The following is a 57,671-nucleotide window of genomic DNA, read 5'->3' on the forward strand; positions in this document are numbered from 1 at the left end:
AGGAAGAGATCCAGCTACACTGACAGAGGCAGATCGAACTGCTCTCAATGCTGAAGAATTTAAATTCACGATTAACGGTGTGAGTTTTACCGATAGTAACGGTAAGTCATTATTCACCGGATCTACATCCATCGCTACGATGGTCGCTACGATTAATGGTAATGCCAAAGCTAATGTTACTGCCAAGTACGATGAGATAAGCGGTAAGTTGATTATTAATTCTAAAACTAGTGGTACGGACGGTAAGGCAGATTTGGTAGGAACAGATGATGACAGTTTACTTGAACTCTTTAATCAGAAATATAATCCAGTTGATGATGGGCCGGACAAGTACAAAACAACAAATGCTCAAGATGCCAAATTCAGTGTTAACGGCAGAGATTATACGGACAAGAGCAATACTGTTACCATTAACGGTGTACAGTTAACTCTTCAGAAGACGACAGCAGATCCGGCAGACCCTTCTAAGGACATACCTGTCAGCATTACGACATCGAGTGATACTGAAACTGCTTTACAAACCATTAAGAGCTTTGTAGAGGACTATAACTCGTTAATAACGTTGTTGAATACGAAGTTAGACGAAAATAAATATCGTGACTTCAAACCGTTGACCGACGAACAAAAGACAGCAATGAAAGATACGGATATTACCAACTGGACTGACAAAGCTAAGAGTGGTCTATTGAAAAATGATGATATTTTAAGATCAGCGCTTTCTAACATGAGAGGAATTATATCGGGGCAAGTCGTCGCTTTGTCTGAGATGGGAATTACAATGGGGTCCTACAACTCAGGCGGCAAAATTGTTCTGGATGAAGTCGTCTTGAAAAAAGCTTTGACTGAGAATCCCCAAAAAGCGGTGGATTTGTTCCAAGGCACAGGCAGCGAAGCGAATAATGGTATTTTTGACAAGTTGGCAGACAAAATATCAGGTTCGTTGGATAGTCTCGTTACACGTGTCGGAACTAGTAAATTCTCAGCTGATCTCACAGTCAGTTACAAAGAAGAAAGTGCTATGGGTAGGAAACTCAAAGAGTACAATAATCGAATTACCAATATGCTTACAATTTTGGAAAACACAGAGACTCGTTATTATAAACAGTTCACTGCGATGGAAACAGCAATGAACAAACTCAGTTCACAGTCGTCCAGTCTATTCTCTACCACAAGCTAAGAGAAATTTTATAATAGAGGGTGACCTAATTGATTAAATCTCCATATGAAAAATATCGTCAATCTTCCGTTCAGACTTCAACGCCAGCTCAATTGGTTATTATGCTGTATGATGGGGCAATCCGATTTGTAAAAGTTGGACTTGAGGGCCTGAATAACCAGGATATTGAGAAAGCAAATCTTAATCTGGGTAAAGCTCAGACTATTATTAGCGAACTTATGTCCACATTGGACCAGTCATACGATGTATCCAAAAACTTATTTGCTCTGTATGAGTATACGAATTATCTCTTAATCGAAGCTAACATTCGTAAAAGTCCAGAAAAAGCAGAAGAAGCCATTGGATATTTGACTGACTTGCGGGAAACTTGGATGCAAGCCTCTAAACTAGCCTCTACGCAGACTGAAAGTGCTCATGGATAATCTTATTGAACGCTTGTCTACTATGACTCAGGAAGTTATTGAACGGATTGAGGAGACCTCCTATGAGGAACTGGAAACATTCATAGAGGATCGACAACATATTGTTGATGCTATAATTAAAGAGAGTGAGAGTTTTCCTCTGGATGTAAAACAAAAAGGGGAAGTTCATCGGATTTTGGCCTATGATAAAACTTTACTTGATCGCATGAATGCACTTCGGATTGAGGCTCAAGATTGGTTGCATAAGCGTAATCAAGCAAAAATGCAGCGAAATGTATATGAGACTGCCTATGCGCCGGATAGTATGCTTATGGATAGAAGAAAATGATATATAAAGAACAGGGTAGATCTTTTAGGATCTGCCCTGTTTTTATTTCTGCATAGTATTGCTTTAAATAATTTATGAATTACATTTAGCTTAAATAGCGAAATCATAGAATACTGAACTCCGAAAATCGTATCATCTACTCTATATCTAAACAATAGGCTCTCATCTAATCGCCTATCATCAATACATCAAAAATAGAATTACCAACCCGCCAATTACCTGATATATTCAAGATATCACACCGTTCAACACAATCCCCAATTAATCTACAAAAAATTCCAAGAAAACATTTACTTTTCCAATTGACAATGGATAACTTTGGATGGTATTATCTGAATTGTGGGCAGAGGTTAAGGCCGAAAGCTTCACTTCATTTGATGACGAAGGGAATGTTAGTGCATGCAAGGTAAAGTAAAATGGTTCAACGCAGAAAAAGGTTACGGTTTCATTGAGACTGAAGATGGCGGCGACGTATTCGTACATTTCTCCGCAATTCAATCCGAAGGATTCAAAACTTTGGAAGAAGGTCAATCCGTAGAATTCGACATCGTCGAAGGCGCGCGTGGACCGCAAGCAGCTAACGTAATCAAATTATAATCATCCGGACAATCCGACCTACATATATGGTTAGATGGTTACCAAATTGAATTATCGCTAGCATCAGACTCCGGTACTTTCCGGGGTCTTTTTTTGTTTCAATAGATAAGAGATTTGAGAATCATCCGAGGAACATTTTTCTATTAAATTAATAGATTCAAGAGATAGATTGAAGTTCATTTTACATATTAGATTGAGCAGGCTCAAAAACGGTTAAATACATCATCAAGCGCCTAATAAGACATAGCAAGTAAATTTGCGATTATGGCTGAATATGATGAAATATCGCGAAATATGGCGTTATGCCTACGTTGGCAGATGTGGCTTGAACAGATGTCATTATTCGGTCACCGGGAGTTTTTACATGGCGCTTACATTCGTGTTATAATGAAGTGGCAAAGGAAAAAGGAGGAGTGCCCTATGAATTTAAGTATTCGAGGTCAACAAATCGAGGTTACTGATGCTTTGAAGGATTATGTCGACAAAAAGTTGAGTAGACTCGAGAAGTATTTCGATGCACCCCTTAACTCTGACGGTGCTGTTACATTGAGCACGACGAGAGGTTTGCATACGGTAGAGGTGACGATCCCTTTGAAAGGCATTGTGCTCCGCGCCGAGGATGAGAGCGACGATATGTACGCATCTATTGACTCCGTGGTGGACAAGCTGGAACGTCAGATCCGCAAACACAAAACAAAAATTAACCGTAAGTTCCGCCAGGAAGGTAGCCTGAAAACACTCTTCGTTGAAGATCCAACAGGTACTGTAGCTACAGCTGAACTGGATGCGGACACGGATGACGATGATTTTGAAGTTGTACGGACGAAACGCTTTATGTTGAAACCAATGGACGTGGAAGAGGCCATCCTCCAAATGAACATGGTTGGCCACAATTTCTTCGTATTCTCCAACATTGACAGTGAAGAAGTTAGCGTTGTTTACAAACGGAACGATGGTAAGTACGGATTGATTGAACAAGGTTAATCTTAACGTACAGGATCATCGGATCGAACTTGCATATGAATATCTAATAATAATGAAGACAGGGACTGTAGTTTCCTGGATTAGACTTAACAAGAGCTTCCATCCCTTAGGGGATGGGGCTCTTTTGTGCGTAGAGGAACTGGGAAATCACCTTTGGAAATAAAATGGTGAAACTATTCCCTGTGCTGCTGCGTCTAATAGATAGTAAGAAGAATCACAAACTGTAAAAGTTTACTGCCAGATTCCGATGCTTACGAAAATATCCGTATACCTACATTCGAGAACTGGTTATTGAGATTTCCATCCAAATTTACCATCAAAATTCGTTGACAGGGCTGTCTATCCTGCAAAACGAAACATGACAATCGAACGCTTCCGCTAACGACTATGATTTTTTGCACTTAAACTCCATTTGATATGTCTCATAAGTTCAAAGAAGTGTGCCATGGCGTGTTGCGGCGGCCCTTACAAACTGTTACAATTTATGCAAAGAGAATCATTGTCCTGATGAGGAATTGTCAACGAATGATCGCTAATCATAATCAATGACAGGCACAGCACCATGAACATGATTCGCAAGGCTCGGGCTTCGGCTAGTTTTTAATAACCGAATCCGTTTGAATACCGAATCAGCTTCATGAGGAACCCTTGGCAAGCCTGGAGTTGATTCATCATATTACTTTTATATTGTTTGTCACCCCCGGGCAAGTGGATGCAATATCCATCCGATGGTGTCGCATGGCGGCAACAGGGGGTCTATTCTGTTTTGCACGAAAGGGGTATACCATGCTAGGACTTGTCAAAAAGATCTTCGGCGACATGAATGAACGTGATGTTAAACGTCTGATGAAGACGGTCGATGTGATCAATAAACTGGAACCACAATTTCAGGCGTTGTCTGATGAACAACTGAAAGGTAAAACGGACGAATACCGTGCTCGTATTGAAAAGGGAGAAACAACAGATGAGCTTCTTCCAGAGGCATTTGCAACCGTACGTGAGGCATCACGTCGTGTGCTGGGCAAACGTCACTACGATGTACAGATGCTGGGCGGTATCGCTCTGCATGAAGGCCGTATTTCCGAGATGAAAACGGGTGAAGGTAAAACGCTGGTAGGAACACTTCCGGTATATCTGAACGCGTTGATGTCCAAAGGTGTACACGTGGTCACGGTCAATGACTATTTGGCGCAACGGGATAGCCAGGAAATGGGACAAATCTATGAATTCATGGGCATGTCGGTAGGGGTTAACCTGAGCGGTATGGACCATGCTTTGAAACAACATGCGTATGCATGTGATATTACGTACGGAACGAACAACGAGTTTGGTTTTGACTATCTGCGTGACAACATGGTGCTGTACAAAGAACAAATGGTACAACGTCCATTGTTCTTCTGTATCATTGATGAAGTAGACTCCATCCTGGTCGATGAGGCGCGTACGCCACTCATTATCTCTGGACAAGCTCAGAAGTCGACGGATATGTACTATGCAGCAGATCGTTTTGTGAAACGTTTGGTGCCGGAAGAAGACTTTACGGTAGACATTAAGGTGAAATCCGTAGCGTTGACTGAGGCGGGCGTGGCAAAAGCAGAGAAAGCATTTGGTATCGAGAACTTGTATGATCATGCCAATGTAACTCTCAACCATCACATTGTACAGGGCTTGAAAGCTAATGCAATCATGCGTCGTGACGTGGATTATGTTGTCAGTGATGAGGAAGTTATGATCGTTGATGAATTCACAGGTCGTCTGATGTCTGGACGTCGTTACAGTGATGGATTGCACCAGGCGATTGAAGCCAAAGAAGGCATTGAAGTACAAAATGAGAGCATGACGCTTGCTACGATTACCTTCCAGAACTATTTCCGGATGTACCGTAAACTTGCGGGTATGACAGGTACAGCGAAAACCGAGGAAGAAGAGTTTAAAAAAATCTATGGTCTCGAAGTACTGCAAATTCCAACTAACCGTCCGAACAAACGCGATGACATGGCAGATGTCGTGTATAAGAGCATCGATGGCAAGTTCAATGCCGTTGTAGAAGAGATCGTGGCACGCCACAGTAAGAATCAACCTATTCTGGTTGGTACAGTGTCCATTGAGAACTCTGAACGCCTGTCTGACATGCTTAAGCGCCGTGGTGTCAAACACCAGGTACTGAACGCCAAGTACCACGCGGAAGAAGCAGAGATCATCTCAGGAGCTGGTCAAGCGGGTGCAGTAACGATTGCAACCAACATGGCTGGACGGGGTACGGATATTATCTTGGGTGAAGGTGTAGCTGAAGTAGGCGGCCTTCATATCATCGGTACTGAGCGTCACGAATCACGCCGGATTGATAATCAGCTGCGTGGTCGTGCGGGACGTCAAGGTGACCCGGGTTCAACACAATTCTACCTGTCACTGGGTGATGAATTGATGAGACGTTTCGGTGCAGATAATGTATTGAACATGATGGAGCGCCTTGGTTTTGAAGAAGACCAACCGATCGAGAGCCGGATGATTACCCGTGCAGTAGAATCGGCGCAGAAGCGTGTTGAAGGTAACAACTTTGACGTGCGTAAAGTCGTTCTCCAATATGATGATGTAATGAACCAACAACGTGAAATTATATATAAACAGCGCCGCGAGGTACTGGAGTCCGAAAATATCAAACAAATCGTTATGGATATGATCAAGCCTTCCATTGAACGTATCGTTGAAGCACATTGTAGTGACGATATCCCGGAAAACTGGGAGCTTCAGGAAGTTGCTGATTACATGAACAGCAAATTGCTGGACGATGGTTCCATAACTAAAGATGATCTGTGGGGTAAGGAAGCAGAAGAGATCATCGAGTTCCTGTTCACGAAAGTTCAGAACAAGTACAATGCACGTGAAGAGCGAATTGGCGAAGAGATGGTTCGTGAGTTCGAGAAAGTGGTTGTGCTCCGTGCAGTAGACAGCAAGTGGATGGATCATATCGATGCAATGGATCAATTGCGTCAAGGTATCCACCTTCGCGCCTACGGTGGTACAGATCCACTGCGTGAATACCAGTTCGAAGGCTTCGAGATGTTCCATCAGATGATTGCTTCGATCCAGGAAGAAGTAGCGACTTATGTGATGAGAGCACAGATCGAGAGCAATCAGGAGCGTCAAGCGGTTGTTGAGGAAAGTCAGATCTCGACAAGCGGTGAACCTGCTGAGAAACGTCCAGTGAAGGTTTCTGACCAAATCGGACGTAACGATCCATGCCCATGCGGTAGTGGCAAGAAGTTCAAACACTGCCACGGTCAAGAGTAGTTAAAGGGCTCATTTATATACGAATGACATGAACGGCTCCTTGCAGCCGGGTATTCCATAGGATGAAGTGAAGGATGCAAATCCGATTAATGGTGCATAGTTATAATAATATGACCATGATCACGGGGAAGAGATATACTGATACAACAGTAGTCTCAACACCAGGGTGACGCATCGGATACTTGATCTGGAGGAATGCCCTGGATGCGGGGAGCTTATCTTAATGAAAAGAGGAATTGCACATGATCGATCCAAACGTGAAGCATGACCTGCGTGAAATAGGTAAGAAACTAACAAACCTTAGGGGGTCTCTTTGACTTAGATCTGAAGCAAGAGATGATCGGCAACTTCGAAGTGAAGATGTCTGCCCCGGATTTCTGGGATGATAGTGACAAGGCGCAATCCGTAATCGCTGAGCTAAATGCGGTGAAGGGATCTGTGGATCAATACACCAAACTCCAACAGGATTATGATGATGCGGTGATGATGGTAGAACTGGCTGACGAGGAAGGCGACGAAGACCTCGCTGCAGAGATCGGTAGAAGCGTCACAGCGATCGTGAGCAAGGTGGCAGAGTTCGAACTTCAGCTGCTCCTGAACCAGCCGTATGATAAGATGGATGCCATTCTAGAGCTTCATCCGGGCGCAGGTGGTACCGAGTCACAGGACTGGGGACAAATGTTACTGCGGATGTACACACGTTGGTCCGAGAAGCGTGGCTTCAAGGTTGAGGTGCTGGATTATCTGCCAGGAGATGAGGCGGGGATCAAGAGCGTCACGCTATCGATCAAGGGGCACAATGCTTATGGTTATCTGAAAGCCGAGAAGGGTGTACACCGACTGGTGCGGATATCTCCTTTTGACTCATCGGGCCGTAGACATACGTCCTTCGTATCATGTGATGTGGTTCCTGAGATTGATGATACGATTGAATTGGACATTCGAACAGAGGATCTCAAGATTGATACCTACCGTGCGAGTGGCGCGGGTGGACAGCATATCAATACCACCGACTCAGCCGTGCGGATTACCCACCTTCCGACAGGTGTAGTTGTAACGTGTCAGAATGAACGTTCACAGATCAAGAACCGTGAGCGGGCGATGAAGATGCTTCGTTCGAAATTGTATGAGCGTAAAATTGAAGAGCAAAAACAACAGCTGGATGAAATCCGAGGAGATCAGTCGGATATTTCATGGGGTAGCCAGATTCGCTCCTATGTGTTCCATCCCTATAGTATGGTAAAGGATCACCGTACAAGCGTGGAGACTGGAAATACAGGGGCAGTAATGGACGGCGACCTCGATGCATTCATCGATGGTTATTTGCGTAGCCAGATTAAAGTAGAAACCGATTAATATAAGTTCCTGTATGGACCCATACGTGTAGGCGTATGCTGGTGTATACGGGAGCTTTTTTTTGAATAATTTTATAGGATAGAAAAAATGAGCGAACAACTGATCAGTCACATAAAAGGAGAGCACGAGAACATGCAACAACGATCACAACTTCACAATAATCGCAAAAAGAGGATAACTAGCCTCATTCCACTCAATGGTCCATGGAGAAACGTCGTGGATACGGTATCTATCATTGTAGGTTCGTTTTTAATTGCAGTGGCCTTTAATTTATTTTTATTACCAAATCAGATCGCTTCGGGTGGGGTGTCCGGGTTATCAATTCTGGGCAAGGAATGGCTTAATTGGGAGCCGGCATATACCCAATGGGCAATTAATATCCCACTTTTGATTGCGGGTTTCCTGCTCATTGGCAAGCAGTATGGTGTTCGCTCGGTATTGGGCAGTATTGTCCTGCCACTGTTAGTTTATCTCACGAAGGATTGGGCCATTCCAACAACGAATCCGCTACTTGGTTCACTGTATGGTGGGATTGGCGTTGGTTTAGGGATTGGAATTGTATACCGAGGTAGAGGATCAACAGGTGGCATGAGCATTCTTGCACGAATCGTACAGAAGTACAGTGGACTGAGTTACTCCCTCTGTGTCGTTATTATGGATGCTACGGTTATTATTATGGCTGCTTTTGTATTGTCATTGGAACAGTCTCTCTATGCACTAATTGGGTTGTATGTTACGGGTAAAGTGATCGATGCCGTTGAGATGGGGCTCGGCTTCTCCAAGGTGGCGTATATTATCTCCAACCAGACGGAAGCGATTAGCAAAGTTATTCTGGATGATCTGGATCGCGGATTAACAAAGCTGGAAGCAAAAGGCGGTTACACCGACGACCAACGAACCGTACTGATGGTCGTGGTTGGGCAAAATGAGGTACCAAGACTTAAAGCGTTGATCCGGTCTGTGGACCCGGGAGCATTTGTCATTATCAGTAACGCGCACGAAGTGCTTGGCGAAGGTTTTAAGCGGGGAGAACATGTTTGAACGGGTTGAAAATATAATGAGTGAGCCAATATAGGCTCATAAGTTTGAAAATTTAAGAAAAAAAGCAGGTACGCCCTCCTCTGAGATAACGGAGAGGGAGTACCTGCTTTTCTATTATTAAAAGTTCAACTTAACATTTCACATAACGGAGAGGACAGAAATATCCTGAAGAAGTGGAACGTTCGCCTTTATCCCCGGATTTTCCCCTTTAGAATAGAGAATCAAAAAATCTGGGGATAACAGCGATCGGAAGGATGTTCTGTCATCGGAGTGCCACCACTACAGAATCGGAGATAACAGACGGGAAATCGCTTCTTTGAAGCGAATGATTAGACTGCGTTTTTGGTATTCATCGAGCGTCATTTCCCGCGATACATGCAGGTCGTGCTCAAAGGTTTGTACAAGTGCTGTCGCAATCGTTTCATCATACATAAAGGCATTAACCTCAAAGTTCAACCGGAAACTGCGGTAGTCAATATTGGCGGTTCCCACGGATGCAACCAAACTGTCAATGATAAGTGTTTTGGCATGAATGAAGCCATTATCATATATAAATACTTTGGCGCCCACTTTTAGCAACTCACCAATATAAGATAACGTAGCCCAATATACGAAGGCGTGGTCAGGTTTATTTGGAATCATGATGCGAACATCAATGCCGGACAGACACGCGAGACGAATAGCTTCGAATACACTGGCATCCGGGATAAAATAAGGCGTTTGAATCAGAATCGATTGTTTGGCACCATTAATCATCTTGAGATAACTGTTCTTGATATGTTCAGTCTCTGCATCTGGTCCACTGGAGACAATCTGCATGGCAATCTTTCCTGTGCCTTCAATATGAGGGAAATGCGCCGGAACGTAGGGTGTGTCGTGTTGTTTGGACGCTTCATTCCAATCCAGGAGGAACCGGGTCTGCAACGCATGAACGGCATTCCCTTGAATACGCAGATGTGTGTCACGCCAGTAACCGAATTTCGAGTTCAAGCCGAGATACTCATCTCCAACATTAAACCCGCCCGTGTACCCTAAGTTACCATCGATGATGACAATCTTACGGTGGTTCCGGTAGTTCATACGCAAGTTGATCAGACTGAATTTGGATGGGAAAAAGACTTCAACCAAACCGCCTGCTTCGCGCAATTCTTTGAAAAAACGTTTTGATACCCGCCGCGATCCGAGCGCGTCATACAGCAAACGAACTTTGATGCCTTCCCGCGCTTTGCGGATGAGTGCATCCCGAATTCTTTTGCCCAGACGGTCGCTTCTATAAATGTAGTATTGTACGTGCACGTGATCCTTGGCCGCTTCGATGTCATCCAAGAGCCGTTGGAACTTGTCTGTTCCGTCCGTAATGATCTCAACCGCATTATCCTCCGTTAACAGAGCACCGTTCTGCTTCAGGTTCATATAGATCATGTCCTGGCTAGTCTCGGTTGCTTGGTTGCGGAAAGGGGTGCGGTTATCGTGCAACTGCGTGAGCTGGGCTTCAATACGTTCCTCTAGCCCGAGCTTCTTACGTTCTTTCCACTGGAAAAGCCGGTATCGGGTCAGATTCTGACCGGTTAAAAGATAAAGTACAAACCCAAACACCGGAATAAAGTTCAAGACGAGCAGCCAAGCCCAGGAAGCACTGGCATCCTTCCGTTCGAAGAAAACGACTGCTGCCGCAAAAATAATATTCAGGCCAAGGAGTACAATAAGTAAAATGGATTCGATATGCACTATAGTCCCCCACGTCTCATAATGACCATCATGAATCTATTCATATGTCCTTGACTAGCAGGTTAGTTATGAATGAGACCCTGATTGTAATGTTTCCTACTAATACGTATTTTAACAGATGTATACCTATTCGTCCCGGATGAGAAAAAAGATATATTCGGATTGGATGGAAATCCATGTGAAATTGATGATAGAGTGTTGTATTTATATAACCAGAGTCGTATAATAATACACAAATATGCATATAAGCGACGGAATTGCTGTGTTCAGGCCTCGTTCAGGCAAGGGCATAGCACAAGTAGCGCATACATCGAGATTGGGGGAGCGAGAGTGAATAACAAATTAAAAGTAGCAATCGTCGGTTCCACCGGCTACGGCGGGGTGGAGCTGATTCGTTTTTTCCAGAACCATCCGCTGGTTGAAATCACATCGGTGATCTCATCATCGAGCAGTGGTGAGTCCATCGCAGATGGATTTCCGCATTTGACGGGCGTGATTCACAGGCCACTCGACGGTGTAGATCCGGCTGAAATTGCGAGTCGTGCGGATCTGGTATTCACAGCGACCCCGTCCGGCGTAAGTGCTAAGCTCGTACCAAGCCTGCTGGCAGCAGGACTTAAGGTGATTGACCTGTCTGGCGATTTCAGACTTAAGGATGGAACAGTGTACGAAGAGTGGTACAAACATCCGGCGCCTCCAGCTGATTTGCTGGAACAAGCGGTATACGGCATGGCTGAGGTGTATGGCGAAGAAGTGAAGGGACAGAATTTTATATCCAACCCAGGTTGTTATCCAACGGCTACACTTCTTGGACTGATCCCTGCTGTAGAGGCAGGCTGGATTGATCCTTCTACTATTATAATTGATGCCAAATCAGGCGTATCCGGAGCGGGACGTGGAACAAGTCTGACAAATCATTATGCAGAGATGAATGAGAATCTCAAAGCCTACAAACTGAATAAACATCAACATATTCCCGAGATCGAACAAGTGCTTGGCAGTATAACGGGAACGCCTGTTACGGTTACCTTCACAACACATCTGGTGCCAATGACACGTGGAATCATGAGTACGATGTATGCCAGCCTCGTGGGGGAACACAGTGACCGGGAGATCGTAGATTTGTACCGTAAATATTATGAGAACAGACCTTTCGTACGTGTACGTGAACCGGGCATCTGGCCATCTACCAAGGAAGTGTACGGATCCAACTATTGTGATATCGGATTTGCGGTGGATCCTCGCACAGGGCGTTTAACGATTATTTCGGTCATCGACAACCTGGTGAAGGGTGCTTCCGGGCAAGCGATTCAAAATATGAACCTGATGATGGGATGGGAGGAGAACCTCGGGCTGAACATGACACCGGTATATCCATAAGGGATTGGAATTCAGGAGGAGCACTGGAACATTCGGTGTAGAGTGCTTTCTCGGAGTCAACTTAGGGAGAACGGATCAGGTTAAGCAGGCGGATCATCAGCATATAGCTGAACGCATACGGGGGATATGATATGGGAACGAATGTGGAGCAACATACTTTTATCGTGGTTGAGAATGGAACAATTGTAACCCCTGGGGGATTCACTGCTGGTGGACTTCACTGCGGATTGAAAAAGACATCTCGTAATGACATCGGAGCGATCCGATGTGATGTAGCGGCTACAGCTGCTGCTGTATACACGACAAACGTGTTTCAGGCTGCGCCACTCAAAGTAACGCGCGAAAGCTTGAGCAACGGACGCCTTCAGGCTGTTATCGTGAACAGTGGTAATGCTAATGCATGCACAGGGCAACAAGGGGAAGAAGATGCTTATGCGATGCGTTCGGCTGCTGCGCGTGAGTTGGGTGTGGCGGAAGAGGATGTGGCTGTGGCCTCCACAGGTGTCATTGGGGAATTGCTCAAAATGGATGCTGTGCATTCAGGCATTACCGGACTTCCAGCGCATATGGGCAAGGAGTCGAATGAGGCGGAGCAATTTTCACAAGCGATTCTGACAACGGATTTGGTGAAAAAGGAAGCTTGCGTCTCCGTTATGGTTAACGGCAAGACGGTTACGATTGCGGGAGCCGCCAAAGGCTCGGGTATGATTCATCCGAATATGGCGACAATGCTCGCTTTCATGACCTCTGACGCGGTCATTGGTGCAGAAGCGTTGCAGAGCCTGTTGCGCCAGGCTACGAATTATACATTCAACATGATTACAGTCGATGGGGATACGAGTACAAACGACATGCTGGTAGCTATGTCCAGTGGATATGCAGGCAATGAAGAGCTGACGATGGAGCACCCGGATTGGGACGCTTTTGCAGCCGGCTTCACCTATGTATGCCAAGTGTTGGCCAAAGCCATTGCTCGCGATGGTGAAGGAGCAACCAAACTGGTCGAGGTAGAAGTTACAGGTGCAGTAAGTGATGAATCCGCGCAAGCAATCGCCAAAACCGTCATCGGTTCAAGTCTGGTGAAATCCGCCATGTTTGGCGCTGACGCTAACTGGGGACGGATTATTGCAGCCGTAGGGCGTGCAGGACAGCCGGTGAACCCGGATACGGTGGATATTCGTTTGGGAGATATCTCCGTACTCGCGCAGTCTCGCCCAGTCGTGTTTGACGAAGAATTGGCATTAGCCTATTTGCAGACCGATACAGTTCGCATTGTGGTGGATCTGCACCACGGCGAAGGAACGGCAACAGCCTGGGGCTGTGACCTGACGTATGACTACGTCCGAATTAACGCCGCATATCGCACGTAATATTTTGTATTTAGTTTTAATAATCTAGCAGCTTCATGATTGAAAAGCTGCTTTGTAAAAATATGTAGAACATCTATAAGGATTAAACTTTTGAGTTTGATCATTGACGGGGATAGTGAAAAAGTCGGAATCGATTCTGAAGAAGCGAAGCGTGCGCCTTTGTCTCCGGGTTTTCCCTTTAAATAAGGGAATCAAAAAAACCTGGAGACAACAGCGATCAAAAGAACGATCCGAATTTGTAACGGCTAGACCCGTCTAACATGGATTTACTTAAGTGTTAAGCCTTTTATAATATTTGAACGAAAGGAGCTTGCCCTCATGAATTCAACATTGCCAAACAAGAGTACCGCAACGGAAGCGAGCACAGAGAAACAGATGTTTGTCATGAAATGTGGAGGCAGCACGCTGGCAGCATTGCCCGAGTCTTTCTTTGCGGATCTGCGTGATTTGCAGTCTCAGGGCACGCAGCCGGTAATCGTGCATGGCGGAGGTCCTGCGATCTCGGATAACCTGGCGAAGCTTGGTATCGAAACTGAATTCGTTAATGGCCTGCGCAAAACAACTGAACCTGTGCTGGACGTAGTGGAGATGGTGCTTGCGGGCAGTATCAACAAACAGATCGTACGCCTGATTCAACGTGTTGGTGGTCGTGCACTAGGCTTGTCTGGCGTGGACGGGGGTCTGATTCAGGCTAAACCTGTTACAAACCACGCAGAGATCGGTTGGGTAGGCGATGTCACTGGTGTGAACGCAGAGATTATCCAAGGCATCGTGAACATGGGTTACATGCCGGTTATTGCACCAGTTGGTGTAGATGCAACCGGACAGCGCTACAACATCAACGCAGATACAGCTGCGGGTGCAGTGGCGTCTCATCTCGGCGTAAGTCGGATGATTGTCGTGACCGACGTTCCAGGCATTATGAAAAACGTAGGCGGCGAGAAAAAAGTACTGCCATCCGTATCTGTACAAGAGATTGAGGACATGATCCAGACCGGAGAAATCTATGGCGGTATGATTCCCAAAGTACGTGCAGCAATTGCATGTATTCATGGCCAAGTACGTGAGGTCGTCATCGTAGACGGCAGCGAACCCCAAATCCTGAGCCGAGTGCTCGGCGGAGAAATCATCGGAACAAGAATCATCCGTATGCAATAATTTGCTCGATACGCTAGGGTCTTAATAGTCTTATTTAAATAAAAATATGTGCACGGCTTTTTTATATAAGAAATCTAATATTACACTCACATAACGTAGGGTGCAGAACCAATCTGAAGAATAAAAATGCATAACGGAGAGGACAGAAATAACCTGAAGAAGCGGAGCGTGCGCCTTTATCACAGGATTTTCCCCATTGTAGGGGAATAAAAAAAATCCAGGGATAACAGCGATCGGAAGGTTGTTCTGTCATCGAAGTGGAGTATGCATACGTTCGGAAGATGGTTCCGCAATCGGAGTGATCTAGTGTAAATAAGAGCTCTTATATAATCGCCGTTGCACCAACCAATAAGGAGTGATATGGTCATGGCAAAAGGCAACGAACAGCCAGGTTCTGGCACAGCGGTAGCGGGCGCAACAGCAACAGGTACAGCGTCACAGACGGAAAGCTCGCTTTTCCAAACGTACGCGCGTTATCCAATCAGTCTGGTCAAAGGTAAAGGCAGCTGGTTATGGGACGATCAGGGGAACCGCTATCTCGATTTCATGTGTGGACTCGCTGTAACTAGCCTGGGCCATGCACCGGAGAAAGTTGGAGCCAAGCTGAAAGCTCAGATTGATGAGTTGTGGCATGTATCCAACCTGTTCCAGATTCCAGGCCAGGAGAAAGCAGCAGCATTGCTGACAGCCAATACATGTGCTGACGCAGTGTTTTTCTGTAACAGTGGTGCCGAAGCGAACGAAGCAGCTATTAAAGTAGCACGTCGTTATCACCAGAAGGTGAAGGGTACAGATCGCTATGAAGTGATCACATTTGCCCAGTCCTTCCATGGACGGACACTCGCTACACTGACAGCAACCGGACAGGATAAGGTGAAAGAAGGATTTTTGCCATTGCCAGCCGGATTTGTAACCGTACCTTTGCATGATATCCCTGCGCTTGAAGCGGCAATTGGACCCAACACAGCAGCTATTATGCTGGAAATGGTTCAGGCCGAGGGTGGTGTATATCCGGTTGAGCCGGAATTCGTCAAACATGTACGGAAATTGTGTGACGAGCATGGATTGTTGCTCATTGTTGATGAAGTTCAAACAGGAATGGGACGTACGGGGAAACTGTTTGCGCACGAACATTATGGCATTGAGCCAGACGTGTTCACCGTTGCCAAAGGCATCGGAAGTGGTTTCCCTGTAGGCGCGATGTTGGGTAAAGGTTTCCTGCGGGATGCGTTCACGCCAGGTAGCCATGCGACAACATTTGGAGGAACACCACTTGCTTCATCCGTTGTGATTGCTACAATCGAAACGATGCTGGAAGATCGTTTGCCAGAGCGTGCAGCGGAGATGGGTAAATACCTGATGAGCTCCATGCGGAATCGTTTGGCAGGCAATTCCTTTGTAAAAGAAGTTCGTGGTTTGGGATTGTTGGTCGGCATCGAATGTGCTGAGCCGATAGGTGATATTGTGCTTGCTGGACAAAAACGCGGTATCTTGTTTGTCTCTGCAGGACCCAATGTGATTCGTTTGCTTCCGAACCTGTATGTGAGCAAAGAAGAGATCGACGAGGCAGTATCCCTGGTAGCCACATTGATCGAAGAGCACGTAGCGGCGAAAGCCTAACATAAAAATGAGAACCTTTCTGTCTAGGGGCCATTACCGGCCTCGAAGCAGAATGAGATGATGAATCCCTGTAGCCGCGCGGTGAAATTGCAGAAGGCGGGAATGGATAAACTTGAGAAGCATCCAGACAAAGTGTTAACGTTGCTCTCTCTTCTGACCATGCGGGTGCAGGGAACCGGAAATAAGGAGGCCATTATACATGACAGCACAACAGACGGAAAAGGTTCAGAAGATTGATTTGAGAGGCCGGGATTTTATCGAATTCACGGACTACACGGCAGAGGAAATTCGTTATCTGCTTGATCTCGCGATTGAGATTAAAGGCAAGCAAAAAAGCGGTGTACCTTTTCAACCGTTGAAAGGCAAAACGATCGGACTTATTTTTGAAAAATCATCCACACGTACGCGTGTATCTTTTGAAGTGGGTATGTTCCAATTGGGTGGACACGCACTTTTCCTGAGCAAAAATGATATCCAGTTGGGTCGCGGGGAAACAACACATGATACAGCCAAAGTATTGTCACGTTACCTGGACGGCATTATGATTCGTACCTTTGGACACCATAATGTAACTGAACTGGCAGAGCATGCGGATGTTCCAGTCATTAATGGCCTGAGCGATGCGGCACATCCTTGTCAGGTACTGGCCGACTTCCAAACGGTGCTGGAACACAAAGGCAAGCTGGCAGGTCTGAAAATGGTCTACATCGGAGATGGCAACAACATGGCACACTCCCTGATGCTCGGAGCAGCGAAGATGGGTATGCATGTTGCTGTAGCAACGCCAGAAGGCTATGAGCCGGATAGCGCAGTTGTGGAGCAGGCACGCATTATCGCACAGGAGAGCGGTTCTGAAGTGACTGTAACCTACAGTGCACAAGAAGCAGCCAAAGATGCAGATATCGTGTATACGGATGTATGGGCTAGCATGGGCTTTGAAGAAGAACAGAAGATTCGGGAGCAGGCATTTGCGGCATATCAAGTAGACGAGGAACTGATGAAAGGCGCGAAGCCTGACTACATGTTCTTGCATTGTCTGCCAGCACACCGCGGCGAAGAAGTGAGTGCCGGTGTAATTGACGGACCGAACTCTCTGATCTTTGATCAGGCGGAGAATCGCTTGCATGCACAGAAAGCATTAATGGCTGCGTTAATGAGCGAATAGATGCTATTTGCCTTTATGGGTTGATTTTAGGCGCAGATTTCGCGATGATAGATAAAAGTTTATAGCAACTGATCTTGGGGAGGACCATCGAACATGGCTAAGGAAAAAATTGTACTCGCATATTCAGGCGGGTTGGACACATCTGTAATTTTGAAATGGTTGAAAGAAACGTATGATGCAGAGATTATCGCATTCACAGCGGATATTGGACAAAAGGATGAACTGGACGGTTTGGAGGAAAAAGCACTGGCAACAGGCGCTTCCAAAGTATACATCGACGATCTACGCGATGAATTCGCAAAAGATTTCATCTATCCGATGTTCCAGGCAGGTGCCCTCTATGAAGGACAATACCTGCTTGGCACAAGTATTGCTCGTCCACTGATCGCTAAACGTATGGTGGACATCGCTCGTGCAGAAGGTGCTACAGCCATCGCTCACGGCGCTACAGGTAAAGGAAATGACCAAGTTCGTTTTGAGTTGAACGCGGCTGCATTGACACCAGACATTAACGTAATTGCACCTTGGCGTCTGGAAGAATTCCGTAACCAATTCCCGGGACGTGCAGAGATGATCGCGTACGCTGAGAAACATGGCATTCCGGTAACCGCATCTGCGGCTAAACCATACTCCACAGACCGTAACTTGCTGCATATCAGCTATGAGAGCGGTGTGCTCGAAGATCCTTGGTTTGACCCAAGTGCGGACGAGAACAAAGACATGTTCCTGCTTAGCAGTGCACCTGAAGATGCACCAGATCAAGCGGAATATGTTGAACTGGAATTCGAACAAGGTGACTGTGTTGCACTGAACGGTGAGCGCTTGAGCCCACTGCAAGTGATGGAGCAACTGAACGAGCTGGGTGGCAAACATGGTATTGGCCGTGTAGATATGGTTGAGAACCGTTTTGTTGGTATGAAGAGCCGTGGCGTGTACGAAACACCAGGTGGAACAATCCTGTTCACAGCACATCGCAAAATGGAGTCCATCACGATGGACCGTGAAGTGATGAACCTGCGTGACAGCCTGATCACACGTTACAGCACACTCGTTTACAACGGCTTCTGGTTCGCACCGGAACGTCTGGCGCTGCAAGCGCTGGTGACTGAAAGCCAGAAGAACGTAACAGGTACGGTTCGTGTGAAACTGTACAAAGGCAACATCATCGGCGCAGGCGTGAAAAGTCCTGTCAGCCTCTACAATCCGGACATCGCAACGATGGAAGCTGATCCAACGCAAGCCTACGATCAAGGTGATGCAACAGGCTTTATCCGCCTGAATGCACTGCGTTTGAAAGTAAACTCCGGCGTGGAGCAAAACAAAAACTAATTTCAACCTGCATCTATAGAGCTATATCAATATAAATGACAAGGCAGGCCGTTCTTGCACATCTGGCAGGAGCGGCTTTGTCCATGAGCGAAAGGGGAGTACTCACCGTGAGCAAGCTGTGGGGAGGACGTTTTACAAAACAAACCAATCATTTGGTTGAGGAATATACGGCATCGATCAATTTTGACAAGGCTTTGGCTGAGGAAGATATTCAGGGCAGTCTGGCCCATGTAACAATGCTGGGCAAATGTGGTATTCTTCCGGCGGAAGATGTAGAGACTATCAAAGAAGGATTGATGACCGTTCTGCACAAAATCGGTGCGGGCGAAGTGGAATTCTCCGTATCGGACGAAGACATCCACATGAATATTGAGAAAAACCTGATCGAGACGATTGGCCCTGTAGGCGGAAAATTACATACAGGCCGTAGCCGGAACGATCAAGTTGCAACGGATATGCACTTGTACCTGCGTGAGCGCGTCGTTGGATTTGTAGGCATGCTGCATTCCTTGCAGGAAGCACTGATTGGACAAGCGAAAGATAACCTCGATACCATCGTACCGGGTTATACGCATCTTCAACGTGCACAGCCCATTCTGTTCGCCCATCACCTGATGGCGTATGTATCCATGTTCCAACGTGATGCTGAGCGTCTGATGGACAGCTACAAACGCATTAACATCCTGCCACTGGGCGCAGGTGCGCTCGCAGGCACAACATTCCCGATTGACCGTCATTTTGTGGCGGAACAACTGGGCTTTGATGGGGTTTACGAGAACAGTCTGGACGCAGTAAGCGACCGTGACTTTATCGTTGAGTTCCTGGCGGCGGCTTCGCTGATCATGACTCACTTGTCCCGTCTGAGTGAAGAGCTGGTATTGTGGAGCAGCACGGAGTTTGGTTTTGTGGAATTGGACGACGCATTCTGCACAGGCAGCAGCATCATGCCACAGAAGAAAAACCCAGATGTTCCTGAACTCGTGCGTGGTAAAACAGGACGTGTGTACGGCAACCTGATCGGTTTGCTGACGGTACTGAAATCTCTTCCGCTGGCATACAACAAAGACATGCAGGAAGACAAAGAAGGCATGTTTGATACAGTAGCGACGCTGGAGGGTGCACTGCAACTGTTTGCTCCAATGATCGCGACAATGACAGTGAACAAGGATCGGATGCGTCAAGCGGTCAACCAGGATTTCTCCAATGCTACGGATATTGCTGACTTCCTCGTGGGCGAAGGCTTGCCTTTCCGTCAGGCGCATGAAGTGATTGGTAAAACGGTACTGTACTGCATCCAGAACAGCAAGTATTTGCTGGATCTGACGATTGATGAATTCCGTCAGTTCTCACCACTGTTTGATGACCGGATCTATGAGGTGCTGCAACCGGAAGCGGTTGTGAACGCTCGTAATGTTTACGGCGGGACAGCTTCGGGTCAAGTTGCTGAAGCGATTGGACGCAGTGAGAAGGTACTGGAGATCACCGAGCAATGGATTACGAACCGCGGTTAATACCACCGCTACTATAAGGTACCCTTACAGATACAACAGTACAACAAAGAAGCAGGCCAGAGAACTTTGTTCTCAACGGCCTGCTTCTTTGTGTTTTACAGCGATGTGCTCTAGATATATTGAACTCAACCGCGTACAAGAAGGTAGGTTGTTCTACTATCGGAGTACCAGTTTAGTTACTCGCGGTAGCTCCATTGCAATTCTCGCCTAATCGCGCTTTTGTAAAGGCAACCATTTCAATACATCCTGAATCTTGGCATCCCAGTAGCCCCACTCATGTTCACCAGGCCCTTCCTCGTACGTCAGTTCGAAGTTCGTCTGTTCACAGGCTTGACGGAAGGTTTGATTATCCTCATACAGGAAATCTTCCGTTCCGCAGCATTGGTAGAGCAAAGGTCGAGGACTTTCGTTAGATTGATTTTCTTTTAACAGATGAATCAGATCATTCTCGGTGCCTGCCACCTCTGGTCCGAAAATACGTTGTAACTCCGTCTGTTGTAATGCTGAGGATGCGTTTCTATCCATATGTGCAGACATATCGAGTGCTCCAGACAAACTGGCAGCTGCAGCATATTGATCTGGTTTACGAAGGGCCAGCTTGAACGCCCCATAGCCACCCATGGATAATCCGGCAACGAAATTGTCCTCCCGTTGATCTGACAGCGGGAAGAAAGAACGAGCAAGTGCCGGCAGTTCTTCACTGATAAAGCTCCAATAACGTCCGCCTTCTACCATATCTGTATAGAAGCTGCGGTGTACCTGTGGCATAACAACGGCGATCCCGAGGTTGGCCACATAACGTTCGATGGAAGTCCGACGCAGCCAGATGGAATCATCATCAGACAGACCGTGCAGCAGGTATAGGGTTGGGTGCAGTCCTTTGCCAGTCACATTCTCCATACCAATCTGATTGTGGGTTTGTTGCGGCAGAATGACATGCATGCTGGTGCTAAGCCCGAGCGTATCCGAGTAAAAATCACATTTAATAAGTGCCATGAGTATAAGAAACCCCTTTCATAAGTTCGTTAACCACGTGTTCTGACATGAGACGATGGGATGGAAATCGGATGCCTAGGCCTCCAAAGTGTTTATATGTAACAGGTTATACGCATTACGCTTCCATTGCAATAACAAGATCTACAGTAGAAAACAAAGAATTTCACACCAGTGGTTAAAGTGGAAATCTGTAATCTGATCATCGATTTTTCAATGTGGTTTACAACGTAACAATGTTATGTTACACTCATTTCAATAAAAAGGGGGACCATATATGACGGATGATTTGATCTCCAAGAAAGAATTGTTGGACCTGACAGGAATCTCATACGGCCAGTTATACCGCTGGAAGCGGAAAAATCTCATTCCCGAAGAATGGTTCATTCGGAAGTCGTCCTACACCGGACAAGAGACCTTTTTTCCCAAACAACAGATTTTACTGCGCATTGACAAGATTCTCAATATGAAAGACGGATTATCGCTGGATGAGCTGGCAGACGTATTCTCACCTACGTTGGGTGAAGTAGAGATGTCTGCACAGCAACTATTAGAGCGAAACATTGTTTCACAGATCTCGCTGGATCTGTTAAAAGAAGCAGGTCGAGAACAATCGCTGTATGCTTTGGAGCAGATTATGATGCTCTACGTCCTTGATAAGCTGTTAATGAGCGGAGATATTACTCGGCAAGAGGGTGCGTTGCTGATCGAAGTGATGTCCGAACATTATTATCTTTTTACAGGCAAACCCAGCGAACTCGTGCTTATTCGTAAGATGGGTGTTCCTTCATTTATGCTGGTAACAGCAGGAACGGAGTTTTATTTTGACAATGGTGTGAAAGTGGTTCTTAGGCAGCCGATGGGAACATTTATGGAAGAATTAAAACTCAAATTGGGATAAGGAGAGGATCATCTATGGAAGAGCGGAATAAGCGGAATGATCTGAATGTGGCGGGCATAAGTCAAACGGCAGGCGGGAATTTTCACCGTGTATCTATCGATGGCATGGCTAAGGTGAACGGCAACCTGGACTGCACCTCTATGGAAGTGAATGGAACATTGAAGATGCACGGCGCTTTGACCTCCGAGAGTGTAGCGATTAACGGCATGTGCACGTTGAATGGACCTCTGACCAGTTCTCGTGTCCGGGTGGATGGCATGACGACGATTAACGGAGATCTCCATAGCCCTGAACTTGAAGTGAACGGAAAGTGTACCGTACGTGGAAGAGTAGATGGGGAACGAATTGATATTGGCGGTGTGATCGATATTGAAGGGGATGTCCAATGTGAGTCCCTGAATGTACGGGGCAATATTAAGATCAGCGGTTTACTGAATGCGGGAACAGTGGAGATCAGGCTGCATACATCTTCTTCGGCTAAAGAGATTGGCGGAGAGCGTATCGATATTCGTCGCAAGGAACAACAGAATGGCTTTTGGAAAAGTATTGGTCTGGGCGGGACCCCTTCATTTAAGACATCCTTAATTGAGGGTGATGAGATTGTGCTGGAAGATACCGAAGCTGACATTGTTCGGGGGAGTAACATTTTTATCGGTCGCGGCTGTAACATCAGACTGGTTGAGTATTCAGGTGAACTTGAGGTAGATCAGGATGCCAAGGTGGGCAGCAGTCAGCGAATTTAAAGTTTGGATATGGAGAGAAAGGGATGGGATCGACATGAATAACAATCTTGGGCGTTCATTGGACAAAAAAATGGATATCAGCATCGTTGGTGATGGCAGTTCTTCTGGTGGCGTGTACGGCAAGATCAAGGTTGTAGGGGACGCGTCCTTTAACGACAATCTATCTTGTGATCGATTCAAATGTACGGGTACATCGGTCATATACGGATCGCTTGAATCCACAGATATTAAAATTACCGGAACCCTGACTCTAACAGAGCGAGAGACCAGCAACGATGGTGAGGATGGAATCCAGGCATCTGGCCTGCATGCCAAAGCTGAGCATATAAAAGTGGTAGGTGAACTTCATCTGTCAGGGGATTGTCAGGCAGAAAATATCAAGCTGAACGGGCGTTTGACGATAGCGGGGATGCTCAGCGCTGAACACATCACACTCAAAATCATGGGTCCATCCGAGGTGAAGGAAATGGGTGGTTCCATCATCTCTGTGAAGAGTGGACGGTTGAATGACTTGTTTACGGGGAGTAAATCAATTCTCAAAGCACAGATTATCGAAGGTGATGATATTGAATTAGAGAATACGGAGGCCGAGATTGTCCGTGGCGATAAAATAAAAATCGGTCCTGGCTGCCGGATTGGTACAGTGGAATACCGTTCATCCCTGCAAATTCATCCGCAATCGGAAGTTTTGCTGCAAAGCAATCGGTCCTTGGACTGATTAACGCAGACTTCTTTTCGGATATACTAATGCAGTCATATGAATAGAGCGTGAATGGAGAGATTGAGTACAATGGTTGCACGTAAAAACAGTATTGGATTGGTGCTGGCAGGGTTACTGCTCAGCATACTAATGGCTTCGATGGATAATACCATCGTGGCAACAGCTATGGGGGATATTGTCGGGAAGCTGGGTGGGCTCGACAAGTTCGTCTGGGTTACCTCCGCGTACATGGTGGCTGAGATGGCAGGGATGCCGATCTTTGGTAAACTATCCGATATGTATGGACGGAAGAAGTTTTTTGTATTTGGTATTATTGTGTTTATGCTTGGCTCAGCGCTGTGCGGAACGGCAACGTCTATTGTGGAATTGACGATGTACAGAGCGATTCAAGGTATTGGTGCGGGGGCCTTGGTGCCGATTGCCTTTACGATCATGTTTGATGTCGTTGCACCAGAATCTCGTGGTAAATTGGGTGGATTGTTTGGAGCCGTCTTTGGTCTCTCCAGCGTATTCGGACCTCTGCTCGGTGCTTACATTACCCAGTATGCGACATGGGAATGGGTATTCTATATCAACCTGCCGCTAGGCTTGATTGCATTTGTGTTTATTGCGTTCTTCTATAAAGAATCCCATCAGCATCAATCCCAACAGATCGACTGGCTGGGTGCTGTAACACTGATCGGTGCTGTTGTGTGCCTGATCTTTGGTCTGGAACTTGGCGGCAAAACGTTTGCCTGGGGTTCGTGGCAGATTCTTGGCTTGTTTGCCGGATTTGTAGCATTAGCGCTGCTCTTCCTTTTTGCAGAAACCAAAGCCAAAGAACCAATCATCTCCTTCAGCATGTTCCGCAACCGGGTCTACTGGTCCAGTAACGTTATTGGTATGTTCAGTGGTGCGGCGTTCATTACAGCATCCGTGTACATTCCGATCTTTATACAGGGGGTACTCGGTGGTAAAGCGACCAACTCCGGTCTTGTGCTGCTGCCCATGATGCTTGGGTCTGTTGTGACGGCGTCCTTGGGCGGGGTGTTGATGACCAAAATCAAGTATCGCAATATCATGATCCCTACATTGGCTTTACTTGTCATTGGACTTGGATTGTTGACTACGTTGGATGAGAATTCATCCCTTTGGACGATACGTATCTACATGGTGATGGTTGGTCTTGGTGTCGGTGCTTCGTTCTCCGTACTCAGCAACGCAGCCATGAACGCGTTTGAACCGCAAAGACGCGGAGCCGCAAGTTCCACACTTAACTTTTTGCGGTCCCTAGGTATGACGATGGGCATTACGATCTTTGGTATCGTACAGAGCCAGGTATTTACGCGTAAAATGAACGATGCACTCGCTGGTTCAGCTGCGGAAGCAGGTGGTGCTTCAGCGGGTGGCGTGCCGCAGGGAGTGGATCTGACCGATCCACATGCGTTACTCTCACCAGAACTCAGACAGGCGATTCCGCCTCAGGTGCTGGATACCATCACACATGCCTTGTCTTCTTCCATCGTGCAGTTATTTGCCTGGGCTGTGATTCCGGCTGCACTCGCGTTGGTCGCTTCCTTCTTCATGGGAAGAGAGAAGATGGTTGTAGGCGAAGAGCAAGGCGAATACAGCGGCGGTCACTAGGCCGTTATGCAGTAAACCGTAAGCTACGGTAGTAAAGCTAATCTTAGCTTGGTAAAACTCGAATAATTTATCTTGAAAATGTAGAGACACACTTCTCGCTTATCCCCAAAAGGGACGTGAAGTGTGTCTTTTTGTTTTCGTGTGATCAGCTTATGTTTATCCATGAATTACGGCAGGACCTTGTTTGTACCATTCCGTGATCTGTAAGTTGTCGGTTGCTTTGAAAAAAATTAAGGCTGTTTCGTATCGCTAATACCATCCTCGACAACAGAAGGTTCTTGTGGATCTGGCAAGCTAATATGACCGGAGCGGGCAATTAGACGATTCTGAGCTTTGTACGTGTCCCTTGTAATCGTTTTGGATTCGACCACTTTGCCGTCCAGCCTCTTGGTTCTTACCGTCTCCACAATATATCCAGGCTGTCCGTCTTGCAGCACCTGCTGTGCACCATCAGGCAGTACAGTACTGGACACATACTTTACCGGAACACTTAATGTTTCAATGGTGCGAGATTCAAGCGAATAGCTGACATTCTCCGGGAATGTACCGAAAAATTTCACCATCAATTGGTGATTCTTTACCTCTGCATGAATGAGTAAGGATTTTCCTGTATTGTTCTTGAAGCGAAAATTGATGGCTCCCGAGGCAAAGGTGGCATCCAGTCCTTTGGGCAAATATTTGACCGGCAGGGAATGGTTGCGACGCTCAATAATATCAAGACCCGTCAATAGCGCTGCGTTATACACCGTACTGGATACCTGGCAGATTCCCCCGCCAATTCCGGGGGTTAGTCTGCCATTAACAATGACCGGTGCCTCACGAAACCCATACTCCTTTTCAGCTTGACGGACGACCTTCTCATAATCGAATGTGGCATCCGGTGGCAAAATCATGCCGTTAATCGCTTCCGCCGCTGCGCTGACATTATGTATCCGGCCTTCACTACTATTGCCCAGACCCGTGGAGAACTGGATGATCTTTCGGTCAATGCCTTCCTGGCGCAGCGAATCAAGAGTTACTTCGGGTTTCAGCGTATACAGTGGTACCTGGATCAGCAATGGGGCTGGTTTTTCATCCGGGTTCAGTACACTGAAATCCCTGTGCAGCTTCGTCTGAATGAGACTTGTGAGTGTATCCCAATCAATCCGGCGGACGCCTTTTTCCGGGATGTATTGAACTTTGTCACTTGCGGTAATGCGGCGAACAGCGTCCGCAGGTGTACCGAAGGTTTCTTTTTCCCAGGCAGGGCTGAGATGTTCTTGAAGTGGCCGTAAGTCGTAGCTCATATCGAGAGAGAACTCTTTCGGAAAATGATAACGTGCATAAGCGCGTTCCCACAGGTTACCTTCCTCCAGCTGCTGTATCGCGGATTTCAAGCTGTTAACGTTGTAGCTCACCCCCACCTGAGCTGCGCTATACGACATCGTCTGTGGGTTGGGTTCAGTCACTTCAAAGGTGACAGGCCAGTCCTCCAGCTTTTGGATCTGTTCATCCAATTCATGCAATACATTCTTGCGATTCTTCCCCTCTACCAGCATGCCGCCAACATGAACATCTTTGGGCAGGGCAGGTTGATTCACGTACATATACAACAATCCATAAGACGCGGAGCCGATCAAGAGGATGGAGAATAGAACAATGACCGTCAAATGTATTTTTTTCATAACCGTACGCTCCTTTATACTTCTGTTGTTCCCGACTTTGTAACACTTTCTATATATATGATCCAATGCAGGAAAACTTTCGGGTACTCAATAGGTAACAAATTTGTTACAATAAACTTCATATGCATCCATGCTTCACCATTGAAACAGGAACGAAGTGGATTTTTCCCTGATGAAATTCAGGTCTTTTTAAAGGAAATGCCGGGATTGTGTCGAAATGATAATGGCTAACTATGCGAGCAGGAAGTGATGATGTGATAGAAATGCAGGACGTGTGGAAGACCTACGCCAATGGGACCCACGCATTACAAGGGGTGTCGGTGAAGATCGACCGCAATGAATTTGTTTATATCGTCGGTCCGTCCGGAGCAGGTAAATCGACATTTATGAAATTGATGTACAGAGAAGAAGTTCCGACCAAAGGACAAATATCCATTAACGGATTTAATATTGGTAAGTTGAAGCCAAGAAAGATTCCTTATGTGCGTCGTAACATCGGCGTTGTGTTCCAGGATTTTCGTCTGCTGCCACGGATGACAGCATTTGAGAATGTGGCATTTGCCATGGAAGTTATTGAAGCACCGAAGCGTCATATCAAGAAACGAGTGATGGAAGTACTCGACTTGGTGGGACTGCGCAGTAAAGCAAATCGTGAACCTTCACAGCTCTCGGGTGGAGAACAGCAACGTATTGCCATTGCACGGGCTATCGTCAATAACCCTTCGGTTATTATCGCGGATGAGCCTACAGGTAACCTTGATCCGGAGACGTCATGGGGCATTATGCAACTGCTGGATGAGATTAATTTCCGGGGAACAACGATTGTTATGGCGACCCACAACAAAGATATCGTGAATACGATGCGTAAACGGGTAATCGCTATCGAAAGTGGACAGATTGTACGGGATCAGATGAGAGGGGAATACGGTTATGAATTTTAGTACTCTCTTGCGCCATCTGCGGGAGGGATTCAAAAACGTATTCCGCAACGGCTGGATGTCTGTGGCTTCCATCATGTCCATCATTGTGTCGCTATTGATTCTTGGTGTGTTTATGCTACTGGTCCTCAATGTGAACTCCATGGCGAATCAAGTTGATAGCCAGGTGGAGATCAGCGCGTTCCTCGAACTGAATGTGGACGAGAATCTGCGTAACACACTGGAGCAGGAAATCAGCGCGATGCCTGAAGTAAGTGAGATTCGTTTTGTATCCAAGGAAGACGGACTCAAGGAGTTCCGTGAGCGTCTTGGAGAGAGTGCAGATAACGTGCTTAGCGGTTTCGATGTGGACAACAACCCACTGCCGGAGACCATTGAAGTTGAGGTCATTGAACCGGAAACCGTCACTTTTGTGGCGCAAAAAATCGAAGCTTTGAACGAAAAACACCCGGAGAAGCCGATCATGAAAGTGAACTACGGCAAGGAAACGGTGGAAGTGTTGTTCAAATTTACGAAGCTTGTTCGTAACATCGGATTTATTTTTGTCGGGGGGCTGGCTCTCATGTCCATGTTCCTGATCTCGAATACGATTCGCGTAACGATTCTGGCACGTCGCCGGGAGATCGGTATTATGAAGTTGGTTGGCGCAACCAATACCTTTATTCGCTGGCCTTTCTTTATTGAAGGTGCACTCATTGGATTTATTGGCTCGGTCATTACGGTTGGTGTGCTGTTTGTTGGATACAGCCAGTTGATGAAGACGATTGGTCAGGATGTTTTCATGCAGATGCTTAACTTAATCCCGCTCGGCGAAATCTGGGGGCTGTTTGGAACACTGTTGATCGGACTCGGTGTGCTGGTAGGTATTTTGGGAAGTACACTGTCCATTCGGAAATCACTCAACGTTTAATTTTGTTTTCAACGATCGAATTGCAGAATATGTCGAAAAGAATGGCAAAGCAGGTTCATTAATGGACGCTGTTTGACGATATGTAGGAAAGACGGAGTCTTTTAAGATTGAAGAAAGCAAAGAACATGCTGTTCACCACCTGTGCAGGTTGCTTTCTTGTGAAATCATAGGATGGGGGATCATCATTTTGAAAAAAACCGCTTCGCTGCTGGCCTTTACGTTATTGGCCAGTTTGACGCTTCAACCTTCTGACGGATATGCCAAGAGTAGCATCAGCGATATTGACCAACAGATTCAGCAACTGGAGAGCAAGGCGGCTTCTGCCAAGCAGGAGCAAAAAAAAGCGGCTTCCAACAAAAAGGAAGCTCAGCATTATAAGAACAAAACCAACGCTTATCTGAAGGTTGTCATGGAACAGATCAATGTCGTTAGTGATGAACTGGCCAGTGTATCCTTGCAGATCGAGAACACGGAGGAAGATCTCCGTACAACAAAAAAAGATCTGCAAGCGGCAGAAGAACGCATTGTTGCAAGGGAGAAACTTTTGGAGTCACGTGTGCGTCTGATGTATACGGACGGTGCTGTATCCTATCTGGATGTATTGTTGTCTTCTACTAGCTTCACTGACTTTCTGACCCGTGCGGATTCACTCAAAACGATTGTGGATCAGGATCAGCATCTGCTGGATGAACACAAAGCGGACAAGCAACTGGTTGTGGACAAAAAGGCAGAATTGGATGTGCAATATGCAGAAGCCAAGAGTCTGTATGCACAGAAGAAACAGCGCAAGTCCCAATTGAATGAAAAAGAAGCGGAAAAGCAAGTGCTTCTCGCTTCATATGATGCTAAAATTGAAGAGTCAGAAGAGCTGACACAAGAGCAGGAAGATGTATTAATGCAGATTGCCAGCAAACGTTCGGCACTTCTTCAAGAGAAAAATAAATTGCGTGAACAGCAGGCTGCAGCTGCAGCCAAAGCAAAAGCCGCAGCAGCGGCTCGGGCGAAAGCTGCAGCCAAGGCGCCAACCAGAGTCAGCTCGGATAGCAGCAGTGAGGTCACCTATTCATCCGGGAATGGTATCTTCTCCAGACCGGTATCTGGAGGACGTATTTCTTCTGGATTCGGTCCCCGTACCCATCCGATTACGGGTGTAGTGGGTAAAATGCATGCCGGTGTCGATTTTGCTGTTCCTCAGGGAACTTCTGTCCACGCTGCCTCTGGCGGGATCGTAATCATGGCTGAATGGTATAGCGGTTATGGTTATACGGTTATTGTGGACCACGGCGGTGGACTATGGACGTTATATGGTCACTTGCGCGAAGGTGGATTCAAAGTCAGCAAGGGAGACACAGTAAGCAAAGGGGATACCATTGCTGAGTCAGGAAATACAGGGAACTCTACTGGACCTCACTTGCACTTTGAAGTGAGAGACAACGGTACCGCTGTAAATCCGATGAACTATTTGTAATTATTGCTCCATCGTTCGAATGGAAAAAACATATTCCGTACAAGCTAGACATATACTAAGCTGGCATGTTTAGGGAATGGATTCTGGCAACAATGGAATCTGACACGCTTCAAAACTAAAGGCGGTGACAAACGGATGATGAAGAAAAGATCGGCGCTACTGCTTGTCATTGTGGGTCTCCTGGGCGGTAGTTTACTAACCCTGGTATTAATGACTTATCCGGGAATAGCGAGCCAGGCCACACCGGGCGAAGGTTTGCTGGCCAGTGTAACCGGCAATACGCAGCAGAAGAACGATTTGAAAAAGATTGAAACCGCGATGGATTTGATCTCAAGCAACTATTATAAAGACGTGGATCAGACCAAATTGATTGACGGTGCGATCAACGGCATGATGGAATCCCTTGGTGATCCGTACTCCAACTATATGGGGCAGGAAACAGCTGCTCAGTTTGAAGAGTCGATCGAAGGTTCATTTACCGGTATTGGCGCAGAGGTATCCTCACAGGATGGAAACGTTGTTGTTGTTTCCCCGATCAAGGGATCTCCTGCCGAGAAAGCGGGTATTCGTGCGAAAGACATGATTATGTCGGTAAACGGTGAATCCCTGCAAGGTTTGGAACTGAACAAGGCTGTTAACAAAATCAGAGGTCCAAAGGGCAGTGAAGCGAAGGTACAAGTTAAACGTGCTGGATCTTCAGAACTGATTGAATTTGTCATTGTACGGGACGACATTGATCTGGAGACCGTATATGCTCACATGGAGGATGGCGGAATTGGCGTTATTGCCATTACCCAATTCTCTCTCAATACAGGCGATCGCTTTAAGGAAGAATTGGCGAAGCTTGAGAAGCAGAACATGAAAGGTCTGGTCATCGACGTACGGAATGACCCAGGCGGTGTACTGCAAGTTGTCATTGATATTGCTGAGCAATTTGTTTCTAAAGGCAAGGTTATTGTGCAAGTCGAAGACAAGAACGGCAAAAAGGAACAAAGTAAATCCAATGGATCAGCCAAAGCTTACCCAGTCACAGTCCTGATGAACAAAGGCAGCGCGAGTGCCTCGGAGATTTTGGCCGGTGCATTACAACAGTCAGCAGGCGCTAAGTTGATCGGTGAAAACTCCTTTGGTAAAGGAACCGTACAGACGAGTTATGACAAACAAATGGGTGACGGCAGCTTGCTGAAGATTACCATTGCCAAATGGCTCACTCCGAACGGAGACTGGATTCATGAAAAAGGAATCAAACCGGATATTGCGGTAGACCAACCGGATTATTTCTCGGTGGCACCGATTAATAAAGAGAAGTTACCACTGAAATATGACAGCAATAGCACGGATGTGAAAAGTGCGCAGACGATGCTGAGAGGACTCGATTTCAAACCGGATCGTGTGGACGGATACTACGACCAGAAGACAGAAGAAGCGGTCAAGGCATTCCAGAAGCAAAAAGGCATTCAGGCTACAGGCCAGATTGACGAGAAAACCGCTGAATCACTCGAAGCGGCTCTGATTGAACGCATTGCCAATCCTCAATATGATGCACAGCTGAAACGCGCGATCGAAAATGTCTCAAAGGATAATTCGTCCGCAGTGTCGAAGCCATAAAGAAGGCTGATTTTCAGCCTTCTTTTTTTCTGAACCGGCTGAAGGAGAGGGGTGACCGACCACAATGGAATGGGTATGGCCGTGGTTAACTACATTAGGAGAAGCTTTGTTGCAGTTGTTTATTCAGCCGTTTTATTATATTGCGGTGATCCTGATTGCTCTGATCTATCATCGTCAGTTACTACAGGAGCGTAAATTGTTTCATGTCCGTTTGCAAAGCTCGATAACACAGACGATTCGTGCGGTGCTCGGAGGTATACTCATTGGTACCATCGTCTCGATCGTGTCCCTATTCCTCGGTGCACACCTTACACTGGGAAGCCTGATATGCATATGGGCTGCAACATTAATTTTATCCTTGTTCCGTATCCGGTATCTGTGCTTTGCTTATGCGGCCGGGTTGCTGGGTGTGTTGCAATTTGGTTTGAATCTGGCTTCAGGCTGGCAACCATTGGGTTGGATGGGAAGTGTAACGGAAACGCTACGTACCCTGGATATGCCTGCACTGCTTGTCCTGGCGGCGCTTCTACATATGGGTGAAGCCTTGTTGGTACGCATGCAGGGGGTATCGATGGCATCACCACTTCTCTTCGAGGGAAAACGCGGGAAGCTGGTTGGTGGATATCAACTGCAACAGTTCTGGGCCATTCCTCTACTAATTCTTGTTCCAGTCACAGGAGGTGGCGCAGAGCTGGCATGGAATCCACTGATGAATGCAGGTCATAGTTACATGCTGGTTGCGTTGCCGATTATGCTCGGATTTGGTGAGATAACGCAGAGTATGCTTCCGGGACAAAAGGTACAGATCTCATCCAAGCGGTTGATGATATACGGGGCAGCTTTGCTTGTGTTCAGTTTGCTTGCTGCATGGTGGTCTCCACTCATGGTGGTTGCTGCGCTAATCGCATTTATTGGACATGAATTTCTGGTATGGTACAGCGCGTTTGAAGAGCAAAACCGCAGTCCGGTATTTGTCCATCCGCAGCATGGGTTGAAAGTATTGGCTGTTATTCCAGAGAGTCCTGCTGCAGATTTGGGGATTGAAGCAGGTGAGACATTGTACAAGGTGAATGGTAAGTTGGTTCATTCACCGGAAGAGTTACATCGTGCGCTGCGGATGAATCCGGCTTTTTGCAAACTTGAGGTTCGCAATCACCAGGGAGAAAGCAAGTTCATGCAACGAGCGATCTATGAAGGGGAGCATCATCAACTTGGGGTCATTATGGCACCGGACAATCACGAGGTCTGGGCGATTCGGTTAAGTCCACTGACTTTGTTCCATATCATCAACCTCAAACTGTTTGCTCGTCTGAAAAAACCACAAAGGGACGAAGCTCCCTTGGCGTTACCGCCAGCCCCGGTGGCCAGTGATAAAGGGTCCGTGGAGATGTAACTAGCATACGTGATGAAGTATGTTGCATAAATCAAACAATGAAAAAGGTATTTCCGAACGCCGTCGCAGGCAAGGGAAATACCTTTTTGGTTATTGTTTTAACATAAAGATGGCGATTTGGGTCCGATCACGCAAGCTCAGCTTGCCGAGAATATCCGTGACGTAGTTTTTGACCGTGCCTTCACTGAGGAACAATTTGGCGGCAATTTCCTTATTGGATAAACCCTCCGATATGGCCTCGGCAACCGCCAGCTCCATACGTGTCAGTCCATAGGCTTCGATTGGGTTGTGTGTCAAGGGAGTGGCAGCGGGACGAAGAAGGCCTGCCAATTTGCGGGCAATATCCGGATGAATTAACATATCGCCGTTATGTACGGTCTTGATGCCTTGAATGATCCGCTCAGGGGGGACGTTTTTGAGCAAATAACCGCTTGCCCCATTCTGTAATGCCTGAATAATATACTCATCGTCGTCAAACGTAGTTAGCATGAGCACCTGGATTTCAGGAAAACGTGACTTGATGCGTTTGGTACCTTCAACTCCGTCACATTCCGGCATCCGAATATCCATTAAAACCACATCCGCAGGCGTTCCTGCTTCAAGCAATTCCAACGCTTCTTGTCCGTTTGAGGCTGTGCCTGTAACGCGAATGCCGGAGTCCAGTCCGAGCAGCACTTTCAGGCTCTCACGAATGAAGTAATCATCGTCTGCGAGAATCAGCCGAATAAGTGGGAGTTGGGCTGAATCATTGTTTTGGTTCACATCATTACGTTCGGACATGAGAACATTCACTTCCTTTTTCAGAGTATATCCATCTGATTCGTTAATGGAATGCGTGTAATCACTGTATACGGATAAGCCGATTGAATCTCCAGGGCTCCTCCCACCATTTGTGTGCGTAGAAGCATACCTTCCTGTCCTATGCCATTTCGCTTGGAAGAATGAGGATTGATTTTGCCATCATTACTCACACTCATACACACTTCCTGATCCCCGAATACCAGCTCTACTTTGATTGAAGAAGCATTTCCGTGTCGCAGGGCATTGGTAAGGGCTTCTTTGGCATTTTTGTATAAAACAATTTGTATGCTGGGATACAGCACATGGGATGAGCCATGAACTTTATAATTTGTCTTCACGCCGGTATCTCTACCCACTTCCTCTAGGAGACGATCCAGGGCGTAGGCTTCGGATGCATAGGAATTAGGTTGCAGTTTGTGCAGTGTGCTGCGCATATCATCCATACTATCGGCCAATTGATCGCGAATCTGTCGCACCATTTCCGTTCCTTGTTCTATATCGAGGGGGAGGGTCAACAGGGCGGCTTCCGACATCATTTTGGTGCGAATCAGTCGATGCCCGATATCGTCATGAAGCTGTCTGGAGATACGGGTGCGTTCCTCTGCCTGAGCCACTCCTTCAAGTTGCTTTGTAAATAACAGCAGCTGCGCACGAGTTTCTTGTAGCTCGTAATGTTTGCTGCGAAGTTCGTCATAGACTTGTTCCAGTTGTCCGCGGCTGCTCGCCGTTCTTGATCCCTGCCAGGACAGAGCCGCTGTGATGAGCAGAAGCAGGTTGCCAAGAACCATCGCCGTTGTCTCTGCGGAGAGTAATGTAGTGGCGGTTGTATTAAGTGTGGTTAACCCTCGCTGCGGTGCCTGTGGGACAGAATAATGCCAATGCAAAGCGACATTGTTAGCGACAAGCTGAAGTGCAAACATCAACCATCTCCGACTTCCCTCCAGTCTGTATATATACACGTAGAGCACGGATAGAGAGAGGAAAAACATAAATGGTCCATACGAAGCAATCAGCCAGCAGCCCCAGAGTATTTCTGCCAGAAGCAACAGCCATTGCTGTGTACTTGAACGGTTAAAATCTTTCCACACGGAGAGTCCAAGCGCGATGATGATATACAGGGTGTAGACGGCTTCGTTTTCCAGGGGCAGGATCAACAGGTACAGCACTGCTGGAACGATAATTAATCCGTATTGCAGAAACCGCATCGGCATATGGTTGTGACATCCTTTATATAAAAAGTGGAGTAGAAAATCTCTTGGTAATGCGCCCTTGATTATACCATAAGCAGCATTCGAATCAGGAGATGACTTAAGTCACCTTCGATTCATGACTTTTTGTACCTTCGCTACAGATTGCGATCCGTTACAATAAAATTATGAAATCCAGCGGCGAAGGCCGAAACGGAAAAGGGGCGTAAAAGGGATGGGCATACTTGAAGTGGATCATGTAGTAAAACGATACGGCAGCAAGCTGTCCGTGGATCATTTGAACCTTAGTGTTGGCAAAGGCGAGATTTTTGGATTGCTCGGTCCCAATGGAGCAGGAAAAAGTACCACCATCAGCATGATTGCAGGGCTCCTGAATATGGATCAGGGTGAAATCAGATTAGATGGGATCTCGGTCAAGGAGCGACCGCTAGAAGTAAAGCGCAAGATCGGACTGGTTCCGCAGGATCTGGCTTTATACGAAACCATGTCTGCTGCGGAGAATGTGACCTTTTTTGCCAGACTGTATGGACTGCGTGGAAAATTGCTTAAGGAAAGAGTGCAGGAGTCCCTTGAATTTGTAGGGTTGCAGGATAAAGCAAAGGATGCCCCCTCGACCTTCTCTGGCGGTATGAAACGCAGGTTAAACATCGCATGTGCGATTACACATCGCCCGGATCTAATTATTATGGATGAACCTACAGTTGGTATTGATCCGCAATCTCGGAATCATATTCTTGAATCGGTACGGACACTCAACAAGATGGGTTCAACGATCATATATACAAGTCATTACATGGAGGAAGTGGCTGCGATTAGTCACCGGGTTGCGATTATGGATCAGGGACGAATCATTGCCTGTGGGACTGAAGCAGAGCTGAGAGAACGGGTAGCATCGGAGGAAAAAGTAGTGCTCTCCACTTCCGGTATCATTCCCAACGTCGTGGAAGAACTGAAACTTCACCCCCGCGTACGGATGGTAGACGTTTCAGAGAATACACTGACCATTACGCTGCCTTCGGCACAGCAGGATCTCCAGGATCTACTCTTCATTTGCAGCAAACATGAAGTATCCATTCAGTCGCTCAAGGTCGAAGAGCCGGATCTGGAAACGTTGTTCCTCAATCTGACCGGGCGTACGCTTCGGGACTAGGGGGAGCAAGAGATGAATATATGGCATATTTGCATCTTTGAATTAAGGCGTATTCTTAAGATTCGATCTGTAGTGTTAAACCTGTTCATTCTGCCGTTGTTACTGATTTTTATATTGGGCATGGCACTTTCCAGTACGATGGGTACGGCGGATGATGTTATTCCAGATACTGTACGTGTGGGAATTATCCATTTGAATACTGAATCTGGTGGAGGATCAAGTACGGTTAATCAAGCGCTGGATACATTCGTTAAATCCCCGGAAGTAGCTGAGATGGTCAAGGTGCAGAACTTTACGACAGAAGAAGAGGCCGTTCATGCGTTGCGTACCGGCAAGCTGGACTTTGCTGTAATGATTCCTTCGGATTTTGAGCAAAACGTGATGGTGGGGAAAGAGGCCAGGTTACAGTGGATACGAGGAAAGGACAACACACTTAATACCTTGGGTGAAACATTGTTCACACGTTTTACGGATGAATGGAACCGACAGATGGGGATTACCAAAGTACTCGGTCCGGAAGTGATTGCTGCTATGGCCTCTGCTTCGGAGTCTGGTACGGCGAATTCCACCTCCATTGCTGTCACTAATCCCGGTAAGACAGGTACGGCGTATAGTGCCTCCCAATACTATGCAGCTTCCATGCTGGCGATGTTCATGTTGTACTCAGGCATGACAACCAGTACCAGTCTTTTTGGAGAGCGTGATAACAAAACGTTAATTCGCCTTCAGGCTGCGCCTATAGGTAATGGAGTTATTTTCGCTGGCAAAATTGCAGGTAATAGTCTACTCGCTTTCTTACAGGCAACAACGATCATACTTATGACGTATTGGTTCTACGGTGTAGATTGGGGAACGCATCCTTGGTATATTGTGCTCACTTGTGTATGTATCACATTGGCATCCATGACCCTTGGCGTGATCGTGGCATTGGTATGCAAAAGCACGGCATCGGCCAGTGCAACCTTACAAGGTATCATCGTTGCCATGACATTCATTAGCGGTGGGTTCATGCCCATTCCGATTGATTTTGTACAACGGCTTAGCCAATTTACGGTTAACCACTGGGCACTCCAGAGTTTTCTGAGAATGATGCTGGATGCACCTTTACGAGAGATTGTATATAACATTCTAATGTTAGGCGTGGTATGCGCTGTATTACTGTTCATCTCAGGAATGATCTATAGAAAGGCAGGATACCGATATGAATAGTCTACACATCGCCTGGTTGATGATTAGACGTACACTTGGCCGTAAAATGGGCTTCATTACGTTTCTGCTTCTACCTTGCCTGGTGATTACAGGAGCGGTTGCTCTTTTTGGAAGCGATCAGATTACACGTACTGTTATTCCCTATGTGAATGAGGATGGAGGGGTGGCAGGGACATGGATGATTCATGAACTTGCTGGCAAAGAGGAGTATCTGCTCAAACCGATGACAAACGAAGCAGAAGTGAAGGAAGCTATCGCTCAGCAAAAAGGAAGTTCTGGCATTATCATTCCGGCACATTATACGGAGGATCTGTTACAAGGAAAGCCAACCGAAATCCAATTGGTGGAACTGCGTAAAAGTGAAAGTTCCTATACCCTACGAGCAGTAGTCGAAGGTTTAACGAGCGGATTGCAACAATCTGCTTCAGCTGTTAAGGTGGCGGCAGGTCCTGTCTCAAGTGAGACTGACATACTATCGAGTACACAGAAGCCATTTGAACAGCTTTTACAGGAGATAGGAAAACATCAAATTGCTGGTGAAGTCACTGATCTGCAGATCTATCCCAAGCCAGGCCTGAACAATGTGACCGGATTTACGATCATGTTTATGATGGGTTTGCTGACCAGTGCAGTAGCCGTGATTATGGAGGATCGCAGGAAACGCACGATGGCCAGGGTATATACGGCGCCCGTTCGTGCATATGAGATTGCGCTTGGCAATTTCCTGGGTAGCTTTATCATTGGGATGATTCAGATTGTTCTGGTTTTGGGAGTCAGCAGGTGGCTACTGCATTATGATGCCGGTATTCCTTTTGGCATTCATTTCATGATCTTGGCAGCGTTCATGCTGGTCTCCATGGGCATCGCAAGTACCGTTGCAGGATTGATCCGTAATTCCAAAAATGCGAATATGTTGAATTCCCTTATTATTATGCCAACTTGTATGATAGGTGGTTGTTTCTGGCCGATCTCGTTGATGCCGGATTATATGCAAAAGCTCGCCAACTTTGTTCCACAGAAATGGGCGATTCAGGCGGTGGAGACGATCTCTGCTGGTGGTACATTGTCGGATATCACATTGCCACTATTGATTTTGTTTGGCATGGCTGCCATTTTGCTGACTGTAGGCTCTGCGATTCTACGTCCTAGCCAGCCAGGAGTAGAGGCATAAGGTGATACGACATAAAAAAGCACGCTCTGCTGAATTGAATTCAGTTAGAGCGTGCTTTCTTTGCATAAGTAATGATGCATTATGTGAGATATTGATAATTAAGGTTGGAGTTGACGCAGGACCGTTATTTCAACCCGACGGTTCTTTTGTCTTCCGGCGGCTGTGGTATTGTCACCCGTTGGGCGAGTATCCGCATATCCGGCATACTGGAATCCGTCCGGGTTAAGCTTCTCTGTATCCAAAAAGAATCGTAATACAGACAGTGCACGTTCTCCAGAAAGCTGCCAGTTATCGGTATAGGCGGAGTTTGCTCCCACAGGAACGTTATCGGTGTGACCCTCAATGCTGACAACGGTGTTCAGATCACGGAACAGGCTGGCAAGTTTACTGAGCGTTGGTGCTGCACCGTCCTTTAGAGCGGCCTGTCCCTGGTCAAACAGGAAGCGGTCACTAAGTGTAATGGATAGGCCCTGTGGCTTGTCCGCAACAAAAATCTGATTTTCCAGTTTATTATCCTCGATATATTGGGTAATCACATTGAACAGATTTTGTAATTCCTGCTCCTGTGATCGGAACTGTTCTTCCCGTTCTGTGAGGGGCTTGTTGTCATCATCTGGTGTTGCAGTCCCGGAATCGGAAGGGTTTCCTTCACCATTTGAAGGATCTTCACCCTGCACCTCGGATGGTGGAGTCTCTGTAATCGTTTGACCGGGTTTCTCACCGAGTCCCTCACCAAGCTCAAGGATTGAATCGGACGCATTAAATGTATTTTGTAACGATTGAGTAACGACGTCATATTTACCGGAATCCAGATTGCTCATGGCATACATGATGACAAAAAAGATCAAAAGCAGAGTTATGAGATCGGCATAAGTAATCATCCAGCGATCCCGATGATCGATAGTTTCACGTTTTCCGCGCCGTTTACTGCGCCGACTCATCCAATCCCTCCTTTGCTAGTGGGCGTATATGCTGACGATGCGTGAGGGTGAAGGACTCCAGTCTTTTGCGTACAAGCTGGGGATTCTCACCGTTCTGAATGGCAAGTACACCTTCGAGAAGCATTTCCATGGTCTGCACTTCGTTGGCACCTCTGGATTTGATCTTGGAGGCAATGGGCAAAAAGATAAGATTGGCACTGGCGACCCCATACAGGGTTGCGGTAAAGGCGACAGCAATGGCAGGTCCGAGTCCGGTTGGATCGGTCAAACTGCCAAGTACCTGAATAAGTCCCATCACGGTTCCGATGATCCCCATGGTTGGAGCGTACCCACCAGCGGATTCGAATATTTTGGCATAACCCTCATGTTTTTGTTCAATGGAGTCAATCTCCATCTCCAGGATCTGGCGAACCACATCCTGATCGGTACCATCAACAACCATCTGAATACCGTCTTGCAAAAATGGATGCGGATGATCCATAACCTTGCGTTCCAATGCAAGTACACCTGAGCGGCGTGCGATTGAAGACATCTCCACCAGTTCTTCAACCCATAAGCCTGAATCATTATTGTTACGTCCAAAAGCCATACGCAGGGCAGCTGGAATCGTACGAAGGCGATGCGCCGGGAAACTGGCAACCACAGCAGCAATCGTTCCACCGAATACAATTAAAGCAGCCGTTTTTTGCAGGAGACCAGACAATTGGCCGCCTTCCCACAAAAAACCGCTAATGACTGCGGCAATTCCGGCAATAATACCGATAAGTGTCGCAATATCCATAAATTAACCCACTCCTATCTTCATTTCACGTTTGCATCACTAAAACGAACGAGGTATAATTAAACGGGAACAAATATTCCTATTACTATAAGTTTTCCCATATGAAAATTCGGGGAACTTCGACAATATATAGTGACTATTATTTTAGACGATAGGGTGAGATACGGCAATGAGCGATATTATAATGAGCGACAAAACGTTCGAAATCGAGTCAGAGTTTTCTCCCCAAGGTGATCAGCCTGCAGCCATCATAGAATTGGTGAAGGGTGTTCAGGAGGGGAAAAGGTACCAGACACTGCTGGGTGCAACGGGTACGGGTAAGACGTTTACGATAGCCCAGACGATAGCCCAACTGCAACGTCCGACGTTGATTATTGCACACAACAAAACGTTGGCAGCGCAGCTTGCAAGTGAGTTCAAAGATTTTTTTCCTAATAACATGGTTGAGTATTTCGTTAGTTATTACGATTATTTTCAGCCAGAAGCATATATCCCGTCCTCCGATACGTATATCGAGAAGGATTCAAGTATTAATGAAGAAATCGACAAACTGCGGCACGCAGCGACAAGTTCGTTGTTTGAGCGCAGGGACGTCATCATTGTAGCGAGTGTTTCCTGCATTTATGGTTTGGGTTCACCGCACTCGTATTCAAGCATGTTGCTGTCACTTCGGGTAGGCATGGAGAAACCGCGCAATCAGATTTTGTCTCGTCTGGTAGAGATCCAGTATCAGCGGAACGATATTAACTTTGTGCGGGGTACGTTCCGTGTTCGTGGGGATGTTGTTGAGATTTTCCCTGCCTCCAAGGGTGAACATGCAATTCGGGTTGAATTGTTCGGTGATGAGATCGAGAAAATTACGGAGATTGATGTGTTAACCGGAGAACTGATTGGCGAACGTGAACATATTGCCATCTTCCCGGCGTCTCACTTCGTAACGCAAGAAGAGACGATGAAGGTTGCGCTGGTGAACATTGAGCGTGAACTGGAGGAGCGTCTTGAAGTGTTGCGTGAACAGGGGAAACTGCTGGAGGCTCAGCGACTGGAGCAGCGCACACGGTACGATATCGAGATGATGAAGGAAGTCGGATTCTGTTCGGGGATTGAGAACTATTCCGGTCCGCTGACTTTCCGCGAACGCGGCGATACCCCATATACACTGATGGATTACTTTCCGGATGACATGTTGATCGTGGTCGATGAGTCGCACGTGACTCTGCCACAGATCCGTGCGATGTACAATGGTGACCAAGCGCGGAAGACGGTATTGGTTGAGCATGGCTTCCGTTTGCCGTCAGCATTGGATAATCGTCCACTCAAATTCGATGAGTTCGAAGGCAAGATGGATCAGATTATATATGTATCGGCTACACCAGGCCCGTATGAGATCGAGCATACCGATACGATGGTGCAACAGATTATCCGTCCAACCGGTCTGCTTGATCCAATCATTGAACTGCGTCCAACGAAGGGGCAGATCGATGACTTGATCGGTGAGATTAACGACCGGATTGCTAAAGACGAGCGTGTGTTGATTACAACATTAACGAAGAAGATGTCCGAGGACCTGACGGATTATCTGAAGGAAGTTGGAATCAAGGTTCGTTATCTGCACTCCGAGATCAAGACGTTGGAGCGTATGGCGATTTTACGTGATTTAAGGTTGGGCGTTTTCCATGTGCTAATCGGAATCAACTTGCTCCGGGAAGGTCTCGATCTGCCCGAAGTTTCCCTCGTCGCTATATTGGATGCTGATAAGGAAGGATTCCTGCGTTCCGAACGCTCACTGATCCAAACGATTGGTCGTGCCGCACGGAACAGCGAGGGTCGCGTTATTCTATACGGTGACAAAGTGACGGATTCGATGGATAAAGCAATAAAGGAAACCGAACGCCGTCGTGAAATTCAGATCGCGTACAACGAGAAACATGGCATTACACCACAGACGATTCGCAAAAAAGTGCGTGACGTGATTGAGGCAACCAAAGTTGCCGAATCCAAGAAAGACTATCTCACAGGCGCAGCCGAGAAGATGTCGAAGAAGGATCGCCAGGCGCTTATTCAGCGCCTAGAGGTAGAGATGAAAGATGCAGCCAAAAACCTGCAGTTTGAGCGCGCAGCCGAGCTTCGCGATGCGTTGCTGGAACTTCGCGCTGAATAAGATACAGCTCATTTATATGCTCCAGTAAAGATGGATCTGTAACAAGAGAACGGCCAATTGGCCGTTCTCTTGTTGAGTAAGGAAATCATTGATATCTACCGATAAATAAGAGATGTTGAAATCTTGAATTCGGGTCTATACTGATAGAAATGTTGAAATTGGTTAAAAGGTTTATAGGAAAGCAATTGGGAGTCGAGAGTGCCCCAGTGTTGACCTCGGAGCCGAGCCGAAGGCAATGGCGACCTTGTCGCGAACGTGGCGAAGCCGAGAGCGTCCCGGTATTGACCTTGGAGCCGAGCCAAAGGCAATGGCGACCTAGCCGCGACGAAGGCGAAGCCGAGAGCGTCCCGGTATTGACTTTGGAGCCGAGCCAAAGGCAATGGCGACCTAGCCGCGACGAAGGCGAAGCCGAGAGCGTCCCGGTATTGACTTTGGAGCCGAGCCAAAGGCAATGGCGACCTAGCCGCGACGAAGGCGAAGCCGAGAGCGTACCGGTATTGACCTTGGAGCCGAGCCAAAGGCAATGGCGACCTAGCCGCGACGAAGGCGAAGCCGAGAGCGTCCCGGTGTTGACCTCGGAGCCGAGCCAAAGGCAATGGCGACCTTGTCGCGAACGTGGCGAAGCCGAGAGCGTCACCTCGCAGTAGAGCGGCCGTATAAGGTTCCGGCAATGAGCCGGAACCTTATACGGAGCCGCGGGCACACGACCACCCTTCACATAGCAAGACCCGACCCCTCACCGTTGCACCGCTTGTTTCGGGTGTCCAGAGGGCTGCGCCCTCTGGGGCCCTCCCTTGGAAGGGAGGGTTTGGGAGGGATCGAAAAGCCTTTTAAAAGGTTGGATTAGCAAATTTGAGAGGATGAATACTATTGGCGAGCGATAACATTGTCATTAAAGGCGCACGAGCGCATAACCTGAAAAATATCGACATTACCATCCCACGTGACCGCTTTGTTGTATTGACCGGTCTGAGTGGCTCAGGCAAGTCCTCGCTGGCTTTTGACACGATCTATGCCGAAGGACAGCGGCGTTATGTAGAATCATTGTCAGCTTACGCAAGGCAGTTTCTGGGACAGATGGAGAAACCGGATGTGGATTCCATCGAAGGATTATCTCCTGCCATTTCAATAGACCAGAAAACAACAAGCCGTAACCCACGTTCCACGGTTGGAACTGTGACCGAAATCTATGATTATCTGCGTCTGTTATTTGCACGTGTGGGCCATCCACATTGTCCGGACCATGGCGTGGAGATCAGTTCCCAGACCGTAGAACAAATGGTTGACCGCATTATGCAATATCCAGAGCGTACCCGGTTGCAGATTTTGGCACCCATTATCTCGGGCCGTAAGGGCGAGCATAAAAGTGTATTTGCTGATGTGTCCAAACAGGGTTTTGTCCGTGTACGGGTGAACGGGGAATTACGTGACCTGTCAGAAGATATTCAATTGGAGAAAAATAAAAAGCATACGATTGAAGTGGTTGTTGACCGGATCGTTGTTAAGGATGATGTACAGGCGCGTCTGGCGGACTCCATTGAAACGGCACTTAATTTGTCCGGTGGACAACTTCTGGTGGACATTATGGGCGAAGAAGAGCTGCGCTTTAGTTCCAACTTTGCCTGCCCGGTGTGCGGATTCAGTATTGAAGAGCTGGCACCGCGGATGTTCTCATTTAACAGCCCTTTCGGGGCTTGCCCGGATTGTGATGGGTTAGGCGTCAAAATGATCGTTGACCCTGATCTGCTGGTACCGGATCGGACTAAGACTATCGAAGATGGAGCTTTTGATGCTTGGACAGGTGGTACATCCACCTATTATCCGCAGTTCCTGAAGTCAGTATGTGAGCACTTCAACATTCCGCAAAATGTACCTGTCGAAGATCTGCCAGCTGAGCAGATGAACAAGTTGTTGCAGGGTACAGGTACGGAGAAAATTCGTTTCCGGTATGAGAATGATTTTGGACAACGCAAGGAAGCACTGGTTACCTTCGAAGGTATCGTGAATAATCTGGAGCGTCGTTATCGTGATACAGCATCTGAAGGTATCCGTGAATTCATCGAAGGTTATATGAGTGCGAAGCCTTGTGGTACCTGTAAAGGTCAGCGTCTGAAACGGGAAAGTCTCGCAGTTACGATTAATGATCACAACATGGCGTATGTGACTAGTTTGTCCATTGGTGAAGCTGGCCGATTCTTCGATTCATTGGAATTGAGTGAGAAAGAGCAGACGATTGCCAAACTTATTCTGAAAGAAATCAACAGCCGTCTCGGCTTCTTGGTGAATGTTGGTCTGGATTACCTTACACTGAGTCGTGCTGCCGGAACATTGTCCGGTGGGGAAGCGCAGCGGATCAGACTGGCTACACAGATTGGTTCCAGTCTGATGGGCGTGCTGTATATTCTCGATGAGCCGAGTATCGGTCTGCATCAACGGGATAATGATCGTCTGATCTCAACACTTGCGCATATGCGAGACATTGGTAACACGTTGATCGTGGTTGAACATGATGAAGATACAATGATGGCTGCCGACTATATTATCGATATTGGTCCTGGTGCAGGTATCCACGGAGGTACCATCATGTCACAGGGTACACCGCAAGAGATCATGAATGATGAGAACTCATTAACCGGTCAATATCTGAGTGGTCGCAAATTCATTCCTATTCGTGCAGAACGTAGAAGTGTAGGAGACCGCTGGCTGGAAGTACGCGGAGCCAAAGAAAATAACCTGAAGAATCTGAATGTGAAGATTCCAGTGGGTGTGTTTACTGCGGTAACGGGTGTGTCCGGTTCAGGTAAATCTACATTGATCAATGAGATCCTGTACAAAACGCTGGCACGTGATCTGAACCGTGCTCGGGTACGTCCAGGTCAGCATAAAGAGATTCGTGGTTTGGAGCATATCGATAAAGTTATTGATATTGACCAGTCGCCAATCGGGCGGACACCACGTTCCAACCCGGCTACGTATACAGGTGTCTTTGATGATATTCGTGATCTGTTTGCTCAGACGAATGAAGCCAAAGTACGTGGATACAAGAAAGGCCGGTTCAGCTTTAATATCAAAGGTGGACGTTGTGAAGCCTGCCGTGGAGACGGTATTATCAAAATCGAGATGCACTTCTTGCCGGATGTCTATGTTCCTTGTGAAGTCTGCAAAGGCAAACGATACAACCGGGAAACGCTTGAAGTGAAATATAAAAACAGAAATATTTCCGATGTGCTGGAAATGACGGTTGAAGATGCAACCCAATTCTTCGAGAACATTCCGAAGATCCATCGTAAAATGCAGACACTGATGGATGTGGGTCTGGGTTATATCAATCTGGGACAACCTGCAACCACATTGTCTGGTGGTGAAGCCCAGCGTGTGAAGCTTGCTTCCGAGCTGTATCGCCGCAGTACAGGGAAAACCATCTACATCCTCGATGAGCCGACTACGGGTTTGCATGTCGATGATATCGATCGTTTGCTGAACGTGTTGCACCGTCTGGTTGATTCCGGGGAATCGGTGTTAGTGATCGAGCATAACCTGGATGTGATCAAAACGGCAGACTATGTTGTTGATCTGGGTCCAGAAGGCGGTAGCGGTGGAGGAACCATTGTTGCAACTGGAACACCTGAGGATATCGTTAAAGTGGAAGCTTCCTATACCGGCAAGTACTTGAAGCCGGTTCTGGAGCGGGATACCGAGCGCAGCAAGGCACTGCAGTTGGTGGACTAAGGTCCTCTAACCAGTAGTTATATCAATATGAAGTGGCAGTATTGGCCCTTCTTTTCGAAAAGGTTGAGACGTTGGATTACGATCTGATGTGCTCTGCTTCCGAGAAGAAGGGCTTTTCATTTTGAGTGATGCACAGTTTTTCCTTTGGACTAAGGATACTTCGTGAAAGTGTTTACATATGCATGATGACGAGCATTACAGGAATATTCGGCCAAATTGTCTTTTTTTCATTTTTATGGATGATAGGGCTTGCATTACAAGCAGGGTACAGATAACATAGAGGAAGATATTAGGGTATGCGTTAGCTGTTCAACTATGGTAAGGAGGTCTGTCTATCCATGCTGTTTGCAGAAGCTGCCACGGCGAGTACATCGAATTTTAATGCATTTGATATTTTTGTCATCTTATTTACGATCCTGATTTTCATCGGAGTTGTTCGGCTTCTTCGGGCACCTAAGAAAAATCTGTTTGCGATCGGATTTGCAGTAGTCAGCCTACTGGTATTTCTGATGACAGACTATGCGATGATAACGGGTTGGTTTGCTCAGTAGGGATGCCACTGGAGTGAATGGAATTTAAGCCAAAGAGGTACAGACGAACACTTTCCAGAGAGACATGGAGGGTGTTTTTTTCATTTATACTGAAACGATTGAACAGGATTCTATCTTCTCTATTAAAATAGGACTTAAAACAATTGTATATCCAGATTCTGTATGATACATTGAGGGATACCGGAATTGCAGATGAGAGAAAGAGCGAATAGATTCAGCGATGAATTTGATGTCGAGTCGCGCAAGAAGGATGTATAGAGAGGGTCAGGTGAGAATATGAGCGTGTTGGGTAAAAAGGGGATAGCCATACTGATGGCTGCTGTACTCTCGATTAGTGTGGCGGCAACGGCCGGTGCAGCTGAATCCAAAGCGGCGATGCAAGCGAAAGTGGTAGACGGTCAAGTCTATGTGAACACCAAGGATCTGCTCAAGGCAGTTGGTGGAAGTGGACAATATGATGCCAAATCAGGAACGTACACGTACAAGGGAAGTGAAGCCATCCCCAAAGTGATCGAAAAGGTATCTCCTTCGGTTGTAGGCATTATTGGGAAATCTACCGAAGTGCAGGAAGGTGCAACATCAGATGACCGTTATAATCTTGCACATGGTACAGGTGTCATTATCCGGTCCAATGGATGGATCGTAACAAATGCTCACGTTGTGGATGGATTAACGAATCCGGTGGTCGTAACGACGGATGGCAATACATACAAAATTACGAAAACATACAGTGATGCACTCAGTGATCTGGCGCTAATCAAAATCAATGCCAAATCACTCAAACCGGCGAGCTTTGCCAAAGCCTCACAAACTACTGTTGGAGAAACGGTGATCGCCTTGGGTACGCCGATTTCCTTTTCTTTGCGCAACTCGGCAACCGTAGGGGTAATTAGCGGCTTGAATCGTGGTGTTGAGGCGACCTACCGGTTGATTCAGACCGACACGGCCATTAACCCAGGAAATAGCGGAGGACCGCTGGTCAACCTGAAGGGTGAAGTGGTTGGTATCAATTCCATGAAATTTTCTGCGGTCGGCGTAGAGAGTTTGGGGTTTTCGATTCCAGTGGATACCGTTCAATATATCATCGATCAGTTTTTTAAATATGGCAAAATAAAACGTGCAAGTCTGGGGCTACAGCTGGAGGAAAGTTGGTCTGCAATTGTGGGTCTGCCTACAGATGATCCATTAACGATTACGGGCGTACTGTCTCCTGAAGCCAAGAAAGCCAAAATCAAAGAGGGCGATGTCCTTTACAGTGTCGCGGGCACACGTGTCTCTTCAGTAGTGGATATCAATGAGTTGCTCAAAAAGTATCTGCCTGGACAAAAGGTAAAGCTGTTGATGCAAACGGATGGCGATATCGTCACCCGCACGTTGGTGCTTGCTGATCGCGCAGACATCGTAGACGAGGAAGATGAAGCGTTCCTTGCAGATGAAGAACAATAAAGCCCGGCGATCAGCCCGGATGGAGAGAGGACGAAAGAACGGAATGAAAAAGTCATGGATACGTGTGCTAAGCACAGGTGTATTAACCGGGATGCTGACCATTGGCGTTTCATTGCCTATATGGGCATCTGATCTGACGACAAGTGAACTACGCGTCAAAGCGGGTAGCACGAGCGCCTACATCAACGGCGATAAGCAGGCCATAGCCAAACCTTACAAGTTCAAGGGTGTTACAATGGTGCCAGTAGGTGTGTTCAAGAAAGCATTTGGCAGTGAAATCCGGCTGGAGAAAAATGATGTTGTCAAAATCAAGGAAGGTTCACACACGGTTACCCTAACGATTGGCAGTTCCATTGCTTGGGTGGATGGTGTAAAACATGAGATGGGTGCCGCTCCCAAGATGGTGAATGGCGTACTTATGGTTCCACTTCGTCCGGTTGCTGCCGGTATCGGAGCGACGCTAGCTCCAACCAGCTCCGGAGAAATGGTCATTCGTCTGTTGCAAACGGATGATTCGGTGGATGACGAGGATGGCATTCATCCGGATGAAGGCAAAACCAGAATTGGCAACAGTTTTTACGGTTGGTCCATTAACTACCCGGCAGACCTTATAGTTTTCCAGACCGGTGAGCAGGAGCGCATGATGACTTTTGGCGCTGCGGACAACAGTTATTATCTTGAAGTGTATGTCAGCGATCAGGATGTGGCGCTGGATGCGGATGATTTGTTGCAGCAACTTGTCCAGGAGGCCAAACAATCGGGAGATACGGTGCTGGATCGTGAAGCGGTGTCGAAAGGCAAAACGCCTTATGCACGGATTATCGTGAAAGATGTAGACGGCATGTTATGGGAGATGCGACAGTATCTGAGCGAAGGTCGTCAATATGATGTGTACCTCGCGGATTACGAAGCCCTGAATTATAAAGATCTGGGCAAACGTGCAGCGCTGCTCAATTCATTCCAGCCAACCTATGCGGAATCGGATCGAACGATCAAGGATCTGTCCACCGTAGATAATGGCATGCGCTCCGCCTGGAACGATGACTATGGTATTGAATTGAAGATTCCTGCCGGTTGGTCGATGGATAACAATCAGATGATCTATGAAGCCAAGGATGGTGCATATCTTCAATGGCGTGTCACTTCGGCGAAGGCAGGTACAACGGTAAAAGACTGGAGCGGCCAACTGGATAAGTGGATGCGTGAGACATTTACACCAGAGAGTTACGAGCCAATTGGTTCATATACGATGGATATCTCGGGAGAGACTGCCGAGGTGAATGAATTCCGTTATAACTTTGGCGGGGGCTGGCAGACCGAGTTCGATGTTCTTTTACAGAAGAATGGGTATCGGTATTATGCAGAGTATACGTTCCCTGAGGAGCAGATTGCAGATCGGGCATGGTTTGAACGGATTATGAAAAGTGTAGAGATTGATTTTGATACGGTTGCTGATAATTTCGGTCAGCTGGATGAAGATCCTTATTTGACAGACAAAACGAAGACACTTACACGTACGTCCAAACGTTATCATTACAGTGTAGATATTCCGCGTTACTGGACGCCGTATAGTGATCGATTCGAATATTCACCTGTGGTGTACACCTTTACTGGCGGAGAATTCTCCATTGCGGCGAGCGAAGACAAGTCGATCGAGATGACGGTCAGCCAATTGAGAGAAGCTTATGCCGAAGCCACCAAAACCCGTAAGAACTTCCAGCTGCTTCGCAGTGAAGAGCTGACGTTTGCGGGTGTGCCTGCATTTTCCTTTACGTATCATGAGCTGGACAAAGGCGTGCCATATGCGGGTCGTCAGATCGTGTTTGAAAAGGACGGAACAACCTATACGATCACAAGTGGGCTGAATGATGCCAACAAGACAGAAGTTCAGGCGGCAGCCTTGGAAAAAGCAGTGAACTCATTTACTTTTATTAAATAATATTGATGCATGCCGGAGGGTCAAAAGACCTTTCGGCTTTTTTCGTTGTACTGGAAATGAAAATGGTAAACGGTTTTTTCAGGAAAACGTAGAAGAGTCGGTGCAGAAGTGGTACACTATACTAGTTCAGGAGTTATGACTGCTGTTCTGATGAATAGGAATGACTGTAAGCTTGGAGTTCAGGCAATACAGACATAATAGATAGATATTGTAATACCGTGACAATGCAGGTGTACCCGATAAGGTGCAGTCTTAGGCTTGGTATGTTCAAGCGTTTAAGGATATAGGGATGAAATCCGGCGGATAGCCGGTTATGGGGAGGATCTACATGAAAACAGCAACAATACGAAGAGAAGACGTTGAACTTCTGGCACCGGCTGGTGACTGGGATTGTATGCGTTCGGCGGTAGCTAATGGCGCAGATGCAATTTTCTTCGGAGTCGAAAAGTTTAATGCACGGGCACGAGCGAACAATTTCCGTATGGACGAGCTGCCGGAGATAATGGCGTTTTTGCACAGTTATGGCGTAAAAGGTTTTTTGACCTTTAATATATTGATTTTTGAAAATGAATTGACGGATGCCAAAGAACTGATCGACGCTTGTGTCGATGCAGGTGTGGACGCTGTAATTGTTCAGGATTTGGGTTTGGTGAAGATGATTCGCGAGATCTCGCCGGATTTCCCGATTCACGGTTCAACACAGATGACAATTACGTCCCCGGAAGCGGTCGAGTTTACGAAGCCGTTTGATATGGAACGTGTCGTTCTGGGACGGGAGAACAACCTGAAGCAGATCCAGAAGATCGGGGAGCAGGCGAAACTTCCAATGGAAGTATTTGTTCATGGTGCGCTGTGTGTATCCTACTCGGGGCAGTGTCTCACTTCCGAAATGTGGGGAGGACGTTCGGCGAACCGTGGAGAGTGCGCACAAGCTTGTCGTCTTCCATACGATCTGATGGTGGATGGGGTGCACAAACCGATGGGTGATGTAGCTTATCTGTTGTCTCCGAAGGATCTGGCAGCGATTGATCTGATGCCGGAACTGATCGAAGCAGGAGTAACTTCTTTCAAAATTGAAGGACGTCTCAAAACGCCAGAATACGTAGCAAACGTAGTAAGCAAATACCGCAAAGCGATTGACCGTTATTTTGATGGAGATAACACACCGCCAAGCAAGGAAGAAGTTCGCGAATTGCAGCAAAGCTTCTCCCGTGGATTCACGCATGGTTTCCTGAGCGGTACAAACAACAAAGAACTGGTGGATGGAACATTCCCGAAAAGCCGTGGTGTCTACCTCGGTCGTGTGGATCAAGTGTTGCGCGATGGTGTGGTCCTGAAGCTGGATGCACCCGTGAAACGTGGAGACGGAATTGTATTTGACGCCGGAGACCCGACTCAGAAGGAAGAGGGCGGACGGGTATATGATGTACGTCGCAAAGGTTTAAAACTCGAATGCGAAGCCGAAGAGGGCTGGATCGTTGACGTTGTGCCAGGCCGCAGTGACGTGGATCTGCGCCGCGTGAAAGTTGGCGACAAAGTGTGGAAAACGAATGACCCGGCGCTGGACAAACGTCTGCGTCAAAGCTTCGAGACCGAGAAGCCGTACCGTGTATTCCCGGTGAAGGTGAAGGTCATCGGCAGCCCGGGGCAGCCGCTTAGCACATGGTGGACAGACGTGCAGAAAGGCACGACCGTCCGTATTGATTCCGAGATGGAACTGGACATCGCGCAGAAGCGTCCAATGACACATGAATTGCTCGAAGAGCAGTTCGGACGACTGGGAGGCACCGTGTTCCAGTTGGAAGGAATGGACGTCAATCTGCACGGTGATGTCATCATCCCAATGCGCGAGTTGAATAACATTCGCCGTCAGGCGGTTGAACAACTCGCGGGCGAACGTCCTAAACCACCCGTCTACGTGAAACGGGCGGTAGATGTGTACGGCGATTCGGTTAAACCGGCATCGCCAGTCGCTCGCGGTCAAGCAGAGTTGACCGCGCTCTGCCGCAGCCTGCCACAAGTGGAGGCAGCGATTGAAGCGGGAATCGGCATGATCTATGCCGACTTCGAGTTTATCAAGCAGTTCCCGGCAGCCGTGGAAGCTGTGCATGCCGCTGGTCGCAAGATCGCGCTGGCAACACCGCGTATTCACATGCCTGGGGAGAACGGATATCATAACAACATCCTGCGTCTGAAGCCGGATGCGGTATTGGTACGTAATACAGGCGCACTGTACTTCTACCTTCGTCACCGGATGGAAAACCCGGATGCGAAGCACCCGGAACTGATCGGCGACTTCTCATTGAACATTGCCAATCACAAAGCAGTAGAATTGTTCCTGGAAGCCGGATGTGACTGGATTACCCCATCCTATGACCTGAACATTCAACAAATGGTTGATTTGCTTGGCCACTCCCGTACAAGTCAGACTGAAGTGGTTATCCATCAGCATCTGCCGATGTTCCACACCGAGCACTGTGTGTATTGTACGTTCATGAGTGAAGGAACGGACTTCACGAACTGTGGCCGTCCTTGTGAGGAACAGCGTGCATCCCTGCAAGACCGAATCGGCATGTCCCACCCGGTACGTGTGGATGAAGGCTGCCGTAATACGGTATACAACGCAGTGGAGCAGTCAGGTGCCGAATATCTGACTAACTTTATGGATCTGGGTGTATCCCGTTACCGTGTGGAATTCCTGGAAGAGACACCGGAGCAGGTTCGCGAAGTAATTGATCTGTACAACCGCGCACTGCGCGGCGAGATCAGTGGTACACAAGTGTGGAAAACACTCAAAGCAACGAACCAACTGGGCGTTACACGTGGTCAATTGGTGAAATAACGATTGTATGGTACAACAACAGTTACAAGCATGAAGGAACCCCAAACTCTGCTTCAAGGAGCTCTTGGGGTTTTTTTTACATCATGACACAGGAGGCGAAGAAGCGTGGCGCCATTCACAATTATGGATATCAAATTGCTGTGCGGGGTCACGGCATTCAAGCGCGGAGAAGATTATAACCAATCTGGCAGGGTGACCAATCTGGTGGTCGGTGAGGATCAGCTTCATTATGAAGCACAGGTACGTGGATCGGAGCGTTATCAGGTTACGGTGGATGTAGATGGATCAGGTGAGATTGTGGCAGGTTGCAGTTGTCCGGGTGACGGTAGGCATTATGACTATTGCAAACATGTCGCTGCTGTCCTGTTGGCTATTCACGAATGGGGTGAGCAGCAGGAGCGTAATGCCACGATTGCTTCGGGGAAGACCTCTCCGCCTTCTACAGGCCAAGGAGCCAATACCAGTTCCAGCTCAGGTTCCAAGTCCAGGGTGGGAACGTTGGTCGAAGAAAGCATATGGGAGCGACCACAGTCCGCTTCACAACGAGAGCAACTGAATGATGCTCCAGAGCGTTCTCCGGTTCATTTTGCCCAAGCAGGTCGTCCAAGCTCAGCTTCGGGGTGGGGCCGCTCGGCAGATAAACCTTCTTACCGTACGGCGGATCAGATTCTGTCCATGTTTGCCAAGGATCGGAGACCGCTGCATGGAAATGATCGTAAATACACTGCCCCTGTCAGCCGTTCCTCCCTGCGGGAAGAATTGCAGGTTCAGTTTATATGTAAGCTGACACAGGTTCACAAGGGTGGTGGGAAACTTGCTCTTGAATTGAAAGTGGGTAACAAACGTCTGTATGTGGTGCAGAAAGTGAAACAATTCCTGAACTGTATCGAGAAGGGCGAGCCCATGTCATTTACCAAGCTGTTCCACTATGATCCATTGATGCATGTTTTCACTCCGCAGGATCAGGCCATTCTCTCGATGCTTATTCGAATGAGACAGAGTGAGGAGGCCTATCGCCAATCCATCTCCGGTTATCTGGGAGCTTCGGACGGACGGGATATACTGATTGCTCCGCTCGTATGGAAGCCATTGCTGGAATTACTACTACAGGCCGACAGCCGGATGGAGGGCACAGGATTTGCCAATGGACCACTCACACTGGGCGAGGGGGTACTGCCTTTATTTTACCGGATCGCCCAGGGAACAAATGAAGGATATCAGCTTGAAATTTCGGGACTGCGTGAGCTGATTCTTCTTCCTGCTTATGATGCCGCCGTGGTGGAAGGACAGTTGCACATGTTGGAGCCGATGCAGATGCGAAGTCTGGAGGACTTGAGTGGGGCACTCACGTCATATGGGATCAAGGAAAGCATTGATATTTCGACCCAGCAGGTGGATGAGTTTGTTCAGCATGTCGTGCCAGAACTGCGTACGCTCGGACATCTGTCCATTGATTCACAGGTGCGTGAACAGATCGCGGAACCGGAACTTTCACCGAAGCTGTACATCGACTTCTATCGTGAACGTATTACAGCGCGTCTGGAATTCGACTATGAGGTCATGGTTATTAATCCGCTTGCCGAGTATTTAATAGATGAAGAAGAGAAAAAGGTTATTTTGGTGCGTGATCGATACAAAGAACGGAATCTCATTGAACGGCTCGATCGTTCTTTCCTGGAACGTGATGGTAGTGTCTGGGCGAGCGAACGGGAAGATGCCATCTATGATGTTATGTATCATCTGTTGCCTGAGCTTGAAAAACAGGTAGACATCTATATGCCAAACGCCGTGAAGGCCATGGTGCAATCCTATCCAACACCGCCGAAAGTACGAGCAGATTTGGGGAGAGGACTGGACTGGCTGGAGATTTCATTCGAGATGGAAGGTGTGGACGAGCAGGAGCTTCAAGAACTCATGCGTCGCATTGTGGAAAAGAAACCGTATTTCCGTCTCAAGAGCGGTATCTTTCTATCGCTTGAAAATGAAGGTGCAGACAGTTTCGCTCATATGGCCGATTCACTGGGACTTGGAGCAGATGACATCAAGAGCAGCCATATCCGGCTGCCAGCTGTTCGGGCGTTACAATTGCCAGGCAGGGATGAAGTTTCCGGTCATGTGAAGTGGGGAGGCTCCCTGAAACGTTTCCTTGATGATCTGCGAGATCCCGAACGGATGGATTTTGCATTGCCAGAGACACTGACCCCCATCCTGCGGGATTATCAGAACAGTGGATACCAGTGGCTGCGTACCCTCGCTTATTATCGTTTTGGCGGCATTCTGGCGGATGATATGGGACTTGGTAAAACGTTGCAAAGTATCGCCTATATCACAGCGGTTCTTCAGGAGAAGCCCGACTACAATATGGACAATACGGGCGTTGATAAATACCGGGAGAGCGGATCATTACGGGGCGGTGAAACGTTGGCGACTTCCAACATTGATTCCGAAACTGGGCTCCCATTGGATAAGATGGATTCAGAGAATACGGATGGCCTATGGTCCACGATGCAGCAGGATGGACTGACAATCCGAACGAGAGTCATTCATCCCCCGGTACTTGTCGTGGCGCCTGCCTCGCTAACCTATAACTGGGCTAATGAGTTTGCACGGTTTGCCCCGCATCTGAAAGTCCTGATCGCAGCCGGTCAGAAAGAAGAGCGAGCCAATATGCTTTCTGGAATGGATGAGGCAGATGTGATTGTGACGTCGTATCCTCTGTTGAGACGGGATTTGGATACCTACCTGGGCCGAACCTTCCATACGCTCATTCTGGATGAGGCTCAGGCGATCAAAAATGCTTCTTCCCAGACCGCGCAGGCGGTCAAACAAATTCAGGCGCCGCGTCGTTTTGCACTCACAGGAACGCCTGTAGAGAACTCACTGGATGAATTGTGGTCCATTTTTGAAGCGGTATTCCCTGGGTTATTTCCAAGTTACAGAAGATTCCGCGACCTTCCTCCGGAACGGATCTCGCGGATGGTACGTCCGTTTATTCTGCGCCGCCTGAAGAAGGATGTGTTGGAAGAATTGCCTGATCGAATTGAAACAGTACAGCGGTCAGAGCTCACGGTTGAACAGAAGAAACTGTACGCCGCATACCTTTCCCAGCTTCAGGATGAAGCATCGAAGGACATGGAGGATAACGGATTCCAGAAGAATCGTATCAAAATTCTGGCAGGCATCACCCGCTTGCGTCAGTTGTGTTGTCATCCGGCTCTCTTTGTCGAAGGATATCAAGGCGATTCCGGGAAAATGGAACAGTTGCTTGAAACGGTCGAAGATTGTTTGGCTTCAGGGAAACGAATTCTCATCTTCTCCCAATTTGCGAGCATGTTGAACCTGATTCGTCAGACCCTTGCGGCACAGGGAAGAAACCTGTTTTACCTTGATGGTCAGACCCCTGCTCAGAGCCGGGTCGAGATGTGTCACAGATTTAACGAGGGCGAAGCTGAACTGTTCTTAATCTCCCTGAAAGCTGGAGGTACCGGATTAAACTTAACGGGGGCAGATACCGTTATATTATATGATCTATGGTGGAATCCCGCCGTGGAAGAACAGGCAATTGGCCGTGCCCATCGTATGGGACAGAAACAAGTGGTGCAAGTCATCCGCCTGGTTACCGAAGGTACGATCGAAGAGAAGATTTTGGAACTCCAGCAGCGGAAGAAGGACTTAATTGCCGAAGTAATCGAACCGGGAGACGGCGGATCAACGACCTTATCCGAACAGGATATCCGCGAATTGTTGATGGTATAATGGAGTCCAAGCATCGTAGCAATAAGAATCATTAAATATATGAATCTATACAAGTTGAACTAATCATTTACACGAGAAACGTAGAGGACAGAAAAAAGCTGGAGAAGCGTAGCGTTCGCCTTTATCACCAGATTTCACCTTTGTAAAAGTGAATTAAAAAATCTGGGGATAACAGCGATCGGAAGGTTGTTCTGTCATCGTAGTGTCAGTGTAAATAATCTTTAGTTCAACTTGTTTAGCAAAAGGAGTGGGTTCGTGTGCGTATTCGTAAAGCGATTATTCCAGCCGCAGGGCTGGGTACCCGGTTTCTGCCTGCCACCAAGGCGATGCCTAAGGAAATGCTGCCCATCGTGGACAAGCCAACGATCCAGTACATTATTGAAGAAGCCGTAGCTTCAGGCATTGAAGATATCATTATTGTGACAGGTAAAGGGAAGCGGGCCATTGAAGATCACTTCGATTATTCATTTGAGCTGGAGCAGAATCTGGCGGACAAACAGAAGTGGGACTTGCTTAACGAAGTACGCAAACCCTCCGAGATGGCAGATATCCATTATATCCGTCAAA

Annotated in this window: 43 protein-coding genes (2 of these 43 cut by a window edge); 36 read left to right on the forward strand and 7 right to left on the reverse strand. The window is 47.3% G+C overall.

The annotated features are described in order from the left end of the window. From fliD to ACDJ59_RS29045, 8 genes are all read left to right on the forward strand, one after another. Nucleotides 1–1,177, forward strand: the 3' portion of a protein-coding gene (fliD, locus tag ACDJ59_RS29010; protein WP_413407053.1) for a flagellar filament capping protein FliD. 398 nt of this gene lie to the left of the window's left edge; only the last 1,177 of its 1,575 coding nucleotides appear in the window; the start codon falls outside the window, past its left edge; the stop codon is at nt 1,175–1,177. Nucleotides 1,178–1,206: 29 nt separating this feature from the next. Continuing rightward, the gene (gene fliS, locus ACDJ59_RS29015) at nt 1,207–1,599 is read left to right on the forward strand and encodes a flagellar export chaperone FliS (protein WP_036612461.1); all 393 of its coding nucleotides are present in this window, start codon (nt 1,207–1,209) and stop codon (nt 1,597–1,599) included. 22 nt (nt 1,600–1,621) lie between these two features. After that, nucleotides 1,622–1,927 carry a hypothetical protein gene (locus ACDJ59_RS29020; protein WP_413407054.1) on the forward strand — a complete coding sequence of 102 codons (306 nt, stop codon included), beginning with the start codon at nt 1,622–1,624 and terminating at the stop codon, nt 1,925–1,927. Nucleotides 1,928–2,326: 399 nt separating this feature from the next. Next, entirely contained in the window at nt 2,327–2,524 is a 198-nt protein-coding gene (locus ACDJ59_RS29025; RefSeq protein WP_024631599.1) for a cold shock domain-containing protein, read from the forward strand. A gap of 420 nt (nt 2,525–2,944) precedes the next feature. Then, nucleotides 2,945–3,508, forward strand: coding sequence for a ribosome hibernation-promoting factor, HPF/YfiA family (hpf, locus tag ACDJ59_RS29030; RefSeq protein ID WP_017691993.1), 564 nt, complete (start codon nt 2,945–2,947; stop codon nt 3,506–3,508). Between the two features lie 786 nt (nt 3,509–4,294). After that, nucleotides 4,295–6,799 (forward strand): preprotein translocase subunit SecA, encoded by a 2,505-nt coding sequence (gene secA / locus ACDJ59_RS29035; protein ID WP_340907192.1) that lies wholly within the window; start codon nt 4,295–4,297, stop codon nt 6,797–6,799. A gap of 242 nt (nt 6,800–7,041) precedes the next feature. Beyond that, nucleotides 7,042–8,155, forward strand: a protein-coding gene (prfB, locus tag ACDJ59_RS29040; RefSeq protein ID WP_101313559.1) for a peptide chain release factor 2 whose coding sequence is annotated in 2 segments (ribosomal slippage) — nt 7,042–7,113 and nt 7,115–8,155 — 1,113 coding nt in all. Because the reading frame shifts where the segments join, the coding sequence is not laid out codon by codon here. A 132-nt stretch (nt 8,156–8,287) separates the two neighbouring features. After that, entirely contained in the window at nt 8,288–9,196 is a 909-nt protein-coding gene (locus tag ACDJ59_RS29045; RefSeq protein WP_036612451.1) for a YitT family protein, read from the forward strand. Between the two features lie 279 nt (nt 9,197–9,475). On the opposite strand, the gene cls is transcribed toward ACDJ59_RS29045, so the two are convergent. Further along, nucleotides 9,476–10,924 (reverse strand): cardiolipin synthase, encoded by a 1,449-nt coding sequence (gene cls, locus ACDJ59_RS29050; protein WP_413407055.1) that lies wholly within the window; start codon nt 10,922–10,924, stop codon nt 9,476–9,478. Between the two features lie 330 nt (nt 10,925–11,254). Between cls and argC the strand changes: the two genes are divergently transcribed. The 8 genes from argC (at nt 11,255) to argH (ending at nt 20,457) form a co-directional block, all read left to right on the forward strand. Next, the gene (argC, locus tag ACDJ59_RS29055) at nt 11,255–12,304 is read left to right on the forward strand and encodes an N-acetyl-gamma-glutamyl-phosphate reductase (RefSeq protein ID WP_413407056.1); all 1,050 of its coding nucleotides are present in this window, start codon (nt 11,255–11,257) and stop codon (nt 12,302–12,304) included. A 131-nt stretch (nt 12,305–12,435) separates the two neighbouring features. Further along, a complete protein-coding gene (argJ, locus tag ACDJ59_RS29060) occupies nt 12,436–13,674 on the forward strand; it encodes a bifunctional glutamate N-acetyltransferase/amino-acid acetyltransferase ArgJ (RefSeq protein ID WP_413407057.1) in 1,239 nt (412 codons plus the stop codon). A gap of 318 nt (nt 13,675–13,992) precedes the next feature. Beyond that, nucleotides 13,993–14,832 carry an acetylglutamate kinase gene (argB, locus tag ACDJ59_RS29065; protein ID WP_413407058.1) on the forward strand — a complete coding sequence of 280 codons (840 nt, stop codon included), beginning with the start codon at nt 13,993–13,995 and terminating at the stop codon, nt 14,830–14,832. A 366-nt stretch (nt 14,833–15,198) separates the two neighbouring features. Beyond that, nucleotides 15,199–16,452 carry an aspartate aminotransferase family protein gene (locus tag ACDJ59_RS29070; protein WP_413407059.1) on the forward strand — a complete coding sequence of 418 codons (1,254 nt, stop codon included), beginning with the start codon at nt 15,199–15,201 and terminating at the stop codon, nt 16,450–16,452. Nucleotides 16,453–16,533: 81 nt separating this feature from the next. Next, a complete protein-coding gene (locus tag ACDJ59_RS29075; protein ID WP_413407060.1) occupies nt 16,534–16,689 on the forward strand; it encodes a hypothetical protein in 156 nt (51 codons plus the stop codon). Continuing rightward, on the forward strand, nt 16,652–17,617 hold the full coding sequence (gene argF, locus ACDJ59_RS29080; RefSeq protein WP_413407061.1) for an ornithine carbamoyltransferase: 966 nt from the start codon (nt 16,652–16,654) through the stop codon (nt 17,615–17,617). Before ACDJ59_RS29075 ends, argF begins: the two co-directional genes overlap by 38 nt. Before the next feature lie 93 nt (nt 17,618–17,710). Next, nucleotides 17,711–18,946 carry an argininosuccinate synthase gene (locus ACDJ59_RS29085; RefSeq protein WP_017692004.1) on the forward strand — a complete coding sequence of 412 codons (1,236 nt, stop codon included), beginning with the start codon at nt 17,711–17,713 and terminating at the stop codon, nt 18,944–18,946. A 107-nt stretch (nt 18,947–19,053) separates the two neighbouring features. Further along, the gene (argH, locus tag ACDJ59_RS29090) at nt 19,054–20,457 is read left to right on the forward strand and encodes an argininosuccinate lyase (protein ID WP_413409939.1); all 1,404 of its coding nucleotides are present in this window, start codon (nt 19,054–19,056) and stop codon (nt 20,455–20,457) included. A gap of 207 nt (nt 20,458–20,664) precedes the next feature. Here the strand turns inward: argH and ACDJ59_RS29095 are convergent, their stop codons facing one another. Further along, entirely contained in the window at nt 20,665–21,453 is a 789-nt protein-coding gene (locus tag ACDJ59_RS29095; RefSeq protein WP_413407062.1) for an alpha/beta hydrolase, read from the reverse strand. A 274-nt stretch (nt 21,454–21,727) separates the two neighbouring features. On the opposite strand from ACDJ59_RS29095, the gene ACDJ59_RS29100 reads away from it, so the two are divergent. From ACDJ59_RS29100 to ACDJ59_RS29115, 4 genes are all read left to right on the forward strand, one after another. After that, nucleotides 21,728–22,351 (forward strand): YhbD family protein, encoded by a 624-nt coding sequence (locus ACDJ59_RS29100; protein WP_413407063.1) that lies wholly within the window; start codon nt 21,728–21,730, stop codon nt 22,349–22,351. 14 nt (nt 22,352–22,365) lie between these two features. Continuing rightward, on the forward strand, nt 22,366–23,094 hold the full coding sequence (locus ACDJ59_RS29105) for a polymer-forming cytoskeletal protein (RefSeq protein ID WP_036667725.1): 729 nt from the start codon (nt 22,366–22,368) through the stop codon (nt 23,092–23,094). A 34-nt stretch (nt 23,095–23,128) separates the two neighbouring features. Further along, nucleotides 23,129–23,812: a hypothetical protein gene (locus ACDJ59_RS29110; protein WP_413407064.1), complete on the forward strand. Its 684-nt coding sequence runs from the start codon at nt 23,129–23,131 to the stop codon at nt 23,810–23,812. 72 nt (nt 23,813–23,884) lie between these two features. Next, on the forward strand, nt 23,885–25,438 hold the full coding sequence (locus tag ACDJ59_RS29115) for an MDR family MFS transporter (protein ID WP_413409941.1): 1,554 nt from the start codon (nt 23,885–23,887) through the stop codon (nt 25,436–25,438). Between the two features lie 230 nt (nt 25,439–25,668). Here the strand turns inward: ACDJ59_RS29115 and ACDJ59_RS29120 are convergent, their stop codons facing one another. After that, on the reverse strand, nt 25,669–27,102 hold the full coding sequence (locus tag ACDJ59_RS29120; RefSeq protein ID WP_413407065.1) for a VanW family protein: 1,434 nt from the start codon (nt 27,100–27,102) through the stop codon (nt 25,669–25,671). 254 nt (nt 27,103–27,356) lie between these two features. Here ACDJ59_RS29120 and ftsE point away from each other — a divergent pair, with 254 nt between their 5' ends. From ftsE to ACDJ59_RS29145, 5 genes are all read left to right on the forward strand, one after another. Further along, the gene (ftsE, locus tag ACDJ59_RS29125) at nt 27,357–28,043 is read left to right on the forward strand and encodes a cell division ATP-binding protein FtsE (protein ID WP_413407066.1); all 687 of its coding nucleotides are present in this window, start codon (nt 27,357–27,359) and stop codon (nt 28,041–28,043) included. Beyond that, nucleotides 28,033–28,950, forward strand: a complete 918-nt coding sequence (gene ftsX, locus ACDJ59_RS29130) for a permease-like cell division protein FtsX (RefSeq protein ID WP_413407067.1) — start codon at nt 28,033–28,035, stop codon at nt 28,948–28,950. Before ftsE ends, ftsX begins: the two co-directional genes overlap by 11 nt. Nucleotides 28,951–29,137: 187 nt before the next feature. Further along, nucleotides 29,138–30,418 carry a murein hydrolase activator EnvC family protein gene (locus ACDJ59_RS29135; protein ID WP_036612408.1) on the forward strand — a complete coding sequence of 427 codons (1,281 nt, stop codon included), beginning with the start codon at nt 29,138–29,140 and terminating at the stop codon, nt 30,416–30,418. 135 nt (nt 30,419–30,553) lie between these two features. Next, nucleotides 30,554–32,026, forward strand: coding sequence for a S41 family peptidase (locus tag ACDJ59_RS29140; RefSeq protein WP_413407068.1), 1,473 nt, complete (start codon nt 30,554–30,556; stop codon nt 32,024–32,026). 64 nt (nt 32,027–32,090) lie between these two features. Further along, complete coding sequence (locus tag ACDJ59_RS29145) at nt 32,091–33,419, forward strand: PDZ domain-containing protein (RefSeq protein ID WP_413407069.1); 1,329 nt, start codon at nt 32,091–32,093, stop codon at nt 33,417–33,419. Nucleotides 33,420–33,509: 90 nt separating this feature from the next. Here the strand turns inward: ACDJ59_RS29145 and ACDJ59_RS29150 are convergent, their stop codons facing one another. Further along, a complete protein-coding gene (locus ACDJ59_RS29150) occupies nt 33,510–34,199 on the reverse strand; it encodes a response regulator transcription factor (protein WP_413407070.1) in 690 nt (229 codons plus the stop codon). A 20-nt stretch (nt 34,200–34,219) separates the two neighbouring features. Further along, the gene (locus ACDJ59_RS29155; RefSeq protein WP_413407071.1) at nt 34,220–35,431 is read right to left on the reverse strand and encodes a sensor histidine kinase; all 1,212 of its coding nucleotides are present in this window, start codon (nt 35,429–35,431) and stop codon (nt 34,220–34,222) included. Between the two features lie 211 nt (nt 35,432–35,642). Between ACDJ59_RS29155 and ACDJ59_RS29160 the strand changes: the two genes are divergently transcribed. The 3 genes from ACDJ59_RS29160 to ACDJ59_RS29170 are packed head-to-tail and all read left to right on the forward strand — an operon-like array spanning nt 35,643 to nt 38,958. Continuing rightward, nucleotides 35,643–36,578: an ABC transporter ATP-binding protein gene (locus tag ACDJ59_RS29160; protein WP_413407072.1), complete on the forward strand. Its 936-nt coding sequence runs from the start codon at nt 35,643–35,645 to the stop codon at nt 36,576–36,578. A 12-nt stretch (nt 36,579–36,590) separates the two neighbouring features. Beyond that, nucleotides 36,591–37,787, forward strand: a complete 1,197-nt coding sequence (locus ACDJ59_RS29165) for an ABC transporter permease (RefSeq protein WP_413407073.1) — start codon at nt 36,591–36,593, stop codon at nt 37,785–37,787. Continuing rightward, the gene (locus tag ACDJ59_RS29170) at nt 37,780–38,958 is read left to right on the forward strand and encodes an ABC transporter permease (protein WP_413407074.1); all 1,179 of its coding nucleotides are present in this window, start codon (nt 37,780–37,782) and stop codon (nt 38,956–38,958) included. The genes ACDJ59_RS29165 and ACDJ59_RS29170 overlap by 8 nt, the downstream gene beginning before the upstream one ends. Nucleotides 38,959–39,056: 98 nt before the next feature. Here the strand turns inward: ACDJ59_RS29170 and ACDJ59_RS29175 are convergent, their stop codons facing one another. Both ACDJ59_RS29175 and ACDJ59_RS29180 read right to left on the reverse strand, forming a co-directional pair. Further along, nucleotides 39,057–39,899 (reverse strand): flagellar motor protein MotB, encoded by an 843-nt coding sequence (locus ACDJ59_RS29175; protein ID WP_413407075.1) that lies wholly within the window; start codon nt 39,897–39,899, stop codon nt 39,057–39,059. Further along, a complete protein-coding gene (locus ACDJ59_RS29180; protein ID WP_413407076.1) occupies nt 39,883–40,680 on the reverse strand; it encodes a flagellar motor protein in 798 nt (265 codons plus the stop codon). Before ACDJ59_RS29180 ends, ACDJ59_RS29175 begins: the two co-directional genes overlap by 17 nt. A gap of 169 nt (nt 40,681–40,849) precedes the next feature. On the opposite strand from ACDJ59_RS29180, the gene uvrB reads away from it, so the two are divergent. From uvrB to galU, 8 genes are all read left to right on the forward strand, one after another. Further along, on the forward strand, nt 40,850–42,841 hold the full coding sequence (gene uvrB / locus ACDJ59_RS29185) for an excinuclease ABC subunit UvrB (RefSeq protein ID WP_413407077.1): 1,992 nt from the start codon (nt 40,850–40,852) through the stop codon (nt 42,839–42,841). A gap of 870 nt (nt 42,842–43,711) precedes the next feature. Then, a complete protein-coding gene (gene uvrA, locus ACDJ59_RS29190) occupies nt 43,712–46,570 on the forward strand; it encodes an excinuclease ABC subunit UvrA (protein WP_413407078.1) in 2,859 nt (952 codons plus the stop codon). A 338-nt stretch (nt 46,571–46,908) separates the two neighbouring features. Continuing rightward, nucleotides 46,909–47,121: a hypothetical protein gene (locus tag ACDJ59_RS29195; protein WP_017692026.1), complete on the forward strand. Its 213-nt coding sequence runs from the start codon at nt 46,909–46,911 to the stop codon at nt 47,119–47,121. Between the two features lie 276 nt (nt 47,122–47,397). Then, entirely contained in the window at nt 47,398–48,567 is a 1,170-nt protein-coding gene (locus ACDJ59_RS29200; RefSeq protein ID WP_413407079.1) for a S1C family serine protease, read from the forward strand. Continuing rightward, nucleotides 48,554–50,506 carry a stalk domain-containing protein gene (locus ACDJ59_RS29205; RefSeq protein ID WP_413407080.1) on the forward strand — a complete coding sequence of 651 codons (1,953 nt, stop codon included), beginning with the start codon at nt 48,554–48,556 and terminating at the stop codon, nt 50,504–50,506. The genes ACDJ59_RS29200 and ACDJ59_RS29205 overlap by 14 nt, the downstream gene beginning before the upstream one ends. Nucleotides 50,507–50,834: 328 nt before the next feature. Next, complete coding sequence (locus tag ACDJ59_RS29210; RefSeq protein ID WP_413407081.1) at nt 50,835–53,348, forward strand: DUF3656 domain-containing U32 family peptidase; 2,514 nt, start codon at nt 50,835–50,837, stop codon at nt 53,346–53,348. A 105-nt stretch (nt 53,349–53,453) separates the two neighbouring features. After that, nucleotides 53,454–57,104 carry an SNF2 helicase associated domain-containing protein gene (locus tag ACDJ59_RS29215; protein WP_413407082.1) on the forward strand — a complete coding sequence of 1,217 codons (3,651 nt, stop codon included), beginning with the start codon at nt 53,454–53,456 and terminating at the stop codon, nt 57,102–57,104. A gap of 257 nt (nt 57,105–57,361) precedes the next feature. Then, nucleotides 57,362–57,671, forward strand: the 5' end (the start) of a protein-coding gene (galU, locus tag ACDJ59_RS29220) for a UTP--glucose-1-phosphate uridylyltransferase GalU (protein WP_076209856.1). It continues 569 nt past the right edge of the window; the window shows 310 of its 879 coding nt (coding positions 1–310); its start codon is at nt 57,362–57,364; its stop codon lies off the right edge, out of view.

Origin of the sequence: Paenibacillus amylolyticus (assembly GCF_047302515.1) — a bacterium.
In the GTDB taxonomy this organism is placed as follows: domain Bacteria; phylum Bacillota; class Bacilli; order Paenibacillales; family Paenibacillaceae; genus Paenibacillus; species Paenibacillus amylolyticus_G.

What these genes read in the sequence shown, in the direction of transcription:
- ACDJ59_RS29020 (WP_413407054.1), top strand. Translation starts at nt 1,622, where the DNA reads ATGACTCAGGAAGTTATTGAACGGATTGAGGAGACCTCCTATGAGGAA.
- ACDJ59_RS29025 (WP_024631599.1), top strand. Translation starts at nt 2,327, where the DNA reads ATGCAAGGTAAAGTAAAATGGTTCAACGCAGAAAAAGGTTACGGTTTC.
- hpf (WP_017691993.1), top strand. Translation starts at nt 2,945, where the DNA reads ATGAATTTAAGTATTCGAGGTCAACAAATCGAGGTTACTGATGCTTTG.
- secA (WP_340907192.1), top strand. Translation starts at nt 4,295, where the DNA reads ATGCTAGGACTTGTCAAAAAGATCTTCGGCGACATGAATGAACGTGAT.
- ACDJ59_RS29045 (WP_036612451.1), top strand. Translation starts at nt 8,288, where the DNA reads ATGCAACAACGATCACAACTTCACAATAATCGCAAAAAGAGGATAACT.
- argJ (WP_413407057.1), top strand. Translation starts at nt 12,436, where the DNA reads ATGGGAACGAATGTGGAGCAACATACTTTTATCGTGGTTGAGAATGGA.
- argB (WP_413407058.1), top strand. Translation starts at nt 13,993, where the DNA reads ATGAATTCAACATTGCCAAACAAGAGTACCGCAACGGAAGCGAGCACA.
- ACDJ59_RS29070 (WP_413407059.1), top strand. Translation starts at nt 15,199, where the DNA reads ATGGCAAAAGGCAACGAACAGCCAGGTTCTGGCACAGCGGTAGCGGGC.
- argF (WP_413407061.1), top strand. Translation starts at nt 16,652, where the DNA reads ATGACAGCACAACAGACGGAAAAGGTTCAGAAGATTGATTTGAGAGGC.
- ACDJ59_RS29085 (WP_017692004.1), top strand. Translation starts at nt 17,711, where the DNA reads ATGGCTAAGGAAAAAATTGTACTCGCATATTCAGGCGGGTTGGACACA.
- ACDJ59_RS29095 (WP_413407062.1), bottom strand. Translation starts at nt 21,453, where the DNA reads ATGGCACTTATTAAATGTGATTTTTACTCGGATACGCTCGGGCTTAGC.
- ACDJ59_RS29100 (WP_413407063.1), top strand. Translation starts at nt 21,728, where the DNA reads ATGACGGATGATTTGATCTCCAAGAAAGAATTGTTGGACCTGACAGGA.
- ACDJ59_RS29105 (WP_036667725.1), top strand. Translation starts at nt 22,366, where the DNA reads ATGGAAGAGCGGAATAAGCGGAATGATCTGAATGTGGCGGGCATAAGT.
- ACDJ59_RS29110 (WP_413407064.1), top strand. Translation starts at nt 23,129, where the DNA reads ATGAATAACAATCTTGGGCGTTCATTGGACAAAAAAATGGATATCAGC.
- ACDJ59_RS29115 (WP_413409941.1), top strand. Translation starts at nt 23,885, where the DNA reads ATGGTTGCACGTAAAAACAGTATTGGATTGGTGCTGGCAGGGTTACTG.
- ACDJ59_RS29120 (WP_413407065.1), bottom strand. Translation starts at nt 27,102, where the DNA reads ATGAAAAAAATACATTTGACGGTCATTGTTCTATTCTCCATCCTCTTG.
- ftsX (WP_413407067.1), top strand. Translation starts at nt 28,033, where the DNA reads ATGAATTTTAGTACTCTCTTGCGCCATCTGCGGGAGGGATTCAAAAAC.
- ACDJ59_RS29140 (WP_413407068.1), top strand. Translation starts at nt 30,554, where the DNA reads ATGATGAAGAAAAGATCGGCGCTACTGCTTGTCATTGTGGGTCTCCTG.
- ACDJ59_RS29145 (WP_413407069.1), top strand. Translation starts at nt 32,091, where the DNA reads ATGGAATGGGTATGGCCGTGGTTAACTACATTAGGAGAAGCTTTGTTG.
- ACDJ59_RS29150 (WP_413407070.1), bottom strand. Translation starts at nt 34,199, where the DNA reads ATGTCCGAACGTAATGATGTGAACCAAAACAATGATTCAGCCCAACTC.
- ACDJ59_RS29155 (WP_413407071.1), bottom strand. Translation starts at nt 35,431, where the DNA reads ATGCCGATGCGGTTTCTGCAATACGGATTAATTATCGTTCCAGCAGTG.
- ACDJ59_RS29160 (WP_413407072.1), top strand. Translation starts at nt 35,643, where the DNA reads ATGGGCATACTTGAAGTGGATCATGTAGTAAAACGATACGGCAGCAAG.
- ACDJ59_RS29165 (WP_413407073.1), top strand. Translation starts at nt 36,591, where the DNA reads ATGAATATATGGCATATTTGCATCTTTGAATTAAGGCGTATTCTTAAG.
- ACDJ59_RS29170 (WP_413407074.1), top strand. Translation starts at nt 37,780, where the DNA reads ATGAATAGTCTACACATCGCCTGGTTGATGATTAGACGTACACTTGGC.
- ACDJ59_RS29175 (WP_413407075.1), bottom strand. Translation starts at nt 39,899, where the DNA reads ATGAGTCGGCGCAGTAAACGGCGCGGAAAACGTGAAACTATCGATCAT.
- ACDJ59_RS29180 (WP_413407076.1), bottom strand. Translation starts at nt 40,680, where the DNA reads ATGGATATTGCGACACTTATCGGTATTATTGCCGGAATTGCCGCAGTC.
- uvrB (WP_413407077.1), top strand. Translation starts at nt 40,850, where the DNA reads ATGAGCGATATTATAATGAGCGACAAAACGTTCGAAATCGAGTCAGAG.
- ACDJ59_RS29195 (WP_017692026.1), top strand. Translation starts at nt 46,909, where the DNA reads ATGCTGTTTGCAGAAGCTGCCACGGCGAGTACATCGAATTTTAATGCA.
- ACDJ59_RS29200 (WP_413407079.1), top strand. Translation starts at nt 47,398, where the DNA reads ATGAGCGTGTTGGGTAAAAAGGGGATAGCCATACTGATGGCTGCTGTA.
- ACDJ59_RS29205 (WP_413407080.1), top strand. Translation starts at nt 48,554, where the DNA reads ATGAAGAACAATAAAGCCCGGCGATCAGCCCGGATGGAGAGAGGACGA.
- ACDJ59_RS29210 (WP_413407081.1), top strand. Translation starts at nt 50,835, where the DNA reads ATGAAAACAGCAACAATACGAAGAGAAGACGTTGAACTTCTGGCACCG.